Genomic DNA, 56,481 nt, shown 5'->3' on the forward strand with positions numbered 1-56,481 from the left:
CTCTGAGCTCTGTGAACCGTATGAACAGTGTGTGGACGCGGCCGCATCGGTGCGGTTCGGGGAGCATCAGCACCGGCGGTTTCAGGTTCGCGCGATGACCTTTTCGGCGAAGCGGGAGAGGTTGTCGATCTTGGTCTGCAACGGTTCGGTGTCTTGTTCGAGGGTGTAGGGCAGGCGGAAGCCGACGATCACATCGGTGACGCCCTTGTCTTCCAGTCGTTTGATCCCGTCGACGGTGAATCCGTCGAGCGAGATGACGTGCACCTCGAAGTCCTTGCGCGTCCCGTATTCGGCACGCAACGCGTCCAATTCGACAAGCAGCCGGTCGAGTTCGGCACCGTCGCCGCCCGCGTGCATCCAGCCGTCGCCGCGCTGGGCGGCCCGCCGCAGCGCGGGCTTGCTGTGCCCGCCGATGAGAATCGGCACCGGCTCGGTCGGCACCGGACTGATCTTGATGGGCGGAATGTCGTAGAACTCGCCGTGGAATTCGAAGTACCCGCCCGCGGTCAGCCCGCGCACGATGTCGATGCACTCGTCCATCCGCGCACCGCGCTTGTCGAACGGCACCCCCATGATCTCGAAATCATCGGGCCACGGGCTGATCCCGACACCGAGCCCGAACCGGTTGCCGCTCAACGCCGCCACCGACGCGGCCTGCTTGGCGACCAGCACCGGCGGGCGAATCGGCAACTTCAACACGAACGGCGTGAACCGCAACGTGGTGGTGGCCGCCGCCATCGCCGCGCTGAGCACGAACGCCTCGATGAACGGCTTGTCCTCCAGGAACTCCCGGCTCCCGTCGGGCGTGTAGGGGTACTTGGCGTCGGAGTCCCTCGGGTAGGCGACGCTGTCGGCGACCGCCATCGACGCGTACCCCGCCTCCTCCGCGGCCCTGGCCAACGGCAGGTAGTAGGCCGGGTCCGTCATCGTCTCGGCATAGGTGAAGCGCATATCAGTCGCCTTCCTGGCGCTGCGAGTGCCGCGCCGCGTCGGCCCCGGCGCGGCGCCCGAAGAACGAGCCCTCGCCGAGACAGGTACCACTGGAATAGCCGCCGCAGTCCTGCGCGATATTCGACGCGCAGGCTCCGGCCGCGTACAGGCCCGGAATGATCGAGTCGTCGCCGCGTTGCACCGCGCCGTCGACGGTGGTCCGGAGGCCACCGAGGGTGAACCCGACATAGGTCGCCGTACCAGGCGTCAAATCGAAAGCGCCCCAAGGTCCTTCGGTCAACGGCCGAATCCAGTCCGGATGCTTGTCGAACTCGGGATCGTGTTCGTCGGCGGCCGCGACGTTGTAGTTCGCGACCGTCTCCTGCAGCGCACCGACCGCGATGCCGAGCGCCGCTTCCATCAGCGCGACCGTCTCCCAGCCGTCGATGAACCGCACCATCGGCAGCTCGGGCCACACCATGTGCTTGCTGTCCACGATCAGATAGGCCGTCGAATCCGGCTGCGCGACAACCTCACCCGCGGTGAGCCCGTGATAGGAATCCTCGGCGACGAACCGGCGCCCCGCCTTGTTCACGATGATCCCGTACAGCAGTTCGGCAGGCGGATAGAACGACGCGGTCAGGAACACCCCGTCCATGTGCGCGGTCGCCGCGCCCGCCGACTGCCCGAGCCGGACCCCGAGGCCGTCATCGGTCGGCACCCCCAACGGCAGGAAGTGCCGCGACATCCGCGCCGCATAGGCGGTCAGCATCTCCGGGTTCATCACGAACCCGCCCGCGGCAAGCACCACCGCACCCGCCGCGGCACCGCCCGGCCATGTCACGCCGACCACGCGCCCCCGATCGACCACCAGATGCTCGACCCGCGTCTCGAACCGCACCCGGATGCCGAGCGCACGCACCCGCGCGGCAAGCACCCGCATGATCTCGGCGCCACCGCGTTCGGCGGGCGCGTTCACCTTGTGCCCGCGCGGCGCGGGCTCCGCCGATTCCCGAAAGGGCGCGACCTTCTCGTTGCCGGTCCACATCAGCCCCTCGGTGCCCGGCTGCACCACCGCCTTGCCGGGATAGAACGAGCGCTCGAAGCTCAGCCCCTGCGCCTCCAGCCACTCGAAATGCGCGACACTGCCCGCACAGTAGGCGCCGAGCTTCGCGTGATCGGGGTCCGGTGTCACCGCCGTCAGATAGTCGCGCATCGCGGCGACGGAGTCGTCGTGCCCGGTGGCCTGCTGAACCGGTGTGCCGCCGCCGAGATAGAAATGCCCCGCCGCCAGCGCCGACGCCCCGCCCGCCGCGCCGGTGCGCTCCAGGATCAACACCCGCGCCCCCGCCTCGGCCGCACCGATCGCCGCGCACGCACCGGCGATGCCGAAACCGACGACAACAACATCGGCGGCATCGGCCCAGTCCGGCGGGGGCGAGATCAGTTCGGGGAGTGCGGTTCCTACTGCCATGGATTCGAAAAGCCTTCCGGGATCATGGCGTCGAACATCGCTTTCATGTCGTCGGACAGGCGCATCAGCTCGATGTGGGACCCGATCGGACCGCCCGCAAGATAGGCGAACTCCATCCCGATGCCCTCGAACCTGCCCTGTGCCACTACCTCGATACCCGCCGCCTGCGCTGCGTCGAGCGCTCCGTCATAGTCCTCGGGTACCCAGGCCGCGTGATGCAGGCCAGGTCCGATCCGCTCGAGCTGCTCGGCATAGAGACTTGCCCCGCCGCGCGGCTCGATCAGCTCCAGCTGCTGTCCGCCCGCGTACCCCAGGGCGACAGTAATCGTGTAATCGGCAGGCGCACCACGAAATTCGCAGAACTCCGGGCCGAACCGGACGTCAGGAACGGTGAACCACCGGGCAACCCCGTAGTGCTCGGTGAACCGCTGTTGTGCGGCAGCCATGTCCTCGACCACCCAGCAGAGCTGAAAGATCGGGCCGTCCGCGATCATCGCGCGCTCCGGACTCGCTCACTTCGCACACCTCAACTAAACACGTGTGTTTAATGCAGTCAAGGATCGGCTTTAGTACAGTGCACCCATGCTCATCGCCGACTCGCGCGGAATCCTGCTCGACGCGGGGGAGCGGCTCATCGCCGAACGCGGCGTCGACGTCCCGCTCCGTGACATCGCCGCCGCGGCAGGCCACCGCAACAACTCCGCGGTGCACTACTACTTCGACTCACGCACCGGCCTGATCGAAGCCATCGTGGAACGCCGCATGAACACCCTCGAGAACCAGCGCATGCACCTGCTCGCCCGGCACGAGGCCGACGGCACCGCCAACGACCTGCCCACCCTCGTCACCATGCTGGTCACCCCGATCCTCGAGCTGATCACCCAACCCGACGTCACCCACTACGGCCGCTTCCTAGACGTCGTGCGCGCCCACCCCGTGGTCACCGACGCGAGCCGCCTCGCAGGCGCCGACCGCGCCGCCGTCCGCATCATCGCCACCCGCCTGGCCGCCGCCCTCACCCACGTGCCCGCGCGCCGACGCCGCCAACGCCTCGAAACCATGACCACCGTCATGTTCGCCCTCATCGCCGACTACGAACGCACCCTCGAATCCGGCACCCGCACACCCCATCCCGACGACGCCACCGAAATCGTGGCCATGATCGTCGCCATGCTGCACGTCCCCACCCACCCCTGAACCCTGTCAGGATCGAGAGGGTACTGGTGTCGGCATCGCCCGAGTAGCTGCCTGCACCATTACCCTCTCGATCATCGCGAGAGAACTACGCGCGTCGACCAACCAGGCGTGGCTGCTGGAACGCGTGCGGATTCACAGGAGAGCTGATCTGCGCTTTAGCGGAACCCGATTCCTAGCCGCAGCGGTGGGTCGTCCGAAGCCGCGTCTGCGCTGAGATACGGTCGCTGCGTGGAACTACTAGGCATTCATCACGTGGCGATCATCGCGTCCGACTATGTGCGGTCCAAGCGGTTCTACGCCGAAACACTCGGCCTCGCGGTCATCGCCGAGCACTACCGGGCCGACCGCCGCTCCTACAAACTCGACCTCGCGATCCCCGGCGGCAGCCGCATCGAACTGTTCTCCTTCCCCGAACCACCGGACCGCGCCAGCTGGCCCGAAGCCGCAGGCCTGCGCCACCTGGCCTTCGCAACCCGCGACGTCGCCGCCACCCTCGAAGAACTGTCCGCCAAAGGCGTGCGCACCGAGGAACTCCGCGTCGACGAGATCACCGGCAAGCGCATGGCCTTCTTCTTCGACCCCGACAACCTGCCACTGGAACTCTACGAAGTCTGAGCGCTACGAGCTCTGCAACATCCCCCGTGACCGACGCGCCAATTCGACTGTCGCCGCACGCAACTCATCGATGGCATCGATCGGCTCGGCATAACCGACGCGGGTACGTGCAACACCACGCGGCGTCACCACCCGCAGATCCAACCCGTAACGATCGGCCCGCTCACAGCTCGCCTCGGTCGCATCGGGATAGCCGCCGAGCGCCTGCGCCATCGCCAGCAACGCCGGGGCGTGATCGTCGTTGAGATGCTCGATCGCATCCGCCGCCAACGGGACAACCGGGTCAGGCACCGAGGCCGTGTACTGCTCGGCCGTCGCGGAATCCATCCGGCCATAACCGCCGACCCACCGGACCCGCCGCACCCGCAAAATCCACACCGAAAAATCGCTGTAGTCGATGTAGTACTTCGCCGCAGGCACCGCGGCAAGATGCGCCGCACGCGCCGCCTCGGCCTCCGCGCCCACCGGCTGCTCGACCACACCCGCCAACGTGATCCGCGTCCCCGCCAACGGATCCGCAGGCATATCCGGCGCCACGATCGCGATACTGGCCCGCGGATCGCCCGCAAGGTTACGGCCGTGCTCGGCCATCCGCGACACACACAACACCGGCTGCCCGTCCAGCAGCCCATACGTGATGAACGACGCCCACGGAGTGCCGTCCTCACTCAAACTCGCCAGCGTCGCGGTGTTCGTCGCCGCGGCAACCGTTCTCGCCTCCTCGGCCGCCGAAGGGCGGGCGGCATTCGCTACCGGCGCGGTCGGCTGCGGAATCGAGGGCGCATCACCGGGATCACCGTGGTCGAGGCTCATGCCGTCCATCCTCTCCTGCCCGCCCGACATGCCGCCAACGGGTATGCCTGCCAGTGGACTTTATCCAGCGTGCCACCTCGAATCGCCGTGCGCGCCGCGATCAATGGATGGGATTGAGCGCGCGGATCGCGCCGGAATAGACCAGACTTGCCGGGTGACCCGATACGCATTCGACGCCGACCGGACCGTACTGATCGCCACCTGGGCGACCGGACGCGGTGACCTCGCGCAGACGGTTGCTGCGCTGCCCCCGGTCGTAACCCACGATCAAGCAACAAATCTGGCGTCGAACCTGACCACGCTGTCGCGGTTCCAGTGGCGCACCTACACCCACCCGGCCAGCGCGGCAGGCGACCCCGACATCCCCAACAGCGAAGCCTGGCGCCGCGCCGAGGAACGCAGGAACTTCAAGGAGGTCGAAGCAGGCCTCCGCACCCCCAACCTACCCACCGACGAAGGACTCGTCGTCTCCTACAGCGGCGTCGTCGAATCCGCGCACCGCCTCGGCCGCACCCTGCACGACATCGACGACCCCACCCTGCGCGACACCATCGTCGCCGAGGTGGGCGCCGAACAGGCCGCCATCGAATCCGCCGAACGCGGCGACCTGTCCGGGCGCGCCCGCCAAGCCGTCGAACTGTCCCGCCCCGACGTCTCGCCCGCCCAGGTGCAAGCCGCCGACGACCTCTTACGTGCCGACCCACTCGGCTCCATCGAACTGTTCACCGAACTCGACCCCGCCTCCGCCGCCGTCGCGGCCGCACACTGGCTGCTCGCCGCCGCCGAGGTCGCCGGGGAAATGGCTGGCGTGCCCGCGACCGACGTGGTCGTCGAAGCCGACGACATCGAAGCACTGCAAGTGGAGACCCCCACCCTGGTGCTCGAACGACTCGACGAAGGCGAAAGCCCCACCGAAGTCGTCGTCGACCTCATCGCCGAGGCGATGGCCGTGCACGAAGGCCGCGTGCCAGCACCGTGGGGCCTGGTCGCCCGCGTCGCCGAAATCGAAGAGCAGGCACGCAAATTCGAGGTCGACGCCGACACCCGCGCCGCCATGCTGGCCGGCTTCCGGATCAGCCGCCTCGACCCGTCCCGTCCCGCCCTCGACCTCCTGGAAGACCTCCTCGACGGCATCCGCGGCTGTCTGCTGCTCTACGCAGCCCACACCGACGACCCCGACGTGGAAGCCCTGTTCACCGCCGACGTCCGCCTCGAAGCCGACTCCGACCCCGAACACCTCCTGTAACCACGCCCGGCCGGAGACCGGCACTCGCGGCGGGTGGTCGGTGCACGCGGCTGCCCGTCGGTTCATCGCTGGAATGCGACGGGCGCTCGTGTGGCGAATTATCGGGCTGCGGCGGCGGTTTCCGGGTCGGTGCTCAACCACCGGCGCAGGCCCTCGTACACGGCCTCATGGTTGAGCAGCGTGAAATGGTTGGCGGCAGGGATGTGCAGGCCGTTGGCGTCGTCGAAACCGATGCGGCGGGCCCGGTTTCGACCAGACGCGCTCGGCGTCAGCACGAGACCGTCGCCGATGATGCGGCCAAGCGGATGGCGCGGACTGCGGGTGATGCAGGCGGTCACGAAGTAGTGATCGGCGCCGTCCAGCAACGGCACCTCGCGAATCGCTCTGCGGCGCAAGGAGTCCGTGTCAGCGCCGCGCCAGTCCTCGTCGACCAGCGAACCATGGCGCAAATCGCGGATCCCCGCGCTGCGCCTGCGCAACAGCCGACCCAGCGGCTTCGTCTCGGGCACCCGCACCAACGCCGCCGACGCAAAATGCACGAGCTGCTCGAGCGGCGCACCCAGATGCGGGGACCCGAGGCACACCAGATGCCGCACCCGCCGCACCCACGGCAGCTTCGCCTCGTTCGCGTCGAAACACGCACCGCGCGCGATCAACCCACCCATCGAATGACCGACCAACGACAATTCCTCGATCTCGACCGGCCAATGCTCGACCAGCCGCGCAAGCAACTCGCTCAACTGACGAGCGTTCTCGGAGATGTGCAGGCCGCTGTTGTACCGGATCTGCAGAGTGCTGTACCCGAGGTCCTGCTCGATCCGCTCGGTGTAACTAGCCCGGCCACCCAACCGCCACGCATGCTCGGTCTCCACCAGCCCGTGCAGAAACACCACCACTCGCCGACTCGGCCGCCCGACAACGGCGCCGATCTGCTCGGGCGCGACCGGCGCACCGTCGACCCGCACCGTCATCGGCCCGGCCAGGATCGGCCGCGAATCCTCGAGGCTGTCCCCGATGAGCCCTTGCAGCGCGCCGAGGAAGCCCGCGCCGTACACGGTCCGCGACGGTACCTCGATGCCAGGGAGATCCACGGCGCGTTCGGCGACCTGTCCCGCCACGATCGCCGTCCCGCTGACGATCCGATACACCCCGTCGGTGATCACGTCGTGCACCGCTTGCACCGGGATCGCGGCCGGACCGACCCCCAACCGCACCGCCGCGAACACTCGCCCTGCGATCGCCCGATGCACAGCGGCGATACCGTCGACCGCGCCGCCGAGCTCATCGCCTGCGAGCCGGGCGAGGGCCCGGACCTCGGCCTTACGCTGGTGTGTCTGCTCAGCCATACGTTTGAGTGTACAAGCGTTCACTGAATCCCGCGTGCCTGCGGATCGCCTTGCCGCCCTTCGACGCCTGCTATCGCAGCGTCAAAGACCCGACGGCAGGTCCAGTTCATGGCACCCGGCTGACCCCAACGGCCGACTCGGTGAGACTGCCCAGATACAACACACCCTCGTGCTCGACGACACCCGTCACCATCTGGAAATTGGTGCCCTTTCGCTGCAAGTCGTGCACGACATTGCCGTCGAAGTCGACCGCGAGCACCCAGATGGTCCGAGCAGGCTTCGGCTGTACCCACTTCGGCAGCAGCCACACGAGCTGCCGCAGCATCCCCGGCAGCGGAAGCAGCCGGTCCAGCAACGGATTCCGGGCGGACGGCAAGGTGATCCAGATCAGCCCGTCGCTGCCCAGACCCAGGTTGTCGGGAAAGCCGGGCAAGTTCTCCACCAGGAAGTCTCTGGTGCCAGCCCGCGGACCGGTGAGCCAATACCGGGACAGTCGATAGCCGCCGGTCTCGGCGACGACCACACACGAGCGATCAGGGGCGAGGACCACGCCGTTGGCGAAAACCAGGTCATCGATCAAGGTTTCGACCTTGCCGGCGGGGTCACGACGGAACAGCCTGCCCGTCTTCGAATGTTCGAGCAGGTCGCCCATGTAATCCTCGAGCGAGTATCGGGCCGAGGACGACGAGAAGTAGATGGTGCCGTCGCTGTCCCGAACGACATTGCTGGCGAAGGGGAGTGGAACGCCGTCGACTTCGTCGACGAGAACCGTCAACTCGCCGTCCGGCCGCAATTCGAGCAGGCCGCGCTCGAAGTCGCAGATCAGAATCGTGCCGTCCGGGTCGGCATGCAGGCCGAGGGGACGACCGCCGGTATTGACGAGCTCACGGACGTCACCACTGGCCGGGTCGATGCTGAGGATGGATCCGTCGGCGATTCCGGTGACCAGCCGACCGTCGGGGCCGAGCACGACGCCCTCGGGACCGGGGCCGGGGAGTGCGAGCCGGGTGACCTCCGGAAGTGGTGGCGTGCTACGGCTTTGGCGCGCACGCGGGGGAGCGGAGGGCGGTGTCCAGCGTTGCGGATTCATCGATGTAGCGGGCACGCCTCAGCGTAACTGCGGGCTTGGTGAGTCCGAGGGATCCTGGGGCCGTCAGGTCGAAGGTCAACAGAAACAACATTGTTTTACGTAGATATGCGCATCTACGCATGTTGGCTCTATCTATCCAATCTCACGACAACTCACTGGTCACGACTAAAGCCTGCAAGGACGAGGGGAGGGGCCAAGGTCGACTGGACGTGAGCGGACCTCCGCGATGATGGTCGCCGCGTTGACGGGAGTTCAATGGTTGCGATGCGCACTCCGGCGTCCGCCATTGGACTCCCGTCAACGCGGGGGCCTACGGCTGGTGGGTGATTGTGTACCAGAGCACGGCGAGGGTGCCGAGGACGAACAGCGGTGACAGGACCCAGGTTTCGAGTTTGTTCCCGGTGCGGTCGATGATCGGCAGGCTGGTGCGAAGTTTGAACGGCCAGAACAGCCGGCAGCCGCGGTCGGTGAGGCAGTCGCCGAGCAGGTGGGTCAGTGCGCCGAGGCCGACGGAGAAGGGCAGCCAGGCGGGTTTGTCGGCGATCCAGTGGTCCATCGCGAAGGTGCCTGCGACCGCGAGCACCACCACGGTGCCCCACGCCTCGAATCCGTCGCCGGGCGGGCAGAGGTGCAGTGCGCGTACGGCCAAGGCCAGCAGGAAGAAGACGAGCCCGAGGGTGAACCAGCGGCCGATCCAGTGCTCGCCCGCCCACGTTCCGTAGGTGACCGCGGCGACGAAGGCGAAGGAGTGGGTGGCGTGCCGGTGTCCGCCGGAGATCCAGGAGATCAGTTTGCAGAGGTAGTACGAGATGGGTCCGAGCACATGCGCGATCGTTCCGTTCGGGTGGTCGGCGTCCGGGAGGAGCGCGGCGCCCGCCGTGAGGAATGTCCCGAGCAGGAGGTCGACGGGGCCGAGATGTCCTGTCGCGCCTTGGATTGCCGGGTAGGTCAAGATCGCTACGGGCAGCGCCGCTGCCGCCCCCGACCAGGCGAAAGCGCCGCTGGTCGCATGTGAATGTCCTAGCACCGAGTGAACGTTAGTTCAGCTCAGCATTGTTCAGCGAATGCTGGTTCAGTGCTGTTGCGGGGTAGGGGGATCAGGATACGGGCTGGTGGGATGGGCTGTGCGCAAGGCGGAGTCGCTTGAAGCGCTAGGGGAGGGGAGCGGCCGCCACAGGGCATGCGCGCGGAAGGGGAAGTGTGAGTGGGCATCTCGTGATCGGACGAGAGTTTCCTCGAGTGCGAGGCTCGGGACAAGTGTGGCTCGTGCGTTGGTCGCGGTTAATCAGTAGAGAAAATACATCTGGTTACGTAAACGTGCGTATATATGCATATGAACTCTATTGCGGCTGCTCGCGACATCTTCAACCTCTACAAAAGACCGCAAGGAGCCCAGAGGCCGTGCAGTTCAGCGACGGGTCTGAGGATTGACGATGCGGTCCAACGCGTGCAGGTCCGATTCGAGGGTGTAGAACACCCGCAACGCGCCGACGAAGGCGAACAGCCCACCGACACAGAGCGCCACGATCGAAGCGATCACCGTCTGCTGCTGAATCGGGTTGAGGAACGCCACCCCTGCCGCGACACCGAACAGCGGTACCGACGCGGCGATACCGAGATACACCCGGCTACGCCGGGCCAGCCGATGCAGCTGTACCGCTTCGCCGGGGGAACTGTGCCCTGCGGCGACCAATCCTGGGTAGTACCAACGCAGGACGAAGAACGTCACCGGGAAGTAGGTGTAGACCACTGCCACCGCGGCCGCCACCAGATGCGAGGCAATCAGGTTGATGAGCAACGTCCCCGACAGGTCGGCGATCTCGTGCAACTTGATCAGGAACACCACCAGCGCGACCGCCCAGCCGGAGAACGCCACGATGGCGATCCGGTCGCTGACCGCGAGGGTGTCGGCCCGCGCCTTGGCGAGGGTCTGCTCGTCGTAGTGCTGCCCGCGGCGTAAGCCGTTGGGCACCAAGAACACCAGCCTGCACCAGTACAGCAGCAACCCGATCCCGACGGGATAGCCGATGGCGGCGACGAGCAGCGCGAGCCGTTGTAGTTGCAGTCGCCCGTCGACGCTGAGTTCGAGGTCCAGCAGCCTGGTGTTGTGCGCCGAGAGGTACAGCCCGCCGAGCAGCTGCCCGATCGCGCTGGAGAGGGTCACCACCGGCATAGGCCGCATCCGCAGCCTGCCGCGGACGCTGCGTGATGGCGGGTCGACGAGGTCGCGTGCGGTGCGATCGAGGGTGAGTTCGAGGTGCTGCGCGAGGTCGGCGCCGGAAGCGTAGCGGTCGTCTCGGTTGGGGGAGAGGCAGGTCAGCAGCGCGTGCCGGAGGATCTGCGGGCAGTCCGCCGGGACGGTGGCCTCCAGGCGCGCGTCGAGCGGCTGCCGGCGCAGTTCGATCATTCTGGTGAGCGAGGTGTCGGATTCGCCGATGCCGAGCTCGTCGACGAACGGCAGCCTGCCGGTGAGCAGCTCCCACAGCACGACGGCGAGCGCGTACAGGTCGCTGCGGGTGTCGAGGTCGGCGGCCGTTGTCGGGATCGTCGGATGGCAGGCTTCGAGCTGTTCGGGTGACATGTAGGCGAGTGAGCCGCCGAAGTAGGCGACGGGGCTCGCCCCCGGAATGTGGGCGCTGAAGCTGATATTGAAGTCGGCGAGCTTGGGTTGGCCGTCGACGGTGAGCAGCACGTTGGCGGGTTTGATATCGCGGTGCAGCACGCCGGCGCGGTTGGCGTAGTCCAGTGCGGTGGCGAGTCGGCTGCCGAGCCAGGCGACGGTTTCGGACCAGCTGAGCTTGGCGATGTCGGCTCGGGTGCTGGAGGGCTGCGGCGTCAGTACTCCGCCGGAGCTGACGGCGGCGTCGACGGCGTCGAGCAGCAGTTGGCCGGTGCGCTGTGCGATGGGTGTGCTGCGGACCTTGCGCAGCACACCGAGCAGTGTGCCGCCGGGCACGTACTGCATGTACATCAGTTTCAGGTGCTGTGCTTCGATCTGGCGCTGGTCGAAGACGCGCACGACGTGTTCGTGATCGAGTTGTGCCAGTGTCTGTGGTTCACTGCCGCGGTCTCGCGAAACCTTCACCGCCACAAGTCGTTGCATGGAGCGCTGTCTGGCGAGGAAGACTCGCGCGAACGCGCCTTGGCCGAGCAGGATCAGCAGATCGAAGTCGTCGACGGTGGCGCCGGGGGCGATGGTGTCGAGTGCGTTGCTTGCGGTGGCGTCGGCGAGCACGGTGGTGCGGAAGTTCTCGGCGGTGTGGTCGCCGGTGCCGAGTTGGTCGGCGATCTGCGCCATCTGGGTGGCGAAGTCGTGTTCGTACTCGGTGAGGTCGAGCTCGAGGTCGCCGCTGCGGCTGCGCGCGGTGATCTCTTCGTAGATCAAATCCGGTGGGAGCGGGGCGATGTCGAGTTCCGGGAACTGTGCTCGGTAGTCGGCGAGGCGCTTGCCTTTGGTGGCTTCGCGCCAGCGGTGCTGCAGGTCGACCTTGATCAATTCGATCAGCGCGGTGCGGCGCAGCCTGGTTTCGGCAGGCAGGTGTGCCGCCAGATCAGGGGGTTCGTCCTCGTCCTCCCAGGCGTTGTCGAACCCCGCGACCAGCCGCGTCAACGCGTTTTGCGTCGCCGCCACCCGATCAGCACCGATGTGCATCTCCATGTGGCCCACCCGATCAAAAATTTCATCCCGAACCCCCAACCGAGGATAAACGATCAACACCCTGGTGAAACGGTATTTTCCCGCGACCGAGGGTTTCGCCGGGCGGCGATGTCTGTGTAATGGCCGGTCGGTGGGTTGGTGGTCGGTGCGTGCCCCTACTTTTCTGGTGGCGCGGCAGGGGTGGGTCAGTAGTCTTGATCGTCGATCTGGTCCCGTGCTCGAGGAGTGTCCATGCAGGATCTGTACGTGGTGAGTCATCCGCATGCGGAGCACTCCGAGCGTGATCTTGTCGGTGGGTGGTACGACTCGACGCTGACCGAGCGCGGGCGGCGGGACGCGGGTTCGGTGGCCGAGGAGTTGGCGCGGCGACGGTCCGGTGCGCGGCGGTCGCTGCGGATCACCACGTCCGATCTGAAGCGCTGCGCCGAGACCGCGCAGATCATCGCTGCGACGCTGGATGTGCCTGTGGCGGAGGATGTTCGGTTGCGTGAGATCAGCTTCGGTGTGGCCGAGGGGCGTCCGAATGCCTGGCTTGCGGAGCGGCAGGTGCCGGCTCCCGATGACGATCGGCTGGACCATCGTGGCCCGATTCCTGGTGCGGAGACCCGGCGGGAGGTGGCGAGCCGGGTGGGTGCGTGTGTCGGTGAGCTGATGGCCGATATCGAGCACGATCATGTGGTCGTCACCCATGGTTACGCGCTGACGTTCGTGGTCACCGCGTGGCTGCGGATTCCGGTGGAGGCGTCGGGGTTCGTGGCGTTCACGACCAGTCCGGGTGCGATCACGCATCTTCGGTGGGACGACTACTGGCGCAACCGTGCCGTGGTGAGTCTGGCCGACGACGTGCATCTGCGGAAGTAATACGCAACTAAGTGTTGCGCATCGAGGCAATGCCGACTACCGTCACACGCAACAAGTTGTTGCGAATAGGAGGTCGACATGGAGTACGGAACGATCGAACGCTCGATGTACATCGAAGCCACGCCCGACGTGGTCTACGAGGTGGTGAGCAGCCCCGAGCACATCAAGGAATGGTTCCCGGACGACGCCGTGCTCGACGCGGCGCCCGGCGGCGTCGGTGAATTCGTCTGGGGGGACAGGTCTTCGCCCGACGTGTACATCGTGCCGCTGACCGTCGTCGATGCGAGCCCGCCCCGGCTGTTCTCCTTCCGCTGGGGTCATCCCGCCGACGAAGTCGCCGTGCCCGCCAACTCGTTGCTCGTGGAATTCGAGATGGTCCCGTCGGGGACCGGCACGACGCTGCGGATGACCGAAAGCGGATTCCGCGAACGCGGTTGGGAGATTGCCACTCTCGAACACCACTACAACGACCACATCGACGGTTGGGACAAGCACCTGCCGGATCTGGTCGCCTATGTCGGCAAGTTGGTCGCGAGCAAATGACCGGCATCGTCGACGACGACCTGTGGTCGGCGATCGGAGATCCGACCAGGCGCCGCATGCTCGATCTGCTGCTGGCTGACGGCGAGGGGACAGCGACCACGCTCAGCGAGCGACTACCGGTCACTCGGCAAGCCGTCGCGCGACATCTCAGTGTCCTCGATCGGGTCGGGCTCGTGCACGGCACTCCCGCGGGACGGGAACGGCGCTATCGCATCGACGACGCGCAATTGGCCCGCGCGGTAGCGCAACTGAACGCGGTGGGGTCGACCTGGGATGCCAGGTTGCAGCGCATCAAGCGGATTGCCGAAGCGATCCAGCACAGCAAGAAGAAGTAGCCGAGAAGAGGAATTCGCAATGGTAGATATTTTGCACAGGGTCGGGATCAAGTCCTCGGTCGATGAGGTCTATTCGGCCTTGGCGACTGTCGACGGACTGTCCGGCTGGTGGACCGACCAGACGCAAGGCGACTCGAATGCCGGGGGAGTCGTGCAGTTCCGTTTCAAGGCGGACGGCTTCGATATGAAGGTGACCGACCTGCAGCCGGGCAAGCAGGTGCAGTGGGAGGTCGTCGGCGGGCCGCCGGAATGGATCGGCACCGAGGTGGTGTTCGACCTGAAGCAGGACGGCGAGTACGCGATCGTCCTGTTCAAGCATCAGGGCTGGAAGGAACCCGTCGAGTTCATGCACCACTGCACCACCAAGTGGGGCGTGTTCCTGATGAGCCTCAAGTCGATGGTCGAAACCGGTACGGGGGCACCGTATCCGCGCGATGTCCATATCGACAACTGGGGCTAAGGGAGTGCGTGGCCCGTCCGGTGTCAGCCGGACGGGCCACGTTCAACTGGCGAGGGTGTCTCGACAATGCTGTAGATGGCTTGGCGGCCAACATGATTCAACACCATTGACTCGTCTTCGGTTGTTACGGAACACAAGTGGGAAGAAGATGCGCCGCTACCTCGCTGTTACGCTCCGAGCGCCCGGGTACGAGCCGGGGAATGGACCCCGGCACCCGGCGTGATGAGGAGGCCATGATGCGAGGTTCTATTCTTCCAAAGTTCTGTTCCTCCAACGAATCCCGTGAAACAAATGTACGCCGGACGGTGGCTGCCGGTGCGATGTCCGCCATTTTCGCGGCGGGTCTCGTGAGCGGTCTCGCCACAGCACCGGCGCAGGCCGCACCCGGCGACCTGACCTGCCGGGGGACCGCAACAGTCAACTTCAAACCAGGCATCACCTACGGTTCCGCGCCAACCACCATCTCCGGTAGCGCCAAGCTCGGCGTCGCCGCCGACCCGGCCGCCCCGTGCACCTCGACCACCGGTAAGACCATGACCGGCGGCACCTTCACCCTCGACCCGGTCAACACCAACGCCAGCTGCGCGGCAACCAACGCCCGCGGCACCGGCACCATCGCCTGGAACAACGGCAACCCCGCCAGCAAGGTCACCTGGACCGTGAACTTCGCGATCTTCCCGCCCCAGCGTTCCTTCGTCGTCAAAGTCGTCTCCGGCCCGCTGGCCGGTGACACCGCCACCCTCGACGTCACCCCGGCCAGTCAAACAGGGGACTGCTCGGCCGGCCTCACCCAACTGGTTGCCGACAACATGACCGCCACCTTCCGGTAGCACCGCGTCGGTTCGGCCATCGGATACGCAGCCGATGGCCGAACCGCCTTTCGGCTACGGGCCGAACTGGGCCACGGGTGTGGTTCGCACGTTGATGAGGGTGGGTCGGTCGCGGTCGGTGATACCGACCTTCAGCATGTCGGCCAGCTCGTCGGTGCTGCCTGCCTCGTGGGTGTCGACCCCGTATCCGTTGGCGATGGACACGATGTCGAGGGGAGGCAGATCCAAACCCGGCACACCCGCGGTTTTCTCGTAGCCCGCGAACAGCTTGAGGATGCCGTACTCGGCGTTGGACGCGACCACGATGGTGACCGGGATCCGGTACTGCGCGGCGGTCGACAGCGCACTGATCGCATAGTGCATCGACCCGTCGCCCATGGCGGCGATGACCGGGCGGTCGGGAGCAGCCAGCTGTGCACCGAGTGCGGCGGGCAATCCCCAGCCGAGGCCGTCACCTCGGCCGAACAAATGCGACAGTGGTGCGCTCGAGTGCAGGTATTGGGGCAGCACCGCTTCGTTGCTGCCCGCCTCGCTGACATACAGCGCGTCGGCAGGCGCAACCCGACCGACGGTGCCCCACAACGCCTCCGGGCTCATCGGCGCCGTCTCCAGTGTCACCGCAGGCGGCTGGGGCCGAGCAGGCGGTCGCGGCCGGTCGGTGACAGTGACATGGGCGAGGATCGCGGCGACGGCGGCGGTCGCGTCGGTCACGTACGCATCGCCGATCGGCGCGCGAGCGGCCTCGTCGGGATCGTTGGTGAAATGGATGAGCTCGGTGCCCTTCGGCAGGTACGGCCCAGGCATGTACGGGTAGTAGCGGAACACCGCGGAGCCGATGACGACGACCAGGTCGTGGCCTTCGAGCCGCTCGGTGACCCAGGCGCGACCGGGTAGGAGCGGGCCGCGGTACTGCGGATGGTCGCTGGGGAATCCCGGCGTCCCGGCCAGCGGCGCGTTCCACACGACGGCGTTGATGCGTTCGGCCAGCGCGATCACCGAGTCCCACGCGTTCGACTGATCGACCTCCATTCCCACCACCAGCGCCGGGTTCTTCGCCGCGTTGATCCGCGCGGCCAGTTCACGAGCGAGTGCGTCGGGAAAGCCCGTGGCGTGCACAACTCTTCGCCTGGCGACCACCGTGGTGTCGGCGACCTGCTCGTCGGTCAACTCGACGTCCATGTCGTCCATCGGCAGCGACACGTAGACCGGTCCGGTCGGCGGGGTCTGCGCCAGATGAATCGCGTGGGCCAGGACGGCGGGGGTCTCGCTGGCGATGGCGGGTTCGGCGGACCATTTGACGAACGGTTTGGGCACGGTGGTCGGGTCGATATTGGTCAGGAGGTTGTTCTGGTTCTGCATGATCCGCCGCTGATTTCCGGCGGTGACAATCAGCGGCGACTTGTTCATGTACGCGTTGTACAGGGCGCCTTGGGCATTACCGCTGCCCGGTGCGGTGTGCAGATTGACCAGCACCGGTCGACCGCTGATCTGTGCGTAGCCGTCGGCCATTCCCACCGGCACCATTTCCTGCAGGCCGAGGAAGTACCGCATATCGTCCGGAAAGTCTTGCAGGAGACTCAATTCCGACGATCCCGGATTTCCGAACCAGGTCGTTATGCCGTGCGCGCGAAACAGGTCGAGCGTTGCTTCCCTGACAGTGGTCATATCGGCTCCTCGTTGTTGTGGGTCTGCCACCACTACAGCGATCCCTGACCACTCGAGGACTACTGCCTGACGATCAGCATTCGCTCGATTACCAGTGTTCGTCGCGAGCCTCGAACTGAACCGGAGCTATTTTATAGCGAATATGTGCGAGTGGGTCGCATTCGTACGAGATCCGATATCGACCGGTGAATGCCCGCCATTTCCCTCTGGTGTCGCGGGGGTCAGCGTCACGTGCCCGCGGTGATCCGCTGAGGAACCGCTACTCATCCGTGTCGAAGATCGCCACCGCACGGGTCCACCCGGCCGAGGCCGCGTGCACTTTGACCGGGAAGCAGGATATCTGGAAGCCGGTGGCGGGAGTTGTTCGAGATTGTGCAGCTTCTCGATGTGGCAGTAGCCGATCTCCCGGCCGGCCTTGTGCCCCTCCCAGATGATCGAGCTGTCCCGATCTTTCGCATACCGTGCGGCGGTGAACTGGAACGGGGCATCCCAACTCCGCCCGTCGGTGCCGGTCACCCGGACGCCCTGGGAGAGTAGGTGCAGTGTGGCGTCGTGTCCGATGCCGCAGCCTTTGCTGACGTAATCGTCCTGCCCGTAGTGGGTTCCGGCGCTGGTGTTGACCACGACGATGTCCAACGGACGCAACGAGTGGCCGATACGGTCGAGCTCGGCGTCGATGTCCGCGGGGGTCACGACGTAGCCGTCGTCGAAATGGCGGAAATCGAGCTTCACGGCCGGTTGGAAGCACCAGTCGAGTGGCACCTCGTCGATGGTGATCGCCCGCTGTCCGTGGTTCATCGTCGAGGCATAGTGGTAGGGCGCGTCCAGGTGGGTGCCGCTGTGCGTCGTCATCGACACTCGCTCGATCGCCCACGCTTCACCATCGGGAAGATCGTCGACCGTGGCGCCGGGGAAGAACCGCAACATGTCATCGACGGTGTCGGTATGCGTGAGGTATTCGATGGAAGGCACGAGACCTGGCGGGTCAGAGGCGATTCCGGCCATCAACGGTGCCGAAATATCTACCAATGTGCGCATGCGACCGAGCTTAGCGCCGGGCCTGCGCGCCCCTGGAGTTCATCGCACCATCTGCATGCTCTCGACGATCGCAACGTTGTGTTCCCCTGAACGCTGCTCGAAGATCGCGACGTCCGCATAGGGGAGTACCCACGCTTGATGCGGTTGCGGTGCCATGCCGTCCGGGCAGGTGATCACCCATTTTCGGTACTCGGCCGTCCCTTCGCCCACCCGCCGAGATCGGGTGCCGTCCCCGGTCGTGGCGGTGACGTCCTCGACGTGCAGTGCGTCGATGGGCGGGACGCCGTGCTTGAAGCAGCCACCTTTGATAGTGGGCTGTAGTTCGGCGATTTCGCCGGTGAACGCCACGTCGTATCGCAGCGGCAAATCCCCGGACCCGCCTGCTGGATATCCGATGACTCCCTGTGTCGGTGGTCCGCTGCAGTACGCGATAACGCGGAATCTGGCGGGGAGCGTGAGGCGCACTTTCGGAGCGAGACCGGTGTCGGCTGGTGGAATCACGGCCGAGGAGTGGGTGGATGCTGGTATTGATGTTGTCGATCGAGCTGATTCGTGTTCGCTAGCGTTGCCGCCGCACGCCACCGAACACGCCGCGATCGCCACTGTGCAGACAATCCGGAATGTCGTGGCAACACGGTGCAGCATCCGGCGTGTCCATTCCGCAGGTCGATCCAACTTCCGCGAACCGCGGAGACGTCAGCATATCCGGAGAACGTCATTGGCTGATGCACCGACTTTTCGGGGGATTGCCTTGGGCCAGGCGGAGATCCACGTCTGGACGCTTCCGGGCGGGGAGGGTCGTGATGATCGCCGTCATGCAGCCTGAAGCAGGCTAGTTGACATAATGTTGATTATCGGCGGAGAAACGGTGCCGGTGAGCGGGCTGTGTTTGTTCGTGTCATGTTGGTGTGCACCCATGCGTGGCCGCCTCGGCTCGGCGTCCTCGGGTGGCTCGCCTGGCGAGCTCGTCGGGCTGCGTGCTGCGGTTCGATGTTGATCTCCCCTGAGGCGATTATCGCTGATGTAAATATTCCTGCCGTTTGGTCGGATTGCCGGAAAGTCTTGAGTGGGTTCTGGATTGGGATGTTCGGGGTCCTCCCCTAGGTCCAACTCCCCTTCAGTAAAACGTCACAGTGACGAAATGAAGGTAGGTCGGTTGGTCGCTCGAATTTCGTTGTGGGCGTGGCGAATATCGTCGAATCGGCAGTACCGGCGTGCCGCGCGTTGGTGCTGATCATTCCTGGGCCGGATCTGGGCTCGGTGGGCATGCGTTAGACCAGTGGTGAGGCCGGTTGGGAGGCCAGTGGTTGGTGGGTGGCTCTGTTTTGGCGGGCCAGTTGTCGATCATTATGGGCTGGTGTTGATTCGGCGGCTTGGTGCTTTGTATGTGGGCTTGTGGTTGTATGGGTTCTCGATGGCGGTGATGGTGCGCGCCGGGCTGGGGTTGGATCCGTGGGATGTGTTCCATCAGGGCGTGGCCGGGCATGTGCCGATCAGTTTCGGTGCGGTGACGGCGATTACCGGGATCGCGGTGTTGCTCGCGTGGATCCCGCTGCGGCAGAAGCCCGGGCTGGGCACGGTGAGCAATGTCGTGGTTATTGCGGTGTCGGTGGATGTCGGGCTGTGGTTGTTGCCCGCGTGGGAGGCGATTCCGGCGCAGGTCGGCGCGATGGGCGTTGCCGTGGTGCTGAATGCTGTTGCGACGGTGCTGTATATCGGGGCTGGGATGGGTCCGGGGCCGCGGGATGGTCTGATGACTGGACTGGTTCGCCGGACCGGGGTGTCGGTGTGGGTGGTGCGGACGGTGATCGAGGTGACGGTGCTGTCGGTCGGGTGGGTGCTCGGCGGCAGTGTCGGTATCGGGACGTTGGTGTATGCGTTCGGGATCGGGCCGTTGATTCAGTTGATGATTCCGGTGGCCAATCGGTTCCTGCCCGGGTTCCATATCGATCCGAAGCCGGATCAGGTGACGGCGGTTTCAGCCTGAGTGTCAGGCGCTTCATAGGGCGGGGTGGGTAGCGGGTCGGCTCCCCCGCTGTTTGTCGGCGCATCGAGGTGACCAATCGAAACGTCACTGTGACAGAAAGAGTGCTGCTGTCCCCTGCTCAGCTGAACGTTGCGGGTCTGCCGGGTCGCCATCGCAGCACTCGCACCCCCACGACGAGACCGACAACGAGCGCGGTATGCAGCACCCACAGCGCAAGCCACGGTCGCAGGAACCCGACCTCTCGGTACTGGCCACGCTCGCCCACGCAGTACATCGAGTAGTTGGTGCTCTGCCCTTCGGAGTCGTGATAGGTGTCGGAGACGACGATCGGCTCGGTGTACGGCTCGCTGCAGAACAACGGCGCGGTCAGCTTCGCCTCGCCGGGCCAGATGGCAATGGGCAGAATGCATCCGAGCATCGCGGTGCTGAACAGGATCACCGCCAGGGTGGCCAGGATGCGCGGTGATCGGCGCGGTGCCGCGTCCGATACCTGCTCGTCGACGTCGGCGGAGCGGTATTCGGTTCCGCTGGTGGGGTTTTCGTCGCTCATGCCGGGCTCGTTCGTTGAAAGGTGCCTGCGCCGTCGAAGTAGGCGATGACGGTGCTGCGTGGTGAGGTGACGGTGACGGCGATCCGCAGGCCTGCTGCGGTGCGGTCGACGATGACGAGCGGGACGTACCCGTTGTCGAGTGCGGCTTCGGTGCGTGCGGTGTCGAGGATTTGGTCGAGCCGGTGGAGTCCGGAAGCGTCTCGGAGGTCGAAACTTTCGTCGTCGAGGCGGTCGAAGGCCGACACGTGTACGGGGGTGGGACCGTGCAGGGCGTTGTTGGCGTAGGTGTAGTCGTCTTGCTGGTTCGGTTGGTTCGGTACTCGGATGCGTAGCCGCACGGCGGCGTCCTGGCCGGTGAGGTCGGGGTGGTCGGCGAGGTAGCGGGTCAGTTGTGGTGAGGAAGCGATGATCTGCCGGGAGTGTGTGGAATCGGGGGCGGTGAGCACGAGGACGCTGGCTTGGATGTCGGTGACGCCGAGGCGTTGCCGGAGGGTGTCGATGGCGGTGGTCGGCAGTGCGGTGACGAGTCCGCCGCCGCGTGCGCGCAGGCCGGCTTCGAAGTCGGCGCGGTCAACGGCGCCAATGCATCCGGTGGCGGTGATGAGCAGTGCTCCGGCCATCGCGATGAGGCGGGAGCGACGATGTCGCATGGGCTGCATCGTATAGCCCGGTGGTTACTGGCGGTCACCATTGCCCATGCTATGTTCCAGCCTCGGATGACTTTTCCGAGTCGGGCCGGTGTAGGGAGACATTGTGCGCGTGACGGTGGTGGCGTGTCTGGCGCTGGGTGTGGTGGTGTCGGGCGGCGGTGCGCCGGTTGCTTCGGCGGTGCCGGTGTTCGGTGAATATGTGGCGCTGGGTGATTCGTGGGCGGCGGATGCGTCGCCGATGCGGCCTGCGGTCGAGTTCGCGCCGTACGGGTGTGCGCAGAGTGCAGGTAATTTCGCCAGGCAGGTGGCGGCGGCGCTGGCGGTCCCGGTGTTTCGGGATGCGAGCTGTGGTGGGGCGTTGTCGAAGCACATGACGGTGCCGCAGCAGTCGCTGCTCGGGGTCAATCCCCCGCAGTTCGATCGGTTGAGTGCGTCGACGGATCTGGTGACGCTCGAAATCGGCGGCAACGACGCGGGTTTGGCGGCGGTGGTGCCGCAGTGTTTGACGGTGAGTGCGTCGGCGTCGCCGTGTCTGGACGCGGTGGTGTCGGGTGGGGTGGATCAGATCTCGCTCAACATCGCCGCGGCCGAACCGAAGGTGCGTGCGGTGGTAGAGGGTGTGCGAGAGCGTTCGCCGCGCGCGCGGATTCTGCTGCTGGACTATTTCCAAGGCATCCGGCTCGAGCGCGGCTGCTTTCCCGAGGTGCCGATCTCGGACGCCGACGCTGATTGGCTCGGCCGCAAGATGATCGAGCTGAACGCGATGCTGGCTCGGGTCGCTGCCGCCGCGAACGCGGAGTTCGTCGACACCTACAGCACCAGCGCCGGCCACGACGGCTGCCAGCCACCGGGCGTTCGCTGGGTGGAGGGTCTGGTGCCGTTCTCGAGCACCCCGCTGGGCCCCGCGGTCCCGTTCCACCCGAATCAACTCGGCGCCGACCATCAAGCCCGCAGCGTGCTCGCGGCGCTGGGCCGTTGACGGTCCGGCGAGGCACGCCGAAACCCGAGGGTTTGTCCTGTATACGGCCGATACCGTTGACGAAGCTGATCGAGACATCGTAGAAGGTGTATCGGTTGCTCCGTATCCATACTTTCACCCCGGGACTTGAGTGACACCCGGGTCGTGCCTGTCGCTTCCCCGCCGCGAGTCCATGGCATTGTGCGGTCAGCTCTGTTGCGGGGCGGCGTTGTTCGTGAATTCCGACGGCAGCCCGGCGTGCGTTTGATGGACGGACGTCTGCTCGCGCGCTGTGCCACACTATGATTCGTGACCGAGGGGGATGTGCGGGTTGCCGCACGCAACAATGCATTGTGGTGCGACGCTATATGCCGATCGCACGGGATAGCAGGCCGGTTCGAGGACACCATGTGGACAAGTGCGTGTCGGACGCCGCCCTTGTATCCGGATGCGGTGACGCTCAGTTCGCATGCGTCCGCTGGGGAGATCCTGGCGCGGATCGACCGTGAGAAGTCCGGCGCTTCGATCAAGGACAGTTTCGCCTGCCTGAATCTGGCTGACGCGGGATTTGACGTGCTGTTCGAGGCGCAGTGGATCTATCGGCCTTCCGATCGACCGCCGCCTGCTTCAGCGACGCAGCTGTGGACCCTGGTTAACGGTGCATATGAGCTGGCTGCTTGGGCAACGGCTTGGGATCGGAATCAATTGGCAGGCAGTGTGTTCCGGCCGGATTTGCTGGTCGACAGCTCTGTCTCGGTGATCGGCAAATGGGAGGCTGGCCGAGTCGTTGCCGGGGCGGTTGTGTATCGCAGCGAATCGGTGGCAGGTGTGTCCAATCTGTTCCATTCGGACAACGCCGCTGAGGATGCGTGGGCCGAGTGTCTGAGCACGATCGCTCGACTATGGCCAGGTCGCAGCATTGTCGGATATGAGCGAGACGAGGACTTGGCTGCTGCGGTCCGCAACGGATGCTCCGCAATCGGAGGACTGCGCGTCTGGCTCGCTCTCGACTAGGCCCAAAAAATAGGGTCTGGCCTATCGACTGGTCACCGTCTGCTGCGACGTCGGGGTTTGTCCGGTGAGGGGATCGGTCGTGTTGTACTTCACTGCGGCGGTCAGGAGAGTCTTGGGACCTGTCGCGACTCGTTCAGTGTTGGGGGCAGGTTTGGGGGCCTGTGGTGTCGAAGGCGAACTCGACCACGGCGTGGGTCGCTTCGGCGTCTCCACTCTGCCGGGCGACTCCTAGCGCGGTGCACACGATCTGGTCGATGCCTCGGGCTCCGATTTCCTTGCCGGAGAACGCATTCAGGTGGATCACGATCGTCGTCGGGTCCGTTTTTGTTGTCCACGGTCCGAAGGTGTCGAGCTTGGGCAGGTCTGTGTGCAGCCCGGGCTTGATCGGCTTGTCGACGCGCAGCAGCGTGTCGACGGCGGCGGCTACGGTGCCGAGGCTGCTCATGTAGATCAGCAGTGGTTGCAGGTTGTTCTGTTCGTCGAGGAAGTACAGGCTCATCCCTGGCGCGACGCCGGTCGGTGCCTTCCCGCCGTTGATCACACCGCTCGGGTCGATCCCGCAGCCGCCGAGCGCCAGTGCTGCGATGATCGAGGCACAGGCCGTGCGGACGCTTCTCATCCGATCCTCCGTGGGAATCTGGGCAGGGTCGCGACGAACCGCGCGCCGCCGTCCGGGCTGTTGGCTGCGGTGATGTCGCCGTCGTGGAGTCGAGCGATCTCCAACGCGATCGCCAGCCCGAGCCCGCTGCCCTCCGAGCGTGCCCGTGCGGTGTCGTGTTTGTAGAACCGGTCGAATACCTGCGCGATCGCCGATTCCGGCAGTCCGGGTCCGTGATCGGTCACCTCGATCCGCACTGTCGACTCATCGACGGTCAACATCACCCGGACCGGCGGCTGCCCGTGTCGCAGCGCGTTGCTCACCAGGTTGGCGACCAGCACATCGATCCGGCGGCGGTCCAGGACCGCGACAGTGCCGCTCGGACCGGTCAGGTCGACGCGATCGCGCCAGTGCCGCAGGTCGAGACAGTCCTCGATGATCCGGCGCGGGTCGACCTCCTCCAGGTTCGCGCGTGCGGTCCCGGCATCGAAGCGTGAGACCTCGATCAGATCCGTCACCAGCTGGGTGAGTCGATCGACCTCGTCGACGGTCAGCAAGGTCGACTCCCGCTCCACCTCGCCCATCCCTTCGACACTGGACTGCAGGACGTGCACGACCATGTTGAGGGTGGTCAGCGGTGTCCGCAGCTCGTGCGAGACGTCGGCCACGAACCGTCGCGAGTTCGCTTCCCGCTGCTGCAGTTCCGCGACCGAGTGCTGCAACGCTCTCGCCATGTCGTTGAAGGTGCCTGCGAGCTCGGCAAGTTCGTCGGCGCCCGGCATGCGGGAGCGGGCGCCGAGATCACCGTCGGCGAGTTGTCGCGCGGTATCGCGCAGATGTCGTACCGGCCGCAGCACGCCGCGTACGGACAGCAGTGCGAGCAGGACCGCCGCCGCCAATGTCAGCAGTGCCGCTGTGGCTGCGGTGCGCACGGCGGAATCCAGTGTCCGCACCGTGGAGGCGAGGTCGCGGACGACGTAGACGTCGATGCCCGAAGGAGTTCGGGAGCCGTCCAGTGCGGTCAGCATGATCGGTGTGCCGATCACCAGTGTGGGGCCGGTCGCCGAATTCACCCGCTGATACACCAGATCGTTGCCTGCGGCCACTGCCCCACGCAGATCGGCGCTCACGACATCGGCGATGCCGGCGTCCGCGGAAACCACCGAACCGTAGGTCACCAGCGCCGCGCCACCCAGCGCGCTGCGGAACCGGTCCAGCTCCTGCTGGTCGGGTTGAAAGTGCGCCTCGGATTGATAGTGCAGATCCGGTGTCAGCACGCCGATGCGGGAGCGCACGTCGTCGACGGACTGTTGTTCGGCGTTGGTCACCAGCGCGTCGCGAAACGAGACGTAGACGGCGGCACCCACGGCACCGGCGCTGATCACACTGACCGACACGAATGCCAGGACAAGGCGTGCCTTGAGGGTTTTCGGCCGGCCGAGCACGGCACGCGGTGACCTCATACCGGGCCGAATCGGTAGCCGAAACCGCGCACTGTTTGCACGAATACCGGTGTGGCCGGGTTGTTCTCGATCTTTGCCCGTACTCGCTGGACGCAGTTGTCGACCAGGCGTGAATCGCCGAGATAGTGGTGGCCCCAGACGGATTCGAGCAGCTGCAACCTGGTGAACACTCGCGTCGGCGCTGCGGACAGTTCCAGCAGCAGCCGTAGTTCGGTGGGTGTCAACGCGACCGGGGTGCCGTCGCGGGTCACGACCAGCGACTCGGCGTCGATGACCAGTCCCGCGTGGTTGGCCGGTTCGTCCTTGCGGGCATCGGCGCGCGCGGTGGGCCCACGGCGCAACACCGCCTTGATCCGCGCGTCGAGTACTCGCGGTTGCACCGGTTTGCAGACGTAGTCGTCGGCGCCCGCCTCGAGTCCGACGACGATGTCGATATCGTCGTCGCGCGCGGTGAGCATGACGATCGGCACCGAAGAGTCCGAGCGCAGTCTGCGGCACACCTCGAAGCCGTCGACGCCGGGCAGCATGATGTCCAGGATCACGACATCCACGGCGACCGTGGCGAATTCCCGTATTCCGTCCGCGCCCGTCGCCGCGCCGCGAACTGTGTAACCGTACTGGCCGAGTGCGAGTTCCAACCCTCGACGGACCTGATGATCGTCTTCTATCAAGAGCACGGTAACCACCCAGCAATTCTGGCATCGAGGGCGCGCACGCGGGTCGGCCGAAACCCCACCGTGTGGTCGGTACTGACGCTGCGGTGAGCAGATAATGATGTGACAACAGCCGGTTTCGGAGAATTCGTCACGTCAGAGACCTTGCTCGAGCTCGGGTGCCATCATGTGCGTCCAGGTCTGCGACCACGGGTGGGTTGGGCGCTCGCATTTCCACACGGTGATCTTGCGGTTGATCCCGGGAATTCCGAGGTGTTCGTCGAGTAGAGCCACGGGTTCCACCGAGGCGAAGTCGGTGTGCAATGCGGCGGCGGCGTTGTCCGCGCCGACGTAGAGCACCGTCGACACCCAATCGGGGGGTGCGCCGAAGTAGCCGAACCCCCGGTTGGGACTGTAGATGGCCGGGAGATGATACGGCTTGCCGAACTCTTCGAGAGCGCTTGCCTGCCAATAGTTCTGCGTGATGATGACTGTGTCGAGCTGTTCGATCGGGGTCAACGTCCGATACGCGTCGTCGACTGTCTCGGTCAGCTGCGACCAGCCTTCGGTGCCGTAGAGCGACACCCGCTGGACCAGCTGGCTGGGGGTGTCGATCGGCGTACGGAGCCAGGAACCAGGCAGCGGCACCATCGTCAGCGCGGCAACGACGGTTGTCACGGAGATCGCGAGGACCGGGATCCCGGTGATTCGCGCCCACCGTCCGGCGTCGACACCGGAAAGGCTCACTGCGCCTGCGGCGAACGCCACCGGAAACATCCCGCCGATGTAATACGGTCGCCCGTCACTGAGGGCGATCAGCCAGGCATAAATCAGGAACGCGGGCACCAGAAACCGATACGGCTGCAGACTTTGCACGCGGAACACGCCCCAGATTCCGAACGCCAGCAACAGCGCACCGAGCAGCCCTGCCAGTCCGACCATCTGGACCACGCAGCCGATCCGTCCACCACCGGTGGCATCCTGCTCGGCGCCGACCACCGAACCCATTGCCAGTTGCGGCCATCCGTGCGCCGATTGCCAGACCAGCCCTGGGATCCCCGCCGCGGCGAAAACAGCTGAGCCGAACCACAATGCGGGACGACGCAGCATCGCACGCGGTCCCGACACGGCGACACCGATCCCGAGGCACACCCAGGCCACCGGAATCAGCCACTTCACCTGAATGTCGATGGCCGCGACTATCCCTGCCGCGAAGAGCAACCAGTCCTGGCGAGTCCGGACCCAGCGTGCCAACAGCCAGGTGACCACAGCCAGGAATGTCGCGTCGAAAGCGAACGTGCTCAGCATCGCCGACTGATTCACCATGAACGGAGACGTGGCGTAGGCGGCCGCCGCGACTATTTGCGGAAGCCGACCGCCGCCGAACTCGCGGGCGATGGCAGCACTCACCACAATGCCTGCCACGCTCAGGACAACAACTGGAATACGCAGTGCCAGCGGTGATCCCGGTGCGGCCAGCTGCGTCAGATGGGCGACCATCGGCACCAACGGACCTTGATCGGCGCCGCCGAAGGCGAGTCGGCGTCCGGCCGCCAGGAAATACAACTCGTCGCCGAAGAATTCGTAGCGCGTGAGCGTGACGGTAAGCGCTATCGCCGCTAGCACGGCTATCGCACTGACCTCGCGAACATGAAACTGCAGAGCGGATACCGGAGTAGCCCGCAGCCGAGCCGGCTCTCTTACAACGGTGATCAAGACTGATTCCTCGTATCCCCGGTGCCGCTGCCTGTCTCGGTGCGACGTCGAACTCCGTCGAATGTGGTCATGCCACGAAACTGCCGGTCCGATGTCCGGGCGCGGTGGCGAGAATGTCGCAGTCGTGTCGCAAACCCCGCTGGCGCGGGTTCAGCCACCCGCACGCCGGGGCGCATCGTTGTTTTCGTCGAGCCAGCACACACGCAATCGAGAGGACCTGCTGCACGATCTCTCAGTAATAAACACCTTCTCCGGCAATGCCGCGGTAAACGACACCTGCTTTTTCTGCGCTTTCGACCATCACATCTAGGTGATCGCCTCCGACGGCGACATGGAAGCGATGGCTGAGCAGTTCGTCGAGTTCCATTCCGGCCCGATTTCGCGGGTCAATGAAGTCAGGGAGCTGTTTCGAGACTCGCTGGAGACAAACTCGGGCAGCGAGTGGTCGGCGAGGCCAATTAGGATGAGAGGCGATCGGTCAGTGTCGGTCGGATGTAATCCGATTGGGCCGATCTCCTTGTGTCGCACTCGACGTGAGCGCGCCGGATGGGATTCCTCCGACGAAAGTGCCGGGGTGGTCTCACCCGCCGCACCCGTGGCGGGTCCCGTCAAAGGAGAGGAAGGCCGAGTGCCCGAGGCTCAGCCGGAATCGAACACACCGCCACCGCAACCGCCGAGTCGCCGGAGCCGCCTCCGGTGGACGCTGAACCTGCTCGAATGGGTTCGGACTGCGGTGACCGTCTACACGCTGCTGACAAGCGAAAACACCGTCGGCTCAGCGATCGAGACGATCACCGAGCCGACGGTGCGGGTGCTAGTTGCGATCCTCGGCCTAGGAAACTGATCGATCGCACCAGCTAGGTGGGACGGCCCCCGGTTGGCTCGCTGAGCCGCCGGGGGTTCCGTTTGCCGGAATACGAACCTGTGGAACAGGAACCTTTCCCGCATCCCTAATTCTACCCACATGGGTCACGCGCGCAGAACGCAGAAATACCGAAGCCCTCGAAACCGGCTTTGGCAAAAGTGCAACGTGAAGCGAATCCACGTCACCCCGAACGTGAAATCACCGATCGCCATCCACGAGAACGAACACCGGAACGCTGATTGTCACCAAGAACCGCGAGCCGGCAAGCTGTTCGGGCATGGCCTGCACCGACCCCGGCGTTCGGCCCGAACTTCGGTCGCCCGGAACCTGTCCGGCCGGATCGCTCACCGAGGCGGCTTCCCGCCGCACGCCACGCAGGCACCCCGCTCCGAATCGTTCGTCCCAGACACCGGGTGTGCTATTGGCGTTCGGCCGATAAGCTCGTCACAAGGTTTGGGTGTGCTTCGGCAGTGCCCATACAAGCGGTTCGACCGATGCGGAGTGAAAGCTCATGAGCGCGACCACGATTGCCCGCCAGTGCACACTGTGCGAGGCGCACTGCGGGATTCTGGTAACCGTCGAGGACGACCGGGTGACCCGGATCGAAGGCAACCCCGATGACGTGCTGTCGGCGGGCTACATCTGTCCGAAAGCGACCGCGATGGGTGGTTTGCATCATGATCCGGACCGGTTGCGGACCCCGGTGCGCCGGGTCGGTGACGGGTTCGAGCCGATCGGGTGGGACGAGGCGTTTCGGGAGATCGGGCAGCGGCTGCGCGCGATCCGTCGCGCGTACGGGCCGAGCGCGATCGGCATGTATCTGGGTAATCCGGCGGCGCACAGTTCGTCGGTGATCTACGGGGGTCTGCTGCGTGCGGTGTTGTTGACCCGCAACTTCTATTCGGCGTCGTCGATCGACCAGTTCCCGCAGGAGTTCGTGGCGTGGCGGATGTTCGGGTCGAACGTGTTGATGCCGATCGTCGACATCGATCGCACCGATCGGCTGGTGATCCTCGGCGCGAATCCGGCGGTGTCGAACGGGTCGATCACGACGATGCCCAACGCCAAGCAGCGGATTCGGGAGGTGCGTCGGCGCGGCGGGAAGGTGGTCGTCATCGATCCGCGCCGGACCGAGACCGCGCGGCTGGCCGATCAGCATGTGCCGGTCAGTCCCGGCGGTGATGTGTATCTGCTGCTGGGGATGCTGCATGTGCTGGTCACCGAGAATCTGTGCGACGAACGCGCGATCGGCACGCAGAGCACCGGCTGGGCCGAGCTGCGGGCCCTCGTCGCCGAGGCGGACCCGGAACGGATGGCCGGCTATGCCGGAGTCGATGCCGACACCATCCGCCAACTGGCCCGCGAGCACGCCGCCGCACCCTCAGCGGTGCTGTATGCGCGGATCGGGGTGTGCCAGCAGGTGACCGGCACCCTCACCCACTGGCTGGTGAACACGATCAACGCGGTCACCGGCAATCTCGATCGGGTGGGCGGGCAGATGTTCGCGACACCACCGGTGGACGCGGCACGGTATGCGAAGTTTCTGCCGATGGGTTACGGCGCGTGGACCGATCGTTCCGGCGTGCACAAGTCGTTTCGCTCCGAACTGCCGGTGGCCACCCTCGCCGACGAGATTCTCACCGAAGGCGAGGGCCGGATCCGCGCGATGATCACCTACGCGGGCAACCCGGTGCTGTCGACACCGCAGCGCGGGCGCCTGGGTGCGGCGTTGGATTCGCTGGATTTCTTTGTCGCCGTGGACATGTACATCACCGAGACGACCCGGCACGCCGACATCATCCTGCCGCCGATCTCGCCGCTGGAACGCGAAGACGTCAACATCCTGTTCCCGCTGTTCAGCGTCCGCAACAACCTGCGCTACGACGCCCGCGTCTTCGAGCCGCCCGCCGACGGGCTCGAGGACTGGCAGATCATGGCGCGGATGGTGACCGAGATGGTGCCGCTGCCCGCGCGACGGTTCACCGGGCGCGCGCTGAATGCGGTGCTCGGACAAGCCAGTCCGGTGCGGATGGCCACGGTCGGGGTGGCGACCGGACCCTACGGGGTGTTGCGGCGCGGGCGTAAAGGACTGTCGGTGGCCAAGGCGCGCGCGTCGGCCGGCGGCATCGATCTCGGCCCGCTCGAACCTCGGCTGCGCAAGCTGATCGGCACCTGGAACCGGAAGGTGCGGTTGGCGCCGCCGGATTTCCTCGTCGCCGCCCGCGCCGTCCTCGACGAGGCCCGCGCAGGCAATGCGCTCACCACACCCGTCGACGGTTATGACCTGAAGCTGATCGGGCGCCGTCACCTGCGCAGCAACAACTCCTGGCTGCACAACGTCCCCGCGATGGTCAAGGGCCGCGACCGCTGCACCGCGCTCATGCACCCGGCGGATGCGTCCGCGCGCGGGCTCACCGACGGTGAGCGTGTCGCGGTCACCTCCCCCACCGGCTCGATCGTGGTGCCCCTGGAAATCAGCGACGAGATCCGTGCGGGCACCATCGCCGTCCCGCACGGCTGGGGTCACCGTGAGCCCGGCGTCGGCTGGTCGGTCGCGGCCGCTCTGCCCGGCGCCAACGTGAACCTGCTGCACGACCCCTCGCTGACCGACACGTTCTCGGGCAACGCCGCAGTCAACAACACCTGGGTGACAGTCACCCGCGCACCCGCCGAGGCCGCTGTCCCGATCGACGTGCCAACCGTCGCCGTCACCGCACCTCAGTAGCAACCACCCGCAATGACACCCGCACCAGCGCAGGGTCAAAGTGGGAACTGGTGGCGGACGCTACTCGCGAAATGCCGCCACAGATTCCCACTTTGACCACCAGCGCGACTCGGCGGCTATCGTCCGGCGCCCGGCTTGCCGCACAGCGCGATGCTCAGGAAGTCTCTGGACGCCGCGGTCCATGGCGGTTTGGGTGCGCCGGGCATGTGACTGGCCATGTTGCGCCCTACCGCGACCTGGCGCTGTCCGTCCTCGGTGCTGAACGCGTCGGTGATCATCCCCGCGACGCCACCGTTGTGGCCCCAATACCCCTGCCCGCACGCATCGATCCATTGGTAGGTCAGTCCGAGACCGTATCTGCTTCCCGCGCCCATCCGCGCCGACGCATCCACGGTCTGTTTCATCTGTGCCACCAGGTCAGGTGGGAGCAGCGCGCCGGTGAGCAGCAGCCGATAGAACCGGGCCAGATCGTCCATCGTGGAGACGATGCCGCCGCCGACACCGGCCGAGAATGCCGAAACCGGCTGCACGGACACGTTCAACGGAGCCTTGCCTGGCCCGAGATCTTCGTAGGCTTCGGCGTGCGGGCCGCGGATCTGCGGTTCAGCGCCGGGGAAATAGGTGTTGTGCAGTCCGGCTCGCTCGATGACGTTGCGGGTGATGAATTCTCGCGCGGGTTGCCCGCTCATCGCGTCCAGCAGCAGCTCGATGATCGCGTAGTTGGCGTTGGAGTAGGCGAACTTGCCCTGTTCGGTGGGTGGGGCGCCGAGTCCGAGCGCGGCCATGTCCCGTGCCGCCGGGGTGCTCAGCATGTGGCGCTTGGCGGCCTCTGGTGTGTCTAAGTCCCTCATCAGGATCGGATAGTGGTCGGCGATGCCGCTGGTGTGGTTGAGCAGCATGCGGACGCTGATCTGCCTGCCGCGTTCGCCGGGCACCACCTCGGGCAGATAGTGGGCGATCGGGGTGTCCAGGTCGAGGACGCCTGACGCCACCAGCTGCAATACCGCAGTGGCTGCAAAGGTTTTGGTGGTGCTGCCTGACCGATGCTGGAAATCCGGTTGCATCGCGCGCCCGGTGTCCAAGTCGGCCACGCCGGCGGCGTGCCGCCAGGTCTGCTCCCCGTCGCGGACCAGCGCGTAGGTGCCGGGCAGGTGGTTGTCCACCATCGCCGACAACGCCCGCTCCAGCGCGGGATGATCAAGCCTCGTGTCGTCCAACGGATACGGCGCGCACGCCCCGATCGCCGGCATCCCCATCATCATCGCCACCCCGAGCACTCGCGCCAGTAGTGCGTGCACTGTCATTTCTGCCTTCCTCGAATACCTGTGGAACCACTCATCAGCCTGTCGGGCGGCGAGGGTCAGCAGAAGCGAGGTGACCCGCGATCGGTGGTGCGGCTACCCGCACCACCGGGTGCGCGCTATGGCGTGGATCGCGGGCTGTGCCAGAGGTGCTCACGGTTCTGCGCTACCTCGAGCAAGAGTGAATCCCTATCGTTGCAGCGTCGCGGGGATTGAGTGGCGCCCGAGCGGGTACGCCTAACGCATGGCACGCACTGAGTCGACCCGTCACAGTTTTCCTGGTACCGGTGTCGCGGCGATCGTCGCGACGGTGGCGGTGATCGTGGTGTGTACCGCGGTGGCGCTCGGTATCGTCATATCGATCATGTGACCTCTCGGAGTGCCGGATTGCGTTGCCCCCGTATCTGGTTCGCGTATGGCGCCGCTTTCGGTGCTGGATCGCGAAGCGGGGTCGGAGGTTTCGTTCGCGATCGCGCGGGCATAACTGGCGTGGAGCCGAATTCCAGAAACCGCACGCGATTCCTGGTCGCGGGCACCGCAGCGCGGTTCGCCCGGCGCCCGTGGTGAGAACGGAGCACATCGTGAAAATTGCCATGGTGTCCGAGTGCGCCAGCCCGCTGGCCGAACTCGGCGCGACCGACACCGGCGGGCGCACCGTCCACGTCGCCGGACTGGCAGCGGCTTACGCCCGGCGCGGGCACCAGGTCACCGTCTACACCCGCCGCGACCATCCGAGCCTGCCGCGGGAAGTGAACACCGACGCAGGCTACCGAGTCGTCCACGTGCCCGCAGGACCAGCCGAACCCATCCCCGGCGACCACGTGCTGCCCTACCTCGGTGATTTCGGCACCTTCCTGCAACGACAGTGGGGTCTCGACACTCCCGACATCGTGCACGCGCACTACTGGATGTCGGGTCTGGCCGCGGAACTGGCCGCACGCGCCAACGGCATTCCGGTGGTGGTCACCTTCCACGCCCTGGGCACCGTGCGCCGCCGCCACCTCGGCCTGGCCGATGCCAGCCCGCGCAGCCGCATCCGGTTCGAACGGCTCATCGCCGGACGCGCCGCCCACATCGTGGCCACCTGCTCCGAGGAAGTGGTCGAGCTGACCAGGATGGGCGTGCCCCGGTTCCGTGTCTCGGTCGTGCCGTCGGGGATCGATCTGTCCGCGTTCACCCCCGAGGGTCCGGCCGCCGAGCGCGGACAACGCCATCGCATGCACCGGGTGCTGTCGGTGGGACGGCTGGTGCCGCGCAAAGGTTTCGACGTCGCGATCAAAGCGCTCACCGAGCTGCCCGACACCGAGCTGGTGATCGCAGGCGGCCCGGTCGGCGACGACATCGACGACGACAGCGAAGGCAGGCGGTTGCGTCGACTGGCCACGGAATACGGTGTGCACGAACGACTTCGGATGATCGGCCCGGTGCGCCGCAGCGAACTGCCGCGCTGGTACCGCTCGGCCGACGTCGTGCTGTGCACACCGTGGTACGAGCCGTTCGGGATGGTGGCACTCGAGGCGATGGCCTGCCGCAAACCGGTGGTGGCCACCGCGGTCGGCGGCCTGCTCGACACCGTCGTGGACGGGGTCACCGGCCGTCTGGTCGCACCACCGGACCCGGTCACCCTCGCCCGCGCGGTCCGCCCGCTGCTCGAAGACCGCACATTGCGCGAAACCTGGGGCGCGGCAGGCTATCAGCGTGCCGCAGGCCGCTACGCCTGGGATCAGCTCGCCCTGGAAACCTTGACCGCCTACCACCGGGCAGCCCCCGCCCACGCAGGCGAGGTCGTGTCCTCCGCGCGCTGACCGCCGGCCCAACGCTGCGATCACTCGCGCACCGCCTGGGTTGATCCGCGCCTGGCGCGGGCGTCGGGTCAGGCGTCCTCGGGTGCACTGCCGCGACGCCAGTGCCACGGCACGACCAGCCACGCCAGCACGAACAGCGCCGCGGTGACCACGCCCGCCGTCACGCCCGCTGCCGTCCCGGCGACCATGTCGAACACCATCGCCATCGCACCGATCAACGCCACCCCGAGCAATGCGATCCCGGCGATCGCGCACCGGTGTGCCGCCGCGACCACTTCACCTAACCGGTGGCGCCGGAACAGGATCCGATGCCAGGCAACCGGCGCGACCAGGAACACCGTTGCGCCGATGGCCGCGCCCAGCGTGATCAGATACAGCACCCGCAGGTGATGGTGCAGATCCTCCTGGAACGTTTCCTGGAACGGCACGATCAGCAGCGCGGAAATGAGGAACTGCACGCCGGTTTGCACGACCCGCAGTTCCTGCACCAGGCTGATCCAATTGCGGTCCAGGCGTTCGGTGTCGGTCTCGCGGCGGACGGTGTCGTGATCGGCGCCGGTATCGGTGTCGGGCGCGAACCGATCCTCGCTCATCATCGGTCGTTCCCTTCTCATCACGCATGGAGCCCGCCCAGGTCGCACGCGTCGACCTCGGCATGAATCGCATACCCGGGCGTGCGGCGCTCAACCAGCGCGCGATTGACCTGCACCGGGCGGGGTATGCGATGCAAGGCCCGCCGTTGTGGCGGGGCGGACCAGAAAGGATCCAGCATGCTTCCCGGACCGAACGAATCGACCACGGGACACAGCGGTGCCGAGCACCACAGCCCGCCCGAGGACAACTTCCCCGACTACACCCGCACCACCCGCACCCATGTCGGTGAATCCATCGAGGACGCCCGCAACTGGCCGGGCATCGTCCTGGTCGCGCTCGGCCTGGTCGGCCTGGGCCTGACGTTGACCGCCGCGGGCTACGGGTTCGCGGGCTGGGCAGTGATCGGCGCTGTCGCGACCGTGGTGCTGCTCGTGCTCGGCGTGCTGCTCGTAGTTCTCGAACACCGCAGGCTCAAGGCCCAAGAAGGTCTGCGCCTGAGCGATCAAGCAGGTCACTGATTGGCCGGATCGGGCACGGGTATTGCGCCAGGTACCCCGCCCATCGAATCCTGAGGACTCCCACCATGACTCGACATCGTCACCGGCCTACGGTGCGCACGCTACTGCTCGCCGGTGCGTGTGCCGGATTGCTGGCCGCATGCTCGGACACCGAATCCAAGGATCCGGCCCCGGCCACCCCCGGCGACAGCACCATCTCGCTGACCATGCCGTCGACGAAAGCCCAGATGCCCGACCCCGACGCGGTCAGCCCTGCTGCGGGCAAACAGTTGTGCGACATGATGAACGCCGATCTGGGCCAGTGGCGCGTGCAGGGCGCGATCCCGGCGCGGGTGGCGTTCAACGGCACCGTGCACAACTGGGCGGCCCGCAACGGCGGCTTGAACGACACCGTGCTGACCGACCGCGCGATCATCGACACCATCACCGAGCAGAACTGCCCCGACGTGCGCAAGCAGGCGCTCGAGGTGCTCGACGCGGACAATCTCGCCTCGACATTGCTGGGTGGTTGATCATGAACATGAACAAGACCGGATCGATACTCCTTGCCGCGGCAGCCGCGGCGCTGCTGCTCGGCGGCTGCGGCGAGGACGCGAAGAAGCTCGTCAACAAGGGCGGTGACACACCGTGCACCGAGTTCCTCGCCCAGGACGCCGACAAGCAGCGCATCACCGTCACCAAATTCCTGGAACAGGAACGCGGCAGCACCACCAGCCCGGCCACCGACGCGACCACCGTGGACGCGGCGATCGCCTCGATCAAACTCATGTGCACCGCACAGGCCAACCCGTCGACCCCGATCAGCAAGGCCGACCTGACCGGGATCCTGGTCCCGAAATAGACCCAACGACATCGCGGTCGGAGAACGAGGCAACACAATGAGCACGCAGCATCATCGAAACGTGGTGGATCTGCTTGTGCTGCAACACACTCGGATGCGTGAACTGCTCGACGAGATGCTGGCCACCGTCGGCGCCGAACGCAGGGAGTCCTTCGAGGAGTTCGTGCGCTGGCTGGCCGTGCACGAGGCGACCGAGGCCGAGTTGATGCGGTACCCGGTCGCGTCGCCGTGAATGTCAGTGTGCGGCCAGCAGTTTCACCACCGTGTCCACCGGCATGCCCGGTGAGCGGTGACCGTCGCGCCCGATCATGGTCTGCCCGGCGAACAGCGCGTTGACCACGGCCTCCTCCACCACCTGCACCACCGCCTCGTAGAAGGGGTTGAGCTGACCCCACGGAATGAACCGCAGCTGCTCGTAGCGGTGTTCACCGTCGGGGAAGGCACTGGTGAGCGCGCCGGCGTTGGCGGTGGAGAAGCCGAGGAAGATATCGCCGGAGAAATGCGAGCCGGTCGTTCCGGTGCGCGCCAACCCCAGCGACACCCGCCGGGTCATCGCGGTCAGCTGCCCGGGCAGCAGCGGCGCGTCGGTGGCAAGCACCACGATCACCGACCCTGATCCCGAAGGCGCCACCCACTCGCGCATCGGGTCGTCGTCGGCGAGCTGGCTGCCCAGCGGCACCCCACGGATCACCAGTTCGCGACGCGCACCGAAGTTGGCCTGCACGAACGCGCCGACGGTGTAGGTGTCCGCACCGTAGTCGACGCGACGCGAGGAAGTGCCGTTGCCCGCCTTGTAGGCATAGCAATTCATGCCCGTGCCGCCGCCGACACTGCCCTCCGCGACCGGCCCGCCCGTCGCGGTCTCGATCGCGGCCACCGCATCGGCCGCGGTGACATGCGCGCCGCGAATATCGTTGAGGTAGCCGTCCCAGGTCTCGGCGACCACCGGCAACGACCAATCCTCGGGCAGCTCAGGAAACGCACCGACCAGCCAGTCGATGATGCCGCGATGACAGGTGCCCACCGCATGGGTGTTGGTGATCAGCACCGGCAACGTCAGCGACCCGGTCTCGGTGAGCCAGGTGGTGCCGGTCATCTCGCCGTTGCCGTTGAGCGAAAACCAGCCCGCCGCACACGGAGTGAACACCCCGGCCTTGCCGCGCGGCAGAATCGCGGTGACACCGGTGCGCACGTCCTCGCCGCGGATCAACGTCGTGTAGCCGACCTCGACGCCGGGCACATCGGTGATCGCGTTCAATTCTCCTGGCACACCGGGGAATTCCAGTCCGTGCTCACGCGCGCGTAGGTTCATCCTGCGAGCCTAGGCAACCAGCAGCGCCGCCGCCCGCCATTTTCGGGGCAGGCCGGTGTTTGCCGCCGCGCACACCGGTTATGTCGGGCCTATGACCTCACTGTGGTTGACCGACGCCCAGGTCCCGGCGCGGCTGCGGCTCACGCCCGGTTCGCGGTTCGACACCGTCGTGATCGGCGCCGGCCTCACCGGTCTGGTGACCGCGCTGCTGCTGGCCGAGAACGGCGTGCAGGTGGCGGTGGTCGAAGGCCGCAGGGTCGGAGCGGGCACCACCGGCGCCACCACCGGAAAGATCAGCCTGCTGCAGGGAATTCGCGCCCAGCAGATCCGCGCTCGGCATTCCCTTGCCACGCTCGGCGCCTACGTCGAGGCCAATCGTGCAGGCCAGCAATGGTTGCTGCGGTTCTGCGCCGAACAGGGGGTGGCGGTCCAGCACGCGCCCGCTTACACCTACGCGCAGTCCGAAGCCGAAAACGCCACGGTGCGTGCCGAATACGACGCGACCAGGCAAGCCGGGCTGCCCACCGAACTCCTCACCGAGTTCGACGCACCGTTCCCGGCCCACCATGCGGTGCGCCTGGCCGATCAGGCCCAGCTCGATCCGATGGCGCTGCTGGCCGCACTCGCCGCGCGCGTGGAATCGCATGCGGCCCCGATCTACGAATCCACCCGGGTGCGCGGGGTGCGCCGCGGGCGCGACGGTGCTCTGGTCCTCGACACCGAACACGGCGAGCTCGGCGCGGGCACGGTCGTGCTGGCCACCGGCACCCCGATCCTGGACCGTGGCGGGTTCTTCGCCCGGCTCGAGGCGCAACGCTCCTATCTGGCCGCCTTCCGGGTCGGCGAACCGTTGCCGCGCGACATGTACCTCAGCGCAGGCACACCCACCCGGTCGCTGCGCTACGCGCCGACCCCCGACGGGGAGGTGCTGCTCGTCGGCGGCAACGGCCACGGCGTCGGACGCGCCCGCGCACCGCGCGCCAAAGCCGCCGACCTGGTCGCTTGGACCCGCACCTGGTTCCCCACCGCGGAACTTCTGCACGAATGGTCGGCTCAGGACTACAGCCCCATCGATGAACTGCCGTATGTCGGCCCGCTGCTGCCCGGCCAGGACAGCATCCTGCTCGCCACCGGATACGCGAAATGGGGACTCACCAACGGCGTCGCCGCCGCCCTCGCCCTGGCCGGCCGCCGCACCGGTAAACCACCCCGCTGGAGTGACGCCATGGCCAGCTGGCGGCCCGGTGAACTCAAGGCGCTGCCCGCCGCGGCCATGGCCAATACCGCTGTCGCCCAACACCTCACCGGCGGCTGGCTGCGCGCGGCCGTGCACAGCGGCGAGCACATTCCGGCCGAAGGCTGCGGTGTTGTCGAACGCCACGGGCTGCGCCCCACCGCCACCTGCACCGTCGACGGCATCACCAGCCGGGTCTCGGCGATCTGCCCGCACCTCTACGGCATCCTCACCTGGAACGACGCCGAACGGTCCTGGGACTGCCCGCTGCACGGCTCCCGCTTCGCCGCCGACGGCGCCCTGCTCGAAGGACCGGCCACCCACGACCTCACCCCGCTGCCCGCACCGCCCGCCGCCCGCTGAGGCGTTGCCGGCGGCGTGTCGCATCGAACGCCTGCTCTGCCGCCGAGGCGTTGCGTGGGGTAGAGCACGGCGGACTCGGGCCCAGGTAGCCCGGAAGTCGCCCTGGCGTCCACGGGTTCGGGTCACCCGTAGCAACATCTTGCCCTGCGGTCGCAGTACCGGAGCCGGACCGCGCCATGGTCGTTAGCGTGAGTGCAGATCACCTGCGCTGGAGGAACAATGACCGATGGACTGCTGCTGCCCCCGGGTGCAGGACGCCGACTGCAAACCATGACGTTGAAGGCCGGCGCGGAACGCTCAGCGATCTGGTCGACCTTCGAAGCCGACGTGCCACCGGGTTTCGATGTCGGCGCGCACTGGCACGGCCAGGCCGAGGAGGTGTTCTTCGTGCTCGACGGCGAACTGGACCTGCTCGCCTTCCACCCGAAATCCGCGCCCACCGGTGACTGGCGGCGCTGGGAAGCCGCCGACGGCACCGCCGTATTCCGGGGTGGCCCAGGCAGTTTCATGCATGTTCCGGCCGGATGCCCGCACGCGTTCTTCAACCCCGGCACCGAGACCGCGAAGATGCTGTTCCTGGTCTCACCGTCGGGGCACGAGGTGTATCTGCAGGAGCTGACCGACCTGCTGCGTTCCGGCGGCGCACCCGATCCGGCCGAGATCGCCGCACTGCGCGAACGCCACGATATCCACCAGCTGACGCCACTGACCAATCACCCAGTGCCACACCAGCACTGACACCGAGGGGTGTTCGCGCGCAGTCAGTCCAGTACTGGCTGCGCGCGATCCACTATCTGCGTCACCGTCTCCTCGACCGTGAGATCGGAAGAATCCAGCCACAATCCCAACGGCGGTGTCTCGGTGCGCAGCACGGTGTCGAGATCCTCGACGGTGAACGCACCGTAAGCGGTTTTGGCGCGACCGGACTCACGGGCGGCCACCGCGTCCGGTCGCGGCGCGAGCACCATCACATACAACGGGCGGGTACGCAGCTGGGCGATGGTGTAGGGCAACAACTCTCCGAGCACGGTGTCCTGCAGGACCGCGGTGAACCCGGCCGCCGCATAGCCGTCCGCGGTCTGGGCGGCCAGCCGGTGCCGCAACCGCAGCTGATCCAGCGCCTCCGGCGAAGGATCCGGGCTCATCTCCGCCCGGCCGCCGACGACGAAACGCCGGAAACTGTCACCGCGCACATGCGCCGAGCGCGGCAACCGTTCGGCCAGTGCCTGCGCGACCGTCGACTTTCCCGCCGCTTGAATACCGGTGAGCAGATAGACCGAAGCAACCATGATGATCATGGTCGCAGCCGAGGCAACCAGTTTTTCAGCGGGCGCAGAAGCTCAGATAGCTCGGCAGGCGCGGGTCGAGCATGATCGTCTGCCCGCCCATCCTGCGTCGCCGCCACGGCGGAACCAGGTGGCGCGGAAAACTGCCGCGGCTCACCGCAACCCGCAGCCGATGCCCGGCGCGCAGCAGCGCCTCGGTCGGGTTGATCTCGATGTCGATCGTGAACGGCTCCCCCGGGACCACCGCAAGCGCGGACTCCGCGGTCAGCGGATGCAGCGGGAACACCAGTTCGTCCTCGACATAGTCGCTGGCGGCCAGGTCGGTGGCGCGCAGGCTCGACAGCAGCGCCCCTCGGGTGATCGGCACCGAGGCCCCGTCGGGTTCGACATCGCACACGGTCACCGACCAGAACGCGTCGGCGCCATCGGCCTCGGCGCACAGATGCAGATTCATCGGACCCGACACGACGAGATCCTCGGACAACGGTGCGCTGGTGAAGGTGACCGCGCCCGCCTCGGCATGCCGGTCATCGGTGCCGAAACGCCTGCCGAACAGCAACGTCACCCCCATGCTGAGGATGCCGGTGTTGTTGGACGCCATCCGGATTCGCCGCGTCGGCACCGGTAGTCGGGCCTTGACCTCGCACGGGACACCCGACAACGCGGCATCGGTGCCCGCGTGCGGTGCGGTGGCGGTGTTCTCGCTGTCGAGATAGAGCCTGCGCGCGGTGGCGGCCGGATCCGGGAACACCGCATGCTGGTGCCAGCGCCCTTCGCCCTGCCTGCGCACCGTGACCGGCCCGAAGCCGTCGATGCCGTTGTCGATGCCCTTGACCCACCGGTCGAACCACGCGCACTGCAATTCGTCGAGGGCCTGCGGGCCCTCCGGTGCACCGAACCCCGACCCGGCGCTCAGGTGATAGGAGTCGTCGACCAGCACCTGTTTGGCGCCGCCCAGCAACGGAATACGGTCGTACATGCGGAAATTGGAGCGGTTGTAGACATCGTGCCAGCCGCCGTGGATCCAGGTCGGTGCCGTGATGTCTTCGAAGCGAGCCAATTTCGCCGCCCACATCGGATTCAGATAGCCGTCGGGATGCTCGGCGACCAACCCGATCTCGATCGCACGCCGCACCCAGCTGGCCGGATCCGCCAGCCGGTCACGCAGGAACGCGCCCAGCAGCCCCGCACGCACCAGACCAGGCCACGACGGCAGCCACTTGAACCCGTTGACCGCCAGAATCCACAGCAGCATCCCCGGCGTCGGCACCCCACCGGTCAAGCCGAGCTCACGCATCGGGTTCTCACCGGCCTCGATCGCGAACACCGCACGCAACCCCGGCGGGCGCAGGCCCGCGGCGATCAACGCCGCGATCGCACCATAGGAGACGCCGGTGACCGCCACATCACCGTTGCACCACGGTTGGCGGCGCACCCACTCGATCACCTCGAGGTAGTCCTGCTGTTCGCGCGGTGCGAAGAAATCCCAACTGCCCGTGGAGGTTCCGGTGCCACGCACATCGATCATCAACCCGACATAGCCGCGGCGCACCGCGGTCCGGTTGATCGTGAACGGCTCGAGGATCCCACCCGCGGGAGTGTGCAGCAGGTCGCGGGCGGTGAACCGCCGCCGATCCGAAGGCCTGATCCGCCCCGCCCAGTCCCGCAGCAGGGTGTGCGCGCGCATGCCGTGACGGTTGAGCATCTTGTTGTATGGGGTGAAGTTCAAGATCGCAGGCAGCGGCTCACGCGCCGGTCCCGCCTTGTCACCGGGGCGCAGGATATCGGCGGTCAGCACCACACCGTCCGACATCGGGATCGGGACGGTGGTGGCGGCGAACAACGCCGGATACCGCGCGGGACCGATATCGAATCGGTGCTGCGGCGGCACCGTCGCCGCGGTGGGTAGCTGCGGCTGGGCCATGGCAGGGTCCTCTCGGCGGCTGCGCACGCTGGTCGTGGCCTCTCGACGATAGGCGTCGACGAACACCGCTGTCCATGAAATGGCCGATGCTGTCCCAGACGCAGAAACCTGCTGTCGCTCAGGCGGGTTCGACGCCACCCGGCTCGGTCGAGAGCACGATCGTGGTCCAGCCGCCGAGATGGATGCGATCCCCGCTGCGCAGCGGCACCGCGACCGTCGCCGGAATCAGCTCGTCGCTGCCGTTGACACTGGTGCCGTTGGTCGACCCCAGATCGGTGACCGTCAGCCCGTTCTCGTCCAGATGCAGCATGGCGTGCGCGCGCGAGACACCGACATCGGCCGGCGCGATCCCCAGATCGATATCGGGACGCACGCCTTGTGAGACACTGCGCTTGCCGATCAGGATCTCACTGCGCGACAACACTATTCGACGCTCAGGGTAGAAATCGGGGAACCCGACCTGATCGGCATCGGGACCCTTACGCGCGATCACCCGGTCAAAGAACGCACGATCAGCGGTCACCGTGGCCACCCACGCGACCGTCGCCGCGGAATTCACCACCGTGGCAGCCGGTTCCGCTGCGCCGGGTTGCACTGCGGAGGCAGGTTCCACCCCGCCAGCGGGGTGCACTGTGGCATCCGGCCGCACTGTGCCAGCGGGTTGCACTGTGGCGCCAGGTTGTACCGTGACGGCGGGTTCCACTGCTGGGGCAGGTTGCGCTGTGAGGGCGGGCAGCGCCGAATCGTGCCCGCACACTTCACAAAAGCGCCCGCCGCTGGGCGCACCACACGACGGGCACCGCGAGACCGGTGCCGCGACCGCCGCCATCGGTGCCCCGCACACATCGCAATAGTCGAGCGCGCTCGACTGGTGTCCCTCCGGACAGGTGCCCATCAGCCCTCCTTCCTGACCCTCGCGGTCTTGGTCGAGCGAGCATCCAGGGCCATCTCGTCGGCGGCTTCGACACTGGCCCGCAACCGGACCGTCCCGCTGCCCTCGTCGACCTCCACCACGCCACGCAACAGCTTGGCGGTGCTCTCGTTGCCCGACTCCGCCGCCAGCTCGACCGCGCGGCGCAGTTTCGCTGTCGCGGTGTCGGCGTCACCGCTCTTGCGCGCGGCCAACCCCTCCTGCACCGCCTGGGCCAGCTCGGCCTGCCCGGTGTAATGGGCGACCCGCCTGCTGATCCGGGCCGACAGCTCGGTGTCGGTGGTCCACACCGCCTTGACCAGACCTTGCCCGAGCACCTGCTCGCCGCTGACCACACTGACCCGCGCGGCCAGCTTCTCCCGCCCCGGCGCGGCCGGTTCCACCTGCACCTGCACGTGATAGTCGCGGTCCTCAGCACCCCAGGCGCCCAACGGATATTCACCCACCTGCGCGGCCGTGTCGACCCGGCGCGCGGTCAGATCCTCGATGGCAGGGGCGACCTGCTTGACGAAACGCACCGTCGCTCCCGCAGGCGTCCACACCCGCAGCGTCAGCTCCGGGATCGCCTTTGCCATCGACCCCTGCATCATCGCGGCGAAGTCCGCGGCCAGCTTGGCCGGATCGGCGACGATGTCGACACTGCCGTGCAACGCCGAAGCGATCGACCGCAATTCATCGACGCGCCAATCGGTGCCGACACCACGACAGTCACAGGTGAATACGCCCTGCGACTGCTGGATCTCCGCGGCGAGCGCCGCGGGCTCCTCGTGCTCGTTCTTGCCGTCGGTGAGCAGGATCGCGTGCACCATCGCGCCGGGATGCTTCTTGGCCAGCTGCCTGGCCAGCCCGAGCCAGGTGCCCATCGCGGTGCCGCCGCCGGGCTTGAGCTTGTCGAGTGCACGCCGGGCAGCGGCACGGGTGTCGTGGTTGGCAGGCAGCGACGGCACCTCTTTCGGGAAGGCCAGTCGTGCCATCGCGGTGCCTTCGATGATCGCGAACTGGGTGCCGTCGGCCATCACGTCCAGTGCGGCGAGCGCGGCCTCGCGGGCGCCGGGGAACTTGCGCCCGGTGGCCATCGATCCCGAGCAGTCCAGGATCAGCAGCTCGAGACGTTCCTGGGCAGGCGCGGCGACCACCAGATCGGCCGCGGTCTCCACCGTCACCACCGCATCGACGAGGCCGACCCCGTCGGCCAGATACTCGTTCTGATCGACAGCGACCGAAATACCATTGCCTGCCACGGAACTCACTGTGTTACTCCTGGATCTACGGTCCACGGGACGGGGACGATCGCGACGGTGATGTTGTCGCTGCCGCCGCAGCGCAGCGCGAACTCGACCAGTTCGCGGGCCGCGACGGCCGGCGGATGCGCGGTCGCCACCTCGGCAAGGGCGATCGCGTCGGACAGGTAATTCCACAGCCCGTCGCTGCACACCAGCAGCACCCCGGGCCCGGTGGTGCGCAGGGTCCGCACGCAGTTGTCCGACCACGGCTTGACCGGGCCGTCGGCGCCGAGCCAGCGGATCAGGGTGTGCGCGCGTGGATCGTTCATCGCGGCCTGCTCGTCCATCGCGCCGGCGTCGACGAGCGCCTGAGCCCACGAGTCGTCCACGGTCAACCGCTGCGAAGGCGGGTTGTCCGGGTGCACCGGCGCGTCGGCATGCAACCAATATGCCCTGCTGTCACCGACATTGGCGACGGTGATCTCGGTGCCGGTCGCGTCGGTGCGCACGATCGCCGACACATACGTGCACGAGGGTGCGTGGCCGTCGGTGACCGCGCTCTCGCGCACCGCGGTGGCCGCCGCCACCAGCCCGGCCATCGCCGCCTCGCTCGCAGGCTGCCCGTCGAGCAGCGCGACCCGGGTGGCTTCGACACCGACCCTGGCCGCCGCGCCCGAGGCCACCTGCGGATCCTCCGAGGAGGACACCCCGTCGGCGACCGCGAGCACCGCCGCGGCAGGCACACCGTCGGGGCCGTCGAGGACCGCGGCGGCGACCGCGTCCTCGTTGCGGGCGTGCGCGATACCCCGGTCGGTGATCACCGCGACCGCACCCAGATCGGCGGCGAAACGATCCGGCGGCCTCCGCAACTGCCCACATCCGGCGCAGTAGCCGTCGCCGTCGTAGTCCAGCCCGCCGCATCCCTCGCACGCGGTCACCGGACCCGGCTCGTGATGGGGCAACGCCACCTGACGGCCACCCAACTCCTGACCGCAGTTCTCGCAGAACCGATCCTGCGCGTGCACCTCGGCTGCACAGCCAGGACACAGCGAAACCGTTACCGGCGCTGGAGCTTTCACCACCGACTCCACTGTGTCGTCGTTGTCGCTCACCACGCCCCCTCACCGATCACCGGAACCATCCGAGCAGTCGCCGCACTGCCGGGCGCCTCGAGCACCGAACCCGCCCGCGATGCCCGCGCACGCATTGTGTCCGTGGCCTTATTGCCGTGTCTGTTCACCACAACCCCTCACCTGTGCCCACTATCACCTGGCCGATCGACGCGATACCGCCGAGCACCGTTCTGCTGCCCGCTGGGCCTGTCACTGCCTCGGCGACAAGCAGACCATGCGGTAGACAGTCCACGAACGGTGTGCGGGTGGCTGTTTCGCCGTCCTCGCCCATCACGACCCCCGCGCCCAGAGGTGCCCCCGCCGCGTCGGCAGGTGCCGGAGGCCGCGCGTGCCTGCGCGCCGAGTCACAGGGTGGTCCTCGGGCGCACGGTGTTGGCCTGCTCCACCAACGCGAATCGTGCCCACATGTCCTCGGTTTCGTGCGCCAGATCGCGGTAACAGCGCTCCAGACCCGTCCGCACACCGGCGTCGTCGAGGTCGGCGCCGAGCAGCGGCTGCTGATCGGCGCGGGCCCGGCCCGCACCCAGCCACGCCAACGCGGCCTCGAGCACCCGCAAACGCACCTGGGCGGCACGGGATTTCGAATCCACCCGCAGCCGCGTCACCCGATCACCCGCATCGCGCAGGATCGCCTCGGTCAACTCCTCCGGTGTCCGATCGGCCAGCACGGTGTCCACCGCGGCGATCCTGGCCTCGGTGAACAACGCCGACCCCGCATCGACCTGATCGAGCACCGCCACCGCGCCCTCGCGCTCACCGGCCGCCGCACGCAACCGGGCCAGCCCGAAGACCGCGCTCAGATACCCGCGGTCGGTGCGCCACACCGTCTCGTAGAAGCGTGCCGCGCTGCGCCGGTGCTGAGCGGCCGCGAAACCCTCGGCGTCCACGGCGCCGGACAGTTCGGCGACCGCGGCCAGCGCCAGCTTCGGTGCCGCCTCACCGGGCAACGCGGTGTAGACGGCATCGAATTCGGTGCGTGCGTCCGCGAAATCACCTGACAGCAACCGGGATTGGCCGCGATACCAGGTCAGGCGCCAATCGCCGGGAATGCTCGCGGCCGCCTCGGTCAGTCGCCGGTCCGCCTCGGCGGTGTCACCCACCTCGAGGGCGGCCCTGATCAACCGCAGCGGGATCTCGGTCGATTCGCCGCGCCCGGTGACCACCGCACGCAACCCCGCCTCGAACGCCTGCGTCAGCTCCGCCGGAGTAGTGCCGCTGGTGGTGGCCAGCAGCGCGGCCGCACTGTCGCTCGGATCGACCAACGGCACCGGAAGCCCCGCAACAACAGTCGAGGCCGTCACCGCATCGCCGACCCCGAACACCGCACGCGGCGGCCCGAAATAGCTCGACATGCCCGCACGCGGCACCCCGTCCTCGAGCGAAAGCACCTCCCGCAGCACCCCGGTCAGCTGATCGGCCATCTCCTCCATCGAGGCGAACCGTGCGTCGGGCTCATCGTCGGTGGCACGCAACAGGAACCGGTACAGCGAATCATAGGTAGCCAGCAGCGGTTCGGTCTCCGGGCCCGGTAGCGCACCGAAATGCCCGCCGCGCTGCGGCACCGCCACCAGCAGGACCGCCAGCGTGCGCCCGACCGTGTACACCTCGGTGGCCACGGTCGGTCCGGTCTCGGCGATCTCGGGCGCCTGATAGCCGATGGTGCCGTAGATCGGGCTGTCCTGATCGTCCATCGCGATCACCGCACCCAGATCGATCAGCTTGAGCTGCTCGTCGGTCTGCATCACGTTGTCGGGCTTGAAATCACAGTAGGCCAGCCCGAGCGCATGCAGATATCCCAGCGCGGGCAGCATCTCGAGCACATAGGCGATCGCCTGCGCTGGCGGCAGGAACCCGCCGGTGCCCTCGCGGTGGCTGCGCAGGATCTGCTTGAGCGAGGTGCCGCCGACATACTCCATCACGATGTAGCCGACCGCGACCCCGTCGGCGCCCGCGTGCTCGACGAAGTTGTGGATCTTGACGATGCTGGGATGTTCGACCTGCGCCAGGAACCGCTTCTCGGCCACCGCCGCCAGCATCGCATCGGCGTCACCGGCATTGAGCAGGCCCTTGAGCACCACCCACCGGTCGCTGACATTGCGGTCGATCGCCAGATAGATCCAGCCCAGCCCGCCGTGGGCCAGACAGCCGGCCACCTCGTACTGGCCGGCGACCAGATCACCCTTGGACAATTTCGGGGTGAACGAATAGCGAGTGCCGCAATGCGGGCAGAACCCTTCGGCGCGACCGGGTTTGCCCTCGCGGCTGCGCCCGACCGGCTTCTCGCATTTACCGCAGAAACGTTTGGCCTCGGGCACCTCGGGCTCGGTCATCACCGCCGAGGCCGGATCGATGCGCGGCACCGGCGGCACCTCCACCATGCCCGCGCCCAAACGTCCACGCCTGCTCGACCGCGACGAGGAGCGGGCCGTGCGCACCGACCGCGACCCGGTCCTGCTGCTCGGCGTCGACACCAGCGCCGCGGTGGCCGGGGCCGGCGCGGCACCGCACACCGCGCAATAGCCGTCGACCAGTGTTCCCCCGCACCCGGGTTCCTCACACCGCGCCGCCGAGGGGGTGGTCGCGTGCGACTGAACAGTGGCCGCTTCCGCGGGTGCGGTGCCGCAGATCTCGCAGTAGCCGTCGATGACCGTGCCGCCGCACCCGGGTTCGGTGCAGTGCCGCGGCACCGATTCGATGGTCGTCTCGGTGACCGACGGTGTTTCGACGACGGAAGGCGTGGTGGCGACTGAAGGCGTTCCGACGACCGAAGGCGACTCGGGGGCCGAAGCCGTTGTCGCCGTTGACGCCTGGCTCGCGGCAGCCGGTGCGCTGCCGCACACCGTGCAATAACCGTCCTCGATGGTGCCCGTGCAGCCCGGCTCCGTGCAGGTCACGATTCCCCCTCCCGGTTGCTCGCTCATGATCGTTTCCCCGATTTCTCCGCGATCAGGCGCTGATAGTCGGCGACCGCGCGGGTGACCGCGGCCAGATCGCACGGCGTGCGCGCCAGCAGCTCGCTCGCACGCTGATACGCGGCAAGCAGATCCGAGTCCTCGCCGACACCCAGTCGCGCCGCCTTGGCCTGATAGGCGCCCAACCGGCCGCGCAGTTCCCCGCGCCGCTCCAACAGTCCCGTGGCCAGCTGCTCGGCCTCGAGGGCTGCCGTGTTCGCGGTGTCGATGCGGCGGCGCAGATCGATCAGCGCCGCGCCCGCACCGGGATCGGCGGCCACCAGCGCCAGTTGCGCACGCAACCGCTCACCGTCCTCGGCGGGCACCGGCAACGGACCCGACACCAGGGTGGCCTCGACGCTGGCCTTGGCGGTCGCGGCACGCTCGCGCGTGGCCAGCAGCACCCCCAGCCGCGCCCGCACCTCGGCGACCGCGGCCGCCCAATTGGCTTTCATCGCCGCGAGTTCGGCAAGCACCGCGCCCTCACGGTCCAGCGCCTGGCCCAGTTCGCCCAGCCGGGCATCGATTTCGGCGACGGTCAAGGCCAGCGGGTCGGTCGCCGAACGGCTCAGCAGCGCGGCGATACCGTCACCGACCCCGCGCAGCTCCGGGGTGAGAGCACCGGCTCGGTCGAGCCGCTGCTGCAGCGGCGCCAGCCCCGCCATCACCCGGGTGTTCACCTGGTCCACCGCGTCGAGGAACTCGGCGATCACCGGGAACGTCGCCCGCATGCGATCAAGGGTATCGGCGAGCCCGACGAACAGCACGTGTTCGCTCGGACCGGTCAGCGAGCGCTGCGCCAACGGGATCGGCGTGCGCGACACCTCGTGCGGTCGCCCGCGCAGGATCTCGGTCAACCGGGCCCGCTCGGCGTCGTCGAGGCGCGCGCGGGTGCCGCGCACCGTGCGCGCGGACTCGAGGATCGCGCGCATCCTGGCCAGGTCCTCCCACATCAACGCCAGCGCGTCACGCACCGGATCCCAGCGGGCCTCGGTCACCCCCGAGGGCGGATAGTGGCGGACCAGGGTCAGCCCCGGATGCTTGTCCAGCTCCAGCATGATCGCGGTGATCGAATCGAATTCGGTGCCGCGCCTGGCCAATTCGCGGTCGATCTCGGCGACGGTCAACGGCGCCACGGGCGGGCTCATCCCACATACCGCGGGATCGGCGGGCCCGGTGAGGGACCGAGTGCGGCCAGCCGGTCGGTGTAGATGCGCTGCCAGCCGCCGTCGGTGCGCAGGCGTTCGAGCACACCGTTGACGAACCGCACCAGCTCCGCGCTGCCCTTGGGCACCCCGACCGCGTACGCGCCGAGACCGATCGGTTCGCCGACCACCCGCAGCGTACGGTCCTGGGCGACGAGCCCGAACAGGATCGGATCATCGCCGCTGATCGCGTCCACATTGCCCTGCTGCAGGGCGACCAGGCAGTCGGTCCAGTTCGCGACACCGAGCACCGTCGGGCGTTGGGGCATCCGGAACAGTGGACCGGCCGCGGTCGTGCCGCGCGCCACACAGACCCGCTTGCCTGCCAGGTCGGCGCTGGCGGCGATACCGGAATCGGCCGGGGCCAGGATGCGCTGTGCGGCACGGTAATACACCGCCGAGAAGTCGACCTCGCGGCGGCGCTCACAGGTGGCGGAGAAGGTGCGCACGATCATGTCGACCTTGCCGTCGCGCAGCGCCGGAATGCGTTCGGCGGCATTGACCGAACGCAACTCGATCTTGTCCGGATCGCCGAACAGATCCCTGGCGATCTCGCGCGCGATATCGATGTCGAAACCCTCGAGCCTGCCGGTGGCCGGATTGCGGAACCCGAACAGGTAGGTGTTCTGGTCGACACCGACGCGCAGCGTGCCCCGCGCCGCGATCGCGGCCATCGGCGAGCCTGGCGGCATCGCACCCGGTCTCGGCAACGGCCCGGGACGTAACGAGGCCTCCTCGTCGCACCCGCCTTGGCCCTCGGCCTGCGGCGCGATCGTGATCTCCGCGGCGCCCGCCGGTGTCGGATGCACCGCGTCCAACGTGCTCGGTGCCGGCAATTCCCCGGCGCCGCAACCGCTCACCAGCAGCATCGTCGCGGCCAGCAGTGCGGCGGCCAGCACAGGTGTCTTCACAGGAACTCCTTCAACCGCGGCCACAGACCGGCGACCACCGCGGCCGCGGCGAACACCAGCAACGCCAGCGTGCCCACCGGGCTGAAGGTCAGCACGGTGCCCGCGGTGTCCAGCCCGCCACGCAGGTCGCGGCGCGACTGGGCCAGGTTGTCGGTGAGCGCGCGATCCAGCGCGGCGAAGCGGGTCGCCGAGGACTGCGGCGCGGCACCGATCGCCTGCGCCACCGCCGCCGGATAGTCGGCGGACTGATAGGCCGCCACCTGCCAGCGATGGCCTTCGGTCCAGCTGGTGAGCGCTTGGGCGGCAGGTGAATCCGCGCCGACTACCGCGGCGAGCCGATCGCGCAGGTCGGCGGCGTGCGTGGTGTAGCGCTCCTCACCGGCGGTGATGTCGCCGCGGGTGACCAGCTGCAGTGTCTCGTCGGTGCGTGCCTGCTGGGCCGAAATGCGGGCCTTGGCAAGGGTTTCGAAGCGGCTGCTGGCACCGGAGCTGCCGGTGTCGAGGTTGGCCGCGGCCACGGTCGACGCCAGCACCAGCCACAGCAGCGCCACCCCCGCCGCGCCCGCGCCCACCGCGACCCCGAGGTTGACGCGGCGATTGGTGCGCCGCACCAGGATCGCCGAGGCCACCGCGCAGGCGATCAGCACAAGCAGCACCAGCACGATGCTCACCATCGGCAGCGCGCCGATCGCGCGCTGGTCGGCGCGCACCGCCGCGAACCTGGCCTCGGTGAGCCGCTGCGCGTTGGGCAGCAGCGAATCCTGCATCACCGCCGAAGCCTCGGCCAGATACGAGGCGCCGACCGGGAACCCTTGCCTGCTGTTGGCTCTGGCCGCTTCCACGAGCCCGGTGTAGGCGGGCAGATCGGCGCTGATCCTGGCCACGATCTGGCGGGTCTGCTCGTCGGAGGCGCTGATCGTGGCATCCGAGAGCGCGGCCGCGGCATCGGCGAGGGCCTGCTGGTACTGCCCGCGCACCGCGCCGGCCTCGAGCCCGCCGGTCAGGAACGCGGTGGCCGCGGTCGAATCCGCCGCCGAGAGCGCCACATACAGCCGTTGCGCCGCGAACGCGCGCGGCTCGGTGCGTTCCAGTGCGCTGTCCTGGCGTGCGTTCTTGCCGCTCATCTGGCTCATCGCGGCGAACCCGGCCAGCAGGCACAGCACGACCGACACGACGGCGACGACAACGATCACCCCCGGTGTCGTTCCGGCGAAGCGTCGCAACCACAGGGTCCCGTTGCGGATGCGAGGTCCCACACCGTCCTCCTAACATCTCCCCGGCCGGTGTCTCGATCGAGATAGTACGGGAGGACCTCGAGGTGTGCCGATCGATTGCGGGCGGAGTGCACAAACCGCGACCGCTGCGGCGCCGGGTCAGCGGCGGCGGTGAATCACGATGGTGGTGGTGCTGATTCGCGCGACCACGAGCGCGGCCACGCACAGGGCGGTGATGGTCAGCCAGCCCAGATGCGCCGGGGCGCGGAAGCTCGCGGCCGAGGCCAGCGCGCCGGGGTGGCTGGCGATCAACGAGCCGATCAGCGCGACACCCAGTGATTGCCCGACCTGGCGTGAGGTCGTCGCCAGGCTCGCGGCCACCCCAGCCTGCGCGGGCGGCAGACCGGCCACCGCGGTGGCCGTGATCGGGGTGTAGAGCAGTCCGATGCCCGCACCGAAGAGCCCATAACCCAGCAGCAGCAACACTTTTCCGCTGCCGTCGAAGGTCACCGTCAGCACCGCCGCCGCGGCCGTCGCCACGATCGCGCCCGCGGTGAGCGCGCTGCGCGCCCCGCGTTCGGCGACCAGGCGCCCCGACATCGGCCCGAACACGAACATCGCCGCCGCCATCGGCAACAGCGCCAGCCCGGCCGTCAACGGCGAATCATGGCGAATCTCCTGCAGATAGAACGTATTCAGGAACAGAAACCCGCCCATCGCGGCGAAGCCGAAGATCGCGATCACGAACGCGCCGGTGAACGGCGCCGAGCGGAACACCCGCAGCTCGATCAGCGGCTGCGGGTGGCGAGGGGCGTGCCACAGCAGCGCGGCCAGGCACAGCGCCGACCCGGCGAAGCTGCCCAGTGTCTCGAGCGCGAGCCAACCCCGGTGCGGGCCTTCGATGATCGCGAACACCAGCAGTCCGAGCAGCCCGATCACCAGCAGCTGGCCCACCGGGTCGAAGGCGCGCGGGCGTTCGGCGCGTGACTGCGGCACCACCAGGACCGTCAACGCCAGCGCGGCCACCGCGATCGGCACGTTGATCCAGAACACCGCCTCCCAGCCGACGGTCTCCACCAGCAGCCCGCCCACCACCGGGCCCGCGGCCATGCCGATCCCCACCGAGCCGCCCCAGATGCCGATGGCGCGCACCCGCCGCCCCGGCTCGGTGAAAACGCTCGTAATGATCGCCATGGCAACGGGATTGAGCATCGACCCGCCGACGGCTTGCAGCACCCGGAACCCGATCAGCCAGCCGACCGACGGCGCGAGGCTGCACGCCAGCGAACTCACGGCGAATAAGGAAAGCCCGATCTGGAAGACGGTGCGCCTGCCGATGCGGTCGGCCAGCGAGCCGGCGAAGGTCAGCAGGCACGCCAGGGTCAAGGTGTAGGCGGCGACCACCCACTGTGCGCCGGCTAGCGATCCGCCCAGGCTGTGACCGATCGCGGGCAGGGCGACGTTGACCGCGGTGGTGTCAACGTTGGCCATGACCACCGCGGCGCAGCAGACTGCCAGAATGACGGCCTGGCGGGCGGTCTTCGGTGTGCTCGGCGCGACAGGGGCGCTGATCGACATGCCAGCATACTGACAGCATCGTCGCCGTGGCCCGCCCAGCGACACGGGCGCCAGCGTCAATGGGCGTGTCATTGTTAACCGATTGCGCGCGTTTCACTTTCGCGGTGATCGGTGATCACTGTGCGGTGCTCAAACTGGGGTGGTGAGCGTTCAGCGCGCGCCGACCGGTGCCGGGGTCCCCGACACTGCGAGCTCGCGGCCGCCGCGCAGCCGGAACTCCTGGGGCGGGCAGCCCTTCCACCGCCGGAATGCGCGGATGAACGAGGCCGCCTCCGCATAGCCGAGCCGGGCGGCGACCTGCTCGGTGGTCAGGTCGGTGTGGGCGAGCAGCTGCTCGGAGAGCAGTTGGCGGACCTCGTCGAGCAGCGCGCGGAAGGAGGTCTGTTCCTCGTTGAGCCGTCGGGACAAGGTGCGCGGGCTCAAGAACAGTTCGTTGGCCACCGCGATCTGATCGGGGATATCGCCCGGTGTGCGGATGAGCAGCTCGCGCACCCCGCCCGCGACCCCGGTGCGGGGGCGATGGCGTTCGAGCAGGTCGCGGCAGAAGCGGGTGCAGGTGAATCGGGCACGCTCGTCGAGCGGGGGCAGTGGCCGGTCGAGTCTGCGGCCGTCGAAGACCACCGCGTTGGCTGGTGCGTCGAAAGCGAGGTCGGTGCCGAAGTTTTCGCGGTGGCGGCGGATATCGGCGGGTGCGGCATGGCGGAATTCGGTGCGCGCGGTGGACAGTGCGGCGCCGTAGAGTTCCCTGCCGACCGCGGGAATGGCGGCCAGTGTGCGTTCGGTGAGGAAAACCCGTAGGGGCGGCGGTGTTTCGGTGTCGTCGAAACGCAGGCGTAGTTCGCCGCTGGTTTCCTCGACGGTGAGCCGGCCCGCGACCAGGGTGCGGTCGAGATAGCGCACCATGGCATCGATCAGGTCGCGCAGGGTGCGGCTGCTGAGCAGTGCCAGGCCCCACGGGCCCGAGCGCGGTAGCTCGAGCCGGTGCCCGGCCTCGGCGCCGAGGCCTGGCTCATTGCCGAAGCGCTCCACCAGGTTTCGCACGACGCGCAGTTCCTGATGGGTGGTGCAGTGCTCGTCCTCGGGGGTGAGCGTGGTGCCGGACAGGCAGTCGAGTGCAGGCATGCCACGTTCGTCAGCCAGCGCGATCAACACGCGAACGCCGGACGTGGTGCGGCGAAGGTCCCGGTCGAACATGTACTCGCATTCCTCATCGAATTTCGCCGTCGCGACGGCTTGGCGAAATCTATCAATGCCGAGGCCGCTGGTGCAGGGAAATCGCGAACTGGAAATGGGCGATTGTTCAGGGTGGGCGCAGCAGGAATTCGTCGAACATGGTGACGATCCGGTCGTTGTCGAACAGATCCGGCGCGTCGAGCACCAGCCGGGCCGCGGCGTCGACGATGCCGTGCACCAGATGCGCCAGCACGTCGAGGTCGACCTGCTCGGCATGTCGTTTGCTCGAAAGCCATTCCCCGAGTAGGGAACTCAGTGGAGCCCGGACTTCCTCCCGGGCCCGCTCGACCTGATCGCGCAGCATCGAGGGCACCCCGTCGATCGGGAAATACACCAGCCGCCAGCTGCCCGGTTCGGCGCGCACCTCGTCGAGAAAGCGGGCGAGCCCGCCCGAGAGCCGCGCGGCCGTATCCGCTTGCGGCACGGTATCGGTTGCCTGCGTGGAAGATTCGACGCCGAGCAGTGATCGCTCGACCACGGCGAGCATGCGGGCGCGCTCGCGGTCGATCAGCTCGTAGAGCAGCTCGTCGCGGCTGGCGAACGAGTCGTAGACCACCGGGCGGGTGACCCCGCCGCGTTCGGCGACCGCGGCGATGCTCACCTCGGCGAACCCGCGCTCGAACACCAGGGCGCGCGCGGCATCGAGCAGCGCGTGCTTGCGGTCGGTGGGAGCGAGCCGCTTGGCGTAGCGGCGGCGTTGTCCGCCTTCGGGTTTCGCCGTTGCCATCGCCCTACCCCGTGTCCATGGCCAGTGCGGCGGCGGTCATTCGCCGGGTCAGCCAGCGCAGCGTCGCGGCGATCGGCTCGCGGCGGGTGTCGTCGGCCAGCAGCAGCCGCGCCCCCGTCTCGCTGATGCTGATCACCGCGTAACTGAGCAGCTCGGCATCGACGGTGCGCTCGCGCAGCGCGGCCACCATCGTGATCGCCGCCGCGAGCCGTTGGCGAATCTCGCTGCGGACAGTGTCGATTCGCGCGTGCACGGCGGTGGGCAGCCCGTCGCCGGGCATCAGCACCAGCTGCCAGGTCTGCGGCGCGGACAGCACCAGGTCCAAATAGACCTCGACCGCGGCTTCGGCGACCTCGACCGCGAGGTCCTCGGGATCGGTGTCGGGGCGGACGGTCGGTGTCGCGTCCGCGGCCATCGCGAGCACGCGCGCCTGCTCGCGGTCGAACAGGGCGGCGAAAACCGCGTCGCGGTCGTCGAATTCGGCGTAGAGCGCGGGCCGGGTGATCCCGGCGGCCCTGGCGATGGCGTGCATGCTGACCCCCGGATAGCCCTCCCGGACGATCACCCCGCGCGCGGCATCGAGGATGCGTTCGCGTCGCGCCGACACAGTGTCCTCCCGTGGTGCTCGATCGATGACCAGGCGACGCAGCGGTGCGCATCGGCTATCAATCCTACGACGGCGCGCGCGGCGATGTCGCGGACCGAGGTGGTGATCAACGGTCGAATCCTACGTGCTCATCGACAGTGTCACAGCCAAATTGACACTGTTGTTCTCGGGTCGAACCGGTGCTACGGTGTGCCCGAGTGCTGGTGGGGCGGGTCACATTCGAGTGACCGGCCCCATGATCGGCGCGCGACCACGCGACCTCATCGGAGCGGTTGCCCACCACTGTCATCACCCGAGCAACCCGTCCGGT

The 56,481-nt window shown here is 67.3% G+C and carries 56 protein-coding genes; 22 read left to right on the forward strand and 34 right to left on the reverse strand.

Annotated elements, in window-relative coordinates; all coding sequences use genetic code 11:
• Positions 1-81: 81 nt before the first annotated feature.
• The 3 genes from NA11_RS07315 to NA11_RS07325 are packed head-to-tail and all read right to left on the reverse strand — an operon-like array spanning position 82 to position 2,898.
• Positions 82-951 (reverse strand): TIGR03619 family F420-dependent LLM class oxidoreductase, encoded by an 870-nt coding sequence (locus NA11_RS07315; protein ID WP_069161018.1) that lies wholly within the window; start codon positions 949-951, stop codon positions 82-84.
• 1 nt (position 952) lies between these two features.
• Positions 953-2,404, reverse strand: coding sequence for an FAD-binding protein (locus NA11_RS07320; RefSeq protein ID WP_069161019.1), 1,452 nt, complete (start codon positions 2,402-2,404; stop codon positions 953-955).
• Entirely contained in the window at positions 2,395-2,898 is a 504-nt protein-coding gene (locus tag NA11_RS07325; RefSeq protein ID WP_069161020.1) for a VOC family protein, read from the reverse strand. Before NA11_RS07325 ends, NA11_RS07320 begins: the two co-directional genes overlap by 10 nt.
• A gap of 88 nt (positions 2,899-2,986) precedes the next feature.
• Here NA11_RS07325 and NA11_RS07330 point away from each other — a divergent pair, with 88 nt between their 5' ends.
• Together NA11_RS07330 and gloA2 are read left to right on the forward strand one after the other, a co-directional pair.
• Positions 2,987-3,601 carry a TetR/AcrR family transcriptional regulator gene (locus NA11_RS07330; RefSeq protein WP_069161021.1) on the forward strand — a complete coding sequence of 205 codons (615 nt, stop codon included), beginning with the start codon at positions 2,987-2,989 and terminating at the stop codon, positions 3,599-3,601.
• Between the two features lie 228 nt (positions 3,602-3,829).
• Positions 3,830-4,216 (forward strand): SMU1112c/YaeR family gloxylase I-like metalloprotein, encoded by a 387-nt coding sequence (gloA2, locus tag NA11_RS07335; RefSeq protein ID WP_069161022.1) that lies wholly within the window; start codon positions 3,830-3,832, stop codon positions 4,214-4,216.
• A 3-nt stretch (positions 4,217-4,219) separates the two neighbouring features.
• Here the strand turns inward: gloA2 and NA11_RS07340 are convergent, their stop codons facing one another.
• Positions 4,220-5,029: a HugZ family pyridoxamine 5'-phosphate oxidase gene (locus tag NA11_RS07340; RefSeq protein WP_174567665.1), complete on the reverse strand. Its 810-nt coding sequence runs from the start codon at positions 5,027-5,029 to the stop codon at positions 4,220-4,222.
• 154 nt (positions 5,030-5,183) lie between these two features.
• On the opposite strand from NA11_RS07340, the gene NA11_RS45520 reads away from it, so the two are divergent.
• A complete protein-coding gene (locus NA11_RS45520; RefSeq protein WP_167837590.1) occupies positions 5,184-6,275 on the forward strand; it encodes a hypothetical protein in 1,092 nt (363 codons plus the stop codon).
• Between the two features lie 98 nt (positions 6,276-6,373).
• Here NA11_RS45520 and NA11_RS07350 read toward each other — a convergent pair whose 3' ends face one another.
• From NA11_RS07350 to NA11_RS07365, 4 genes are all read right to left on the reverse strand, one after another.
• Entirely contained in the window at positions 6,374-7,621 is a 1,248-nt protein-coding gene (locus NA11_RS07350) for a lipase family alpha/beta hydrolase (protein ID WP_069161024.1), read from the reverse strand.
• Between the two features lie 106 nt (positions 7,622-7,727).
• Entirely contained in the window at positions 7,728-8,726 is a 999-nt protein-coding gene (locus NA11_RS07355) for an SMP-30/gluconolactonase/LRE family protein (RefSeq protein ID WP_245745759.1), read from the reverse strand.
• 295 nt (positions 8,727-9,021) lie between these two features.
• Positions 9,022-9,738: a metal-dependent hydrolase gene (locus NA11_RS07360; RefSeq protein ID WP_069161026.1), complete on the reverse strand. Its 717-nt coding sequence runs from the start codon at positions 9,736-9,738 to the stop codon at positions 9,022-9,024.
• A gap of 381 nt (positions 9,739-10,119) precedes the next feature.
• The gene (locus tag NA11_RS07365) at positions 10,120-12,369 is read right to left on the reverse strand and encodes a serine/threonine-protein kinase (RefSeq protein WP_069161027.1); all 2,250 of its coding nucleotides are present in this window, start codon (positions 12,367-12,369) and stop codon (positions 10,120-10,122) included.
• A gap of 231 nt (positions 12,370-12,600) precedes the next feature.
• Between NA11_RS07365 and NA11_RS07370 the strand changes: the two genes are divergently transcribed.
• The 5 genes from NA11_RS07370 (at position 12,601) to NA11_RS07390 (ending at position 15,398) form a co-directional block, all read left to right on the forward strand.
• Complete coding sequence (locus NA11_RS07370) at positions 12,601-13,230, forward strand: histidine phosphatase family protein (RefSeq protein WP_069161191.1); 630 nt, start codon at positions 12,601-12,603, stop codon at positions 13,228-13,230.
• A 78-nt stretch (positions 13,231-13,308) separates the two neighbouring features.
• Positions 13,309-13,773, forward strand: coding sequence for an SRPBCC family protein (locus NA11_RS07375; protein ID WP_069161028.1), 465 nt, complete (start codon positions 13,309-13,311; stop codon positions 13,771-13,773).
• Positions 13,770-14,108 (forward strand): ArsR/SmtB family transcription factor, encoded by a 339-nt coding sequence (locus NA11_RS07380; protein WP_069161029.1) that lies wholly within the window; start codon positions 13,770-13,772, stop codon positions 14,106-14,108. The genes NA11_RS07375 and NA11_RS07380 overlap by 4 nt, the downstream gene beginning before the upstream one ends.
• A 19-nt stretch (positions 14,109-14,127) precedes the next feature.
• Positions 14,128-14,568: an SRPBCC family protein gene (locus tag NA11_RS07385; protein WP_069161030.1), complete on the forward strand. Its 441-nt coding sequence runs from the start codon at positions 14,128-14,130 to the stop codon at positions 14,566-14,568.
• Positions 14,569-14,888: 320 nt separating this feature from the next.
• Positions 14,889-15,398 (forward strand): hypothetical protein, encoded by a 510-nt coding sequence (locus NA11_RS07390; RefSeq protein WP_141717461.1) that lies wholly within the window; start codon positions 14,889-14,891, stop codon positions 15,396-15,398.
• A gap of 54 nt (positions 15,399-15,452) precedes the next feature.
• Here the strand turns inward: NA11_RS07390 and mdlC are convergent, their stop codons facing one another.
• The 3 genes from mdlC to NA11_RS07405 form a co-directional block, all read right to left on the reverse strand.
• Positions 15,453-17,063 (reverse strand): benzoylformate decarboxylase, encoded by a 1,611-nt coding sequence (gene mdlC / locus NA11_RS07395; protein ID WP_069161032.1) that lies wholly within the window; start codon positions 17,061-17,063, stop codon positions 15,453-15,455.
• 126 nt (positions 17,064-17,189) lie between these two features.
• A complete protein-coding gene (locus tag NA11_RS07400; protein WP_245745760.1) occupies positions 17,190-18,101 on the reverse strand; it encodes a cyclase family protein in 912 nt (303 codons plus the stop codon).
• A gap of 39 nt (positions 18,102-18,140) precedes the next feature.
• Positions 18,141-18,467: a hypothetical protein gene (locus tag NA11_RS07405; protein WP_069161033.1), complete on the reverse strand. Its 327-nt coding sequence runs from the start codon at positions 18,465-18,467 to the stop codon at positions 18,141-18,143.
• A gap of 991 nt (positions 18,468-19,458) precedes the next feature.
• On the opposite strand from NA11_RS07405, the gene yczE reads away from it, so the two are divergent.
• Positions 19,459-20,088, forward strand: coding sequence for a membrane protein YczE (gene yczE / locus NA11_RS07410; RefSeq protein ID WP_069161034.1), 630 nt, complete (start codon positions 19,459-19,461; stop codon positions 20,086-20,088).
• A gap of 118 nt (positions 20,089-20,206) precedes the next feature.
• On the opposite strand, the gene NA11_RS07415 is transcribed toward yczE, so the two are convergent.
• Both NA11_RS07415 and NA11_RS07420 read right to left on the reverse strand, forming a co-directional pair.
• Complete coding sequence (locus NA11_RS07415; protein WP_084654290.1) at positions 20,207-20,638, reverse strand: hypothetical protein; 432 nt, start codon at positions 20,636-20,638, stop codon at positions 20,207-20,209.
• Positions 20,635-21,288 carry a hypothetical protein gene (locus NA11_RS07420; RefSeq protein WP_141717462.1) on the reverse strand — a complete coding sequence of 218 codons (654 nt, stop codon included), beginning with the start codon at positions 21,286-21,288 and terminating at the stop codon, positions 20,635-20,637. The genes NA11_RS07415 and NA11_RS07420 overlap by 4 nt, the downstream gene beginning before the upstream one ends.
• A gap of 103 nt (positions 21,289-21,391) precedes the next feature.
• Here NA11_RS07420 and NA11_RS07425 point away from each other — a divergent pair, with 103 nt between their 5' ends.
• Positions 21,392-22,267: an SGNH/GDSL hydrolase family protein gene (locus NA11_RS07425; RefSeq protein WP_141717463.1), complete on the forward strand. Its 876-nt coding sequence runs from the start codon at positions 21,392-21,394 to the stop codon at positions 22,265-22,267.
• A 288-nt stretch (positions 22,268-22,555) separates the two neighbouring features.
• Positions 22,556-23,260, forward strand: coding sequence for a hypothetical protein (locus NA11_RS07430; protein WP_069161037.1), 705 nt, complete (start codon positions 22,556-22,558; stop codon positions 23,258-23,260).
• Between the two features lie 133 nt (positions 23,261-23,393).
• On the opposite strand, the gene NA11_RS07435 is transcribed toward NA11_RS07430, so the two are convergent.
• From NA11_RS07435 to NA11_RS47005, 5 genes are all read right to left on the reverse strand, one after another.
• Positions 23,394-23,879 carry a hypothetical protein gene (locus tag NA11_RS07435; RefSeq protein WP_069161038.1) on the reverse strand — a complete coding sequence of 162 codons (486 nt, stop codon included), beginning with the start codon at positions 23,877-23,879 and terminating at the stop codon, positions 23,394-23,396.
• Positions 23,876-25,255: an ATP-binding protein gene (locus tag NA11_RS07440; protein WP_245745762.1), complete on the reverse strand. Its 1,380-nt coding sequence runs from the start codon at positions 25,253-25,255 to the stop codon at positions 23,876-23,878. Before NA11_RS07440 ends, NA11_RS07435 begins: the two co-directional genes overlap by 4 nt.
• A gap of 62 nt (positions 25,256-25,317) precedes the next feature.
• A complete protein-coding gene (locus NA11_RS07445) occupies positions 25,318-26,007 on the reverse strand; it encodes a response regulator (RefSeq protein ID WP_069161039.1) in 690 nt (229 codons plus the stop codon).
• Between the two features lie 123 nt (positions 26,008-26,130).
• Positions 26,131-27,600 carry an ArnT family glycosyltransferase gene (locus NA11_RS07450; RefSeq protein WP_084654294.1) on the reverse strand — a complete coding sequence of 490 codons (1,470 nt, stop codon included), beginning with the start codon at positions 27,598-27,600 and terminating at the stop codon, positions 26,131-26,133.
• 322 nt (positions 27,601-27,922) lie between these two features.
• The gene (locus NA11_RS47005; RefSeq protein WP_281196831.1) at positions 27,923-28,057 is read right to left on the reverse strand and encodes a hypothetical protein; all 135 of its coding nucleotides are present in this window, start codon (positions 28,055-28,057) and stop codon (positions 27,923-27,925) included.
• A 261-nt stretch (positions 28,058-28,318) separates the two neighbouring features.
• On the opposite strand from NA11_RS47005, the gene NA11_RS44660 reads away from it, so the two are divergent.
• Both NA11_RS44660 and NA11_RS07455 read left to right on the forward strand, forming a co-directional pair.
• Entirely contained in the window at positions 28,319-28,534 is a 216-nt protein-coding gene (locus tag NA11_RS44660) for a hypothetical protein (RefSeq protein ID WP_141717465.1), read from the forward strand.
• Positions 28,535-29,066: 532 nt separating this feature from the next.
• On the forward strand, positions 29,067-31,280 hold the full coding sequence (locus tag NA11_RS07455; RefSeq protein WP_069161040.1) for a molybdopterin oxidoreductase family protein: 2,214 nt from the start codon (positions 29,067-29,069) through the stop codon (positions 31,278-31,280).
• A 116-nt stretch (positions 31,281-31,396) separates the two neighbouring features.
• On the opposite strand, the gene NA11_RS07460 is transcribed toward NA11_RS07455, so the two are convergent.
• A complete protein-coding gene (locus tag NA11_RS07460; RefSeq protein ID WP_069161041.1) occupies positions 31,397-32,584 on the reverse strand; it encodes a serine hydrolase domain-containing protein in 1,188 nt (395 codons plus the stop codon).
• A 578-nt stretch (positions 32,585-33,162) separates the two neighbouring features.
• Between NA11_RS07460 and NA11_RS07465 the strand changes: the two genes are divergently transcribed.
• On the forward strand, positions 33,163-34,386 hold the full coding sequence (locus tag NA11_RS07465; protein WP_069161195.1) for a glycosyltransferase: 1,224 nt from the start codon (positions 33,163-33,165) through the stop codon (positions 34,384-34,386).
• A 68-nt stretch (positions 34,387-34,454) separates the two neighbouring features.
• Here NA11_RS07465 and NA11_RS07470 read toward each other — a convergent pair whose 3' ends face one another.
• The gene (locus NA11_RS07470; RefSeq protein ID WP_369691116.1) at positions 34,455-34,982 is read right to left on the reverse strand and encodes a DUF6328 family protein; all 528 of its coding nucleotides are present in this window, start codon (positions 34,980-34,982) and stop codon (positions 34,455-34,457) included.
• Positions 34,983-35,156: 174 nt separating this feature from the next.
• Here NA11_RS07470 and NA11_RS07475 point away from each other — a divergent pair, with 174 nt between their 5' ends.
• The 4 genes from NA11_RS07475 to NA11_RS44665 all read left to right on the forward strand — a co-directional run bounded on the left by NA11_RS07475 (position 35,157) and on the right by NA11_RS44665 (position 36,571).
• Positions 35,157-35,498 carry a hypothetical protein gene (locus tag NA11_RS07475; RefSeq protein ID WP_069161043.1) on the forward strand — a complete coding sequence of 114 codons (342 nt, stop codon included), beginning with the start codon at positions 35,157-35,159 and terminating at the stop codon, positions 35,496-35,498.
• Positions 35,499-35,563: 65 nt separating this feature from the next.
• Entirely contained in the window at positions 35,564-36,010 is a 447-nt protein-coding gene (locus NA11_RS07480) for a hypothetical protein (protein WP_069161044.1), read from the forward strand.
• Between the two features lie 2 nt (positions 36,011-36,012).
• Positions 36,013-36,339: a hypothetical protein gene (locus NA11_RS07485; RefSeq protein WP_069161045.1), complete on the forward strand. Its 327-nt coding sequence runs from the start codon at positions 36,013-36,015 to the stop codon at positions 36,337-36,339.
• Positions 36,340-36,376: 37 nt separating this feature from the next.
• Positions 36,377-36,571, forward strand: coding sequence for a hemerythrin domain-containing protein (locus NA11_RS44665; protein ID WP_141717466.1), 195 nt, complete (start codon positions 36,377-36,379; stop codon positions 36,569-36,571).
• A gap of 3 nt (positions 36,572-36,574) precedes the next feature.
• Here NA11_RS44665 and NA11_RS07490 read toward each other — a convergent pair whose 3' ends face one another.
• Positions 36,575-37,651 (reverse strand): DmpA family aminopeptidase, encoded by a 1,077-nt coding sequence (locus NA11_RS07490; protein WP_069161046.1) that lies wholly within the window; start codon positions 37,649-37,651, stop codon positions 36,575-36,577.
• 91 nt (positions 37,652-37,742) lie between these two features.
• Here NA11_RS07490 and NA11_RS07495 point away from each other — a divergent pair, with 91 nt between their 5' ends.
• Complete coding sequence (locus tag NA11_RS07495) at positions 37,743-39,248, forward strand: FAD-dependent oxidoreductase (protein ID WP_069161047.1); 1,506 nt, start codon at positions 37,743-37,745, stop codon at positions 39,246-39,248.
• Positions 39,249-39,467: 219 nt separating this feature from the next.
• Complete coding sequence (locus tag NA11_RS07500; protein WP_069161048.1) at positions 39,468-39,986, forward strand: cupin domain-containing protein; 519 nt, start codon at positions 39,468-39,470, stop codon at positions 39,984-39,986.
• Between the two features lie 23 nt (positions 39,987-40,009).
• Here the strand turns inward: NA11_RS07500 and NA11_RS07505 are convergent, their stop codons facing one another.
• The 6 genes from NA11_RS07505 to NA11_RS07530 form a co-directional block, all read right to left on the reverse strand.
• Positions 40,010-40,537 (reverse strand): AAA family ATPase, encoded by a 528-nt coding sequence (locus NA11_RS07505; RefSeq protein WP_245745763.1) that lies wholly within the window; start codon positions 40,535-40,537, stop codon positions 40,010-40,012.
• Between the two features lie 34 nt (positions 40,538-40,571).
• Positions 40,572-42,458 (reverse strand): CocE/NonD family hydrolase, encoded by a 1,887-nt coding sequence (locus NA11_RS07510; protein WP_069161196.1) that lies wholly within the window; start codon positions 42,456-42,458, stop codon positions 40,572-40,574.
• Positions 42,459-42,576: 118 nt separating this feature from the next.
• Positions 42,577-42,981: an FHA domain-containing protein gene (locus tag NA11_RS46520; protein WP_245745764.1), complete on the reverse strand. Its 405-nt coding sequence runs from the start codon at positions 42,979-42,981 to the stop codon at positions 42,577-42,579.
• Positions 42,982-43,352: 371 nt separating this feature from the next.
• The gene (locus NA11_RS07520; RefSeq protein ID WP_069161051.1) at positions 43,353-44,639 is read right to left on the reverse strand and encodes a vWA domain-containing protein; all 1,287 of its coding nucleotides are present in this window, start codon (positions 44,637-44,639) and stop codon (positions 43,353-43,355) included.
• Positions 44,636-45,724, reverse strand: a complete 1,089-nt coding sequence (locus tag NA11_RS07525; RefSeq protein WP_245745765.1) for a protein phosphatase 2C domain-containing protein — start codon at positions 45,722-45,724, stop codon at positions 44,636-44,638. Before NA11_RS07525 ends, NA11_RS07520 begins: the two co-directional genes overlap by 4 nt.
• Before the next feature lie 365 nt (positions 45,725-46,089).
• A complete protein-coding gene (locus tag NA11_RS07530) occupies positions 46,090-48,105 on the reverse strand; it encodes a serine/threonine-protein kinase (RefSeq protein ID WP_439957049.1) in 2,016 nt (671 codons plus the stop codon).
• Between NA11_RS07530 and NA11_RS46525 the strand changes: the two genes are divergently transcribed.
• Positions 48,095-48,265 (forward strand): hypothetical protein, encoded by a 171-nt coding sequence (locus tag NA11_RS46525; protein ID WP_245745781.1) that lies wholly within the window; start codon positions 48,095-48,097, stop codon positions 48,263-48,265. The genes NA11_RS07530 and NA11_RS46525 overlap by 11 nt on opposite strands.
• A 123-nt stretch (positions 48,266-48,388) precedes the next feature.
• On the forward strand, positions 48,389-48,595 hold the full coding sequence (locus NA11_RS46530; protein ID WP_069161053.1) for a hypothetical protein: 207 nt from the start codon (positions 48,389-48,391) through the stop codon (positions 48,593-48,595).
• Positions 48,596-48,662: 67 nt separating this feature from the next.
• Here the strand turns inward: NA11_RS46530 and NA11_RS07540 are convergent, their stop codons facing one another.
• From NA11_RS07540 to NA11_RS07570, 7 genes are all read right to left on the reverse strand, one after another.
• The gene (locus tag NA11_RS07540) at positions 48,663-49,844 is read right to left on the reverse strand and encodes a hypothetical protein (RefSeq protein WP_069161054.1); all 1,182 of its coding nucleotides are present in this window, start codon (positions 49,842-49,844) and stop codon (positions 48,663-48,665) included.
• On the reverse strand, positions 49,841-50,770 hold the full coding sequence (locus NA11_RS07545) for a glutamate ABC transporter substrate-binding protein (RefSeq protein WP_069161198.1): 930 nt from the start codon (positions 50,768-50,770) through the stop codon (positions 49,841-49,843). The genes NA11_RS07540 and NA11_RS07545 overlap by 4 nt, the downstream gene beginning before the upstream one ends.
• A 38-nt stretch (positions 50,771-50,808) precedes the next feature.
• On the reverse strand, positions 50,809-52,068 hold the full coding sequence (locus NA11_RS07550) for a GlnX family signal transduction membrane protein (protein WP_084654301.1): 1,260 nt from the start codon (positions 52,066-52,068) through the stop codon (positions 50,809-50,811).
• A gap of 117 nt (positions 52,069-52,185) precedes the next feature.
• The gene (locus NA11_RS07555; RefSeq protein WP_069161055.1) at positions 52,186-53,604 is read right to left on the reverse strand and encodes an MFS transporter; all 1,419 of its coding nucleotides are present in this window, start codon (positions 53,602-53,604) and stop codon (positions 52,186-52,188) included.
• A gap of 150 nt (positions 53,605-53,754) precedes the next feature.
• Positions 53,755-54,798, reverse strand: coding sequence for an AraC family transcriptional regulator (locus tag NA11_RS07560; RefSeq protein WP_069161056.1), 1,044 nt, complete (start codon positions 54,796-54,798; stop codon positions 53,755-53,757).
• Between the two features lie 106 nt (positions 54,799-54,904).
• Positions 54,905-55,564, reverse strand: coding sequence for a TetR/AcrR family transcriptional regulator (locus NA11_RS07565; protein ID WP_069161057.1), 660 nt, complete (start codon positions 55,562-55,564; stop codon positions 54,905-54,907).
• A 4-nt stretch (positions 55,565-55,568) separates the two neighbouring features.
• Positions 55,569-56,171: a TetR/AcrR family transcriptional regulator gene (locus NA11_RS07570; RefSeq protein WP_069161058.1), complete on the reverse strand. Its 603-nt coding sequence runs from the start codon at positions 56,169-56,171 to the stop codon at positions 55,569-55,571.
• Between the last annotated feature and the right edge of the window lie 310 nt (positions 56,172-56,481).

Origin of the sequence: Nocardia altamirensis NBRC 108246, from assembly GCF_001612685.1 — a bacterium.
Lineage (GTDB): Bacteria > Actinomycetota > Actinomycetes > Mycobacteriales > Mycobacteriaceae > Nocardia > Nocardia altamirensis.

Excerpts from the sequence above, each read along its gene's own strand:
- NA11_RS07330 (WP_069161021.1), top strand. The coding sequence starts at position 2,987 with ATGCTCATCGCCGACTCGCGCGGAATCCTGCTCGACGCGGGGGAGCGG.
- NA11_RS07435 (WP_069161038.1), bottom strand. The coding sequence starts at position 23,879 with ATGAGAAGCGTCCGCACGGCCTGTGCCTCGATCATCGCAGCACTGGCG.
- NA11_RS44665 (WP_141717466.1), top strand. The coding sequence starts at position 36,377 with ATGAGCACGCAGCATCATCGAAACGTGGTGGATCTGCTTGTGCTGCAA.
- NA11_RS07545 (WP_069161198.1), bottom strand. The coding sequence starts at position 50,770 with ATGCTGCTGGTGAGCGGTTGCGGCGCCGGGGAATTGCCGGCACCGAGC.
- NA11_RS47005 (WP_281196831.1), bottom strand. The coding sequence starts at position 28,057 with ATGGAACTCGACGAACTGCTCAGCCATCGCTTCCATGTCGCCGTCGGA.
- NA11_RS07390 (WP_141717461.1), top strand. The coding sequence starts at position 14,889 with ATGTCCGCCATTTTCGCGGCGGGTCTCGTGAGCGGTCTCGCCACAGCA.
- NA11_RS07505 (WP_245745763.1), bottom strand. The coding sequence starts at position 40,537 with ATGGTTGCTTCGGTCTATCTGCTCACCGGTATTCAAGCGGCGGGAAAG.
- NA11_RS07490 (WP_069161046.1), bottom strand. The coding sequence starts at position 37,651 with ATGAACCTACGCGCGCGTGAGCACGGACTGGAATTCCCCGGTGTGCCA.
- NA11_RS07565 (WP_069161057.1), bottom strand. The coding sequence starts at position 55,564 with ATGGCAACGGCGAAACCCGAAGGCGGACAACGCCGCCGCTACGCCAAG.
- NA11_RS07325 (WP_069161020.1), bottom strand. The coding sequence starts at position 2,898 with ATGATCGCGGACGGCCCGATCTTTCAGCTCTGCTGGGTGGTCGAGGAC.
- NA11_RS07380 (WP_069161029.1), top strand. The coding sequence starts at position 13,770 with ATGACCGGCATCGTCGACGACGACCTGTGGTCGGCGATCGGAGATCCG.
- NA11_RS07460 (WP_069161041.1), bottom strand. The coding sequence starts at position 32,584 with ATGACAGTGCACGCACTACTGGCGCGAGTGCTCGGGGTGGCGATGATG.
- NA11_RS07340 (WP_174567665.1), bottom strand. The coding sequence starts at position 5,029 with ATGAGCCTCGACCACGGTGATCCCGGTGATGCGCCCTCGATTCCGCAG.
- NA11_RS07540 (WP_069161054.1), bottom strand. The coding sequence starts at position 49,844 with ATGAGCCCGCCCGTGGCGCCGTTGACCGTCGCCGAGATCGACCGCGAA.
- NA11_RS07375 (WP_069161028.1), top strand. The coding sequence starts at position 13,309 with ATGGAGTACGGAACGATCGAACGCTCGATGTACATCGAAGCCACGCCC.
- NA11_RS07415 (WP_084654290.1), bottom strand. The coding sequence starts at position 20,638 with ATGAGCGACGAAAACCCCACCAGCGGAACCGAATACCGCTCCGCCGAC.
- NA11_RS07475 (WP_069161043.1), top strand. The coding sequence starts at position 35,157 with ATGCTTCCCGGACCGAACGAATCGACCACGGGACACAGCGGTGCCGAG.
- NA11_RS07560 (WP_069161056.1), bottom strand. The coding sequence starts at position 54,798 with ATGTTCGACCGGGACCTTCGCCGCACCACGTCCGGCGTTCGCGTGTTG.
- NA11_RS07315 (WP_069161018.1), bottom strand. The coding sequence starts at position 951 with ATGCGCTTCACCTATGCCGAGACGATGACGGACCCGGCCTACTACCTG.
- NA11_RS07485 (WP_069161045.1), top strand. The coding sequence starts at position 36,013 with ATGAACATGAACAAGACCGGATCGATACTCCTTGCCGCGGCAGCCGCG.
- NA11_RS07510 (WP_069161196.1), bottom strand. The coding sequence starts at position 42,458 with ATGGCCCAGCCGCAGCTACCCACCGCGGCGACGGTGCCGCCGCAGCAC.
- NA11_RS07350 (WP_069161024.1), bottom strand. The coding sequence starts at position 7,621 with ATGGCTGAGCAGACACACCAGCGTAAGGCCGAGGTCCGGGCCCTCGCC.
- NA11_RS07500 (WP_069161048.1), top strand. The coding sequence starts at position 39,468 with ATGACCGATGGACTGCTGCTGCCCCCGGGTGCAGGACGCCGACTGCAA.
- NA11_RS46525 (WP_245745781.1), top strand. The coding sequence starts at position 48,095 with ATGCGCGGCACCGGCGGCACCTCCACCATGCCCGCGCCCAAACGTCCA.
- NA11_RS07495 (WP_069161047.1), top strand. The coding sequence starts at position 37,743 with ATGACCTCACTGTGGTTGACCGACGCCCAGGTCCCGGCGCGGCTGCGG.
- NA11_RS07320 (WP_069161019.1), bottom strand. The coding sequence starts at position 2,404 with ATGGCAGTAGGAACCGCACTCCCCGAACTGATCTCGCCCCCGCCGGAC.
- mdlC (WP_069161032.1), bottom strand. The coding sequence starts at position 17,063 with ATGACCACTGTCAGGGAAGCAACGCTCGACCTGTTTCGCGCGCACGGC.
- NA11_RS07370 (WP_069161191.1), top strand. The coding sequence starts at position 12,601 with ATGCAGGATCTGTACGTGGTGAGTCATCCGCATGCGGAGCACTCCGAG.
- NA11_RS07555 (WP_069161055.1), bottom strand. The coding sequence starts at position 53,604 with ATGTCGATCAGCGCCCCTGTCGCGCCGAGCACACCGAAGACCGCCCGC.
- NA11_RS07455 (WP_069161040.1), top strand. The coding sequence starts at position 29,067 with ATGAGCGCGACCACGATTGCCCGCCAGTGCACACTGTGCGAGGCGCAC.
- NA11_RS07420 (WP_141717462.1), bottom strand. The coding sequence starts at position 21,288 with ATGCGACATCGTCGCTCCCGCCTCATCGCGATGGCCGGAGCACTGCTC.
- NA11_RS46530 (WP_069161053.1), top strand. The coding sequence starts at position 48,389 with ATGACCGTGCCGCCGCACCCGGGTTCGGTGCAGTGCCGCGGCACCGAT.
- NA11_RS07470 (WP_369691116.1), bottom strand. The coding sequence starts at position 34,982 with ATGATGAGCGAGGATCGGTTCGCGCCCGACACCGATACCGGCGCCGAT.
- NA11_RS07480 (WP_069161044.1), top strand. The coding sequence starts at position 35,564 with ATGACTCGACATCGTCACCGGCCTACGGTGCGCACGCTACTGCTCGCC.
- NA11_RS07400 (WP_245745760.1), bottom strand. The coding sequence starts at position 18,101 with ATGCGCACATTGGTAGATATTTCGGCACCGTTGATGGCCGGAATCGCC.
- NA11_RS07365 (WP_069161027.1), bottom strand. The coding sequence starts at position 12,369 with ATGGAGATGCACATCGGTGCTGATCGGGTGGCGGCGACGCAAAACGCG.
- NA11_RS07385 (WP_069161030.1), top strand. The coding sequence starts at position 14,128 with ATGGTAGATATTTTGCACAGGGTCGGGATCAAGTCCTCGGTCGATGAG.